At 50.7% G+C, this 51383-nt stretch carries 34 protein-coding genes and 1 CRISPR repeat array (1 of these 35 only partly in view); of the genes, 28 read left to right on the plus strand and 6 right to left on the minus strand.

Features of this window, described 5'->3' with window-relative positions:
* Both H6F76_RS25285 and H6F76_RS25290 read left to right on the plus strand, forming a co-directional pair.
* Window positions 1-556, plus strand: the 3' portion of a protein-coding gene (locus H6F76_RS25285) for a recombinase family protein (RefSeq protein ID WP_190512451.1). It extends 14 nt beyond the left edge of the window; 556 of the gene's 570 nt are visible here — the last part of the coding sequence; the start codon falls outside the window, past its left edge; it ends in the stop codon at window positions 554-556.
* Window positions 557-721: 165 nt separating this feature from the next.
* Window positions 722-1846: a DUF3616 domain-containing protein gene (locus H6F76_RS25290; protein ID WP_190512509.1), complete on the plus strand. Its 1125-nt coding sequence runs from the start codon at window positions 722-724 to the stop codon at window positions 1844-1846.
* A gap of 442 nt (window positions 1847-2288) precedes the next feature.
* Here H6F76_RS25290 and H6F76_RS25295 read toward each other — a convergent pair whose 3' ends face one another.
* Together H6F76_RS25295 and H6F76_RS25300 are read right to left on the minus strand one after the other, a co-directional pair.
* Window positions 2289-2750 (minus strand): hypothetical protein, encoded by a 462-nt coding sequence (locus H6F76_RS25295; protein ID WP_190512453.1) that lies wholly within the window; start codon window positions 2748-2750, stop codon window positions 2289-2291.
* A 189-nt stretch (window positions 2751-2939) separates the two neighbouring features.
* Window positions 2940-3593, minus strand: coding sequence for a hypothetical protein (locus H6F76_RS25300; RefSeq protein ID WP_190512455.1), 654 nt, complete (start codon window positions 3591-3593; stop codon window positions 2940-2942).
* A 710-nt stretch (window positions 3594-4303) separates the two neighbouring features.
* Here H6F76_RS25300 and H6F76_RS25305 point away from each other — a divergent pair.
* A complete protein-coding gene (locus H6F76_RS25305; RefSeq protein ID WP_190512457.1) occupies window positions 4304-4690 on the plus strand; it encodes a hypothetical protein in 387 nt (128 codons plus the stop codon).
* Window positions 4691-4709: 19 nt separating this feature from the next.
* Complete coding sequence (locus tag H6F76_RS25310; RefSeq protein WP_190512459.1) at window positions 4710-7946, plus strand: WD40 repeat domain-containing protein; 3237 nt, start codon at window positions 4710-4712, stop codon at window positions 7944-7946.
* A 269-nt stretch (window positions 7947-8215) separates the two neighbouring features.
* Here H6F76_RS25310 and H6F76_RS25315 read toward each other — a convergent pair whose 3' ends face one another.
* Window positions 8216-8443: a hypothetical protein gene (locus H6F76_RS25315; protein ID WP_190512460.1), complete on the minus strand. Its 228-nt coding sequence runs from the start codon at window positions 8441-8443 to the stop codon at window positions 8216-8218.
* Between H6F76_RS25315 and H6F76_RS25320 the strand changes: the two genes are divergently transcribed.
* From H6F76_RS25320 to H6F76_RS25345, 6 genes are all read left to right on the plus strand, one after another.
* Window positions 8442-8804 (plus strand): hypothetical protein, encoded by a 363-nt coding sequence (locus H6F76_RS25320; RefSeq protein WP_190512392.1) that lies wholly within the window; start codon window positions 8442-8444, stop codon window positions 8802-8804. The genes H6F76_RS25315 and H6F76_RS25320 overlap by 2 nt on opposite strands.
* Before the next feature lie 335 nt (window positions 8805-9139).
* Complete coding sequence (locus tag H6F76_RS25325) at window positions 9140-9367, plus strand: hypothetical protein (RefSeq protein ID WP_190512394.1); 228 nt, start codon at window positions 9140-9142, stop codon at window positions 9365-9367.
* Window positions 9368-9671: 304 nt separating this feature from the next.
* Window positions 9672-10106: a hypothetical protein gene (locus H6F76_RS25330; RefSeq protein WP_190512462.1), complete on the plus strand. Its 435-nt coding sequence runs from the start codon at window positions 9672-9674 to the stop codon at window positions 10104-10106.
* Between the two features lie 141 nt (window positions 10107-10247).
* A complete protein-coding gene (locus H6F76_RS25335; protein ID WP_190512464.1) occupies window positions 10248-11987 on the plus strand; it encodes an NACHT domain-containing protein in 1740 nt (579 codons plus the stop codon).
* Window positions 11988-12290: 303 nt separating this feature from the next.
* Window positions 12291-12665 (plus strand): hypothetical protein, encoded by a 375-nt coding sequence (locus tag H6F76_RS25340; RefSeq protein ID WP_190512466.1) that lies wholly within the window; start codon window positions 12291-12293, stop codon window positions 12663-12665.
* A gap of 84 nt (window positions 12666-12749) precedes the next feature.
* The gene (locus H6F76_RS25345) at window positions 12750-15323 is read left to right on the plus strand and encodes a tetratricopeptide repeat protein (RefSeq protein ID WP_190512469.1); all 2574 of its coding nucleotides are present in this window, start codon (window positions 12750-12752) and stop codon (window positions 15321-15323) included.
* 508 nt (window positions 15324-15831) lie between these two features.
* On the opposite strand, the gene H6F76_RS25350 is transcribed toward H6F76_RS25345, so the two are convergent.
* Entirely contained in the window at window positions 15832-16992 is a 1161-nt protein-coding gene (locus H6F76_RS25350; RefSeq protein ID WP_190512471.1) for a DNA/RNA helicase domain-containing protein, read from the minus strand.
* An 88-nt stretch (window positions 16993-17080) separates the two neighbouring features.
* A complete protein-coding gene (locus H6F76_RS25355) occupies window positions 17081-17797 on the minus strand; it encodes a hypothetical protein (RefSeq protein ID WP_190512473.1) in 717 nt (238 codons plus the stop codon).
* A gap of 288 nt (window positions 17798-18085) precedes the next feature.
* Between H6F76_RS25355 and H6F76_RS25360 the strand changes: the two genes are divergently transcribed.
* The 10 genes from H6F76_RS25360 to H6F76_RS25410 all read left to right on the plus strand — a co-directional run bounded on the left by H6F76_RS25360 (window position 18086) and on the right by H6F76_RS25410 (window position 34785).
* Window positions 18086-20551, plus strand: a complete 2466-nt coding sequence (locus H6F76_RS25360) for an exonuclease (protein WP_190512475.1) — start codon at window positions 18086-18088, stop codon at window positions 20549-20551.
* Window positions 20552-20787: 236 nt separating this feature from the next.
* A complete protein-coding gene (locus tag H6F76_RS25365) occupies window positions 20788-21204 on the plus strand; it encodes a hypothetical protein (RefSeq protein ID WP_206754415.1) in 417 nt (138 codons plus the stop codon).
* Window positions 21205-21414: 210 nt separating this feature from the next.
* A complete protein-coding gene (locus tag H6F76_RS25370; protein ID WP_190512479.1) occupies window positions 21415-23460 on the plus strand; it encodes a Mu transposase C-terminal domain-containing protein in 2046 nt (681 codons plus the stop codon).
* Window positions 23461-23466: 6 nt separating this feature from the next.
* Entirely contained in the window at window positions 23467-24402 is a 936-nt protein-coding gene (locus tag H6F76_RS25375; protein WP_190512480.1) for an AAA family ATPase, read from the plus strand.
* Between the two features lie 1144 nt (window positions 24403-25546).
* Window positions 25547-25963 (plus strand): hypothetical protein, encoded by a 417-nt coding sequence (locus H6F76_RS25385; protein ID WP_190512482.1) that lies wholly within the window; start codon window positions 25547-25549, stop codon window positions 25961-25963.
* Window positions 25964-26116: 153 nt separating this feature from the next.
* The gene (locus H6F76_RS25390; protein ID WP_190512483.1) at window positions 26117-26320 is read left to right on the plus strand and encodes a hypothetical protein; all 204 of its coding nucleotides are present in this window, start codon (window positions 26117-26119) and stop codon (window positions 26318-26320) included.
* A gap of 174 nt (window positions 26321-26494) precedes the next feature.
* A complete protein-coding gene (locus H6F76_RS25395; protein ID WP_190512484.1) occupies window positions 26495-29113 on the plus strand; it encodes a dynamin family protein in 2619 nt (872 codons plus the stop codon).
* Window positions 29114-29161: 48 nt separating this feature from the next.
* Complete coding sequence (locus H6F76_RS25400) at window positions 29162-30430, plus strand: hypothetical protein (RefSeq protein WP_190512485.1); 1269 nt, start codon at window positions 29162-29164, stop codon at window positions 30428-30430.
* A gap of 363 nt (window positions 30431-30793) precedes the next feature.
* On the plus strand, window positions 30794-32635 hold the full coding sequence (locus H6F76_RS25405) for a DUF262 domain-containing protein (RefSeq protein ID WP_190512486.1): 1842 nt from the start codon (window positions 30794-30796) through the stop codon (window positions 32633-32635).
* A gap of 335 nt (window positions 32636-32970) precedes the next feature.
* Window positions 32971-34785, plus strand: coding sequence for an RNB domain-containing ribonuclease (locus H6F76_RS25410; protein WP_190512487.1), 1815 nt, complete (start codon window positions 32971-32973; stop codon window positions 34783-34785).
* 128 nt (window positions 34786-34913) lie between these two features.
* Here H6F76_RS25410 and H6F76_RS25415 read toward each other — a convergent pair whose 3' ends face one another.
* Window positions 34914-35768 (minus strand): WYL domain-containing protein, encoded by an 855-nt coding sequence (locus H6F76_RS25415; RefSeq protein WP_190512511.1) that lies wholly within the window; start codon window positions 35766-35768, stop codon window positions 34914-34916.
* A 129-nt stretch (window positions 35769-35897) separates the two neighbouring features.
* On the opposite strand from H6F76_RS25415, the gene H6F76_RS25420 reads away from it, so the two are divergent.
* The 8 genes from H6F76_RS25420 to cas2 all read left to right on the plus strand — a co-directional run bounded on the left by H6F76_RS25420 (window position 35898) and on the right by cas2 (window position 45560).
* Window positions 35898-38612: a CRISPR-associated protein Csc3 gene (locus tag H6F76_RS25420; RefSeq protein ID WP_190512490.1), complete on the plus strand. Its 2715-nt coding sequence runs from the start codon at window positions 35898-35900 to the stop codon at window positions 38610-38612.
* Window positions 38613-38665: 53 nt separating this feature from the next.
* Entirely contained in the window at window positions 38666-39697 is a 1032-nt protein-coding gene (gene cas7d, locus H6F76_RS25425; protein ID WP_190512492.1) for a type I-D CRISPR-associated protein Cas7/Csc2, read from the plus strand.
* A 3-nt stretch (window positions 39698-39700) separates the two neighbouring features.
* Window positions 39701-40504, plus strand: a complete 804-nt coding sequence (gene cas5d / locus H6F76_RS25430; RefSeq protein WP_190512494.1) for a type I-D CRISPR-associated protein Cas5/Csc1 — start codon at window positions 39701-39703, stop codon at window positions 40502-40504.
* Window positions 40494-42779 carry a type I-D CRISPR-associated helicase Cas3' gene (gene cas3 / locus H6F76_RS25435; protein WP_190512496.1) on the plus strand — a complete coding sequence of 762 codons (2286 nt, stop codon included), beginning with the start codon at window positions 40494-40496 and terminating at the stop codon, window positions 42777-42779. Before cas5d ends, cas3 begins: the two co-directional genes overlap by 11 nt.
* Before the next feature lie 13 nt (window positions 42780-42792).
* Complete coding sequence (gene cas6 / locus H6F76_RS25440; protein ID WP_190512498.1) at window positions 42793-43608, plus strand: CRISPR-associated endoribonuclease Cas6; 816 nt, start codon at window positions 42793-42795, stop codon at window positions 43606-43608.
* Window positions 43608-44195: a CRISPR-associated protein Cas4 gene (cas4, locus tag H6F76_RS25445; protein ID WP_190512513.1), complete on the plus strand. Its 588-nt coding sequence runs from the start codon at window positions 43608-43610 to the stop codon at window positions 44193-44195. Before cas6 ends, cas4 begins: the two co-directional genes overlap by 1 nt.
* An 83-nt stretch (window positions 44196-44278) precedes the next feature.
* Window positions 44279-45283 (plus strand): type I-D CRISPR-associated endonuclease Cas1d, encoded by a 1005-nt coding sequence (gene cas1d, locus H6F76_RS25450; protein ID WP_190512500.1) that lies wholly within the window; start codon window positions 44279-44281, stop codon window positions 45281-45283.
* Window positions 45284-45287: 4 nt separating this feature from the next.
* Complete coding sequence (gene cas2 / locus H6F76_RS25455; protein WP_190512502.1) at window positions 45288-45560, plus strand: CRISPR-associated endonuclease Cas2; 273 nt, start codon at window positions 45288-45290, stop codon at window positions 45558-45560.
* Between the two features lie 281 nt (window positions 45561-45841).
* Window positions 45842-51322: a CRISPR direct-repeat array (repeat unit 37 nt; unit sequence GCTGCAAACAGCCTGAAACCCTTACAGGGATTGAAAC).
* Window positions 51323-51383: the final 61 nt, after the last annotated feature.

The raw sequence follows: 51383 nt of genomic DNA on the forward strand, positions 1-51383 counted from the left end.
CGAACGGGTCTCGACCGACGACCAAAACATGGCGTTGCAACATGATGCGCTACAAGCCGTAGGATGCGAAAAAATTTTCGCTGACAAGATGAGTGGTGCGAAAGCTGATCGCCCTGGGTTAAAAGAAGCCCTTGAGTTTGCCAGGCAGGGAGACACGCTCGTGGTCTGGCGACTTGATCGCTTAGGGCGCTCGCTCAAAGACTTGATGGCTCTAATCGAGGGGTTGGAGCAGCGCCACATTGGCTTTCGCTCGTTGCAGGAAAGTATTGATACCACGAGTAGCGGCGGTAAGTTAATCTTTCACATGTTTGGAGCATTGGCAGAGTTTGAGCGCAACTTGATACAGGAGCGCACACAGGCTGGCTTGCAAGCGGCGAGAGCCCGGGGACGGAAAGGTGGACGGCAGCCCAAGCTCACATCGCAGCAAATTGACGTTGGACGAGCGTTGGCAACCGATCCAAAGCGCTCTGTGACTTCAATTTGTGCACATTTAGGTATTAGCCGCCCGACGTACTACCGCTACATTGCTCCAACAGTTGTGTTGCAAAAATGGTAGGGTGAGGAGACTTATTTCCTCTGACCTCAATCTAAATAACAGCGCCATCCCTGTTTCAGTGGAGACATGGCTTGCCAGAGCTGCTCGTGCTGCCTGTGCGGTGGTACTGTCGCTAGCCTTTAAGCGACCGGGCTCTAAAACTGCTCAAGCAGAGAGAGTGTAATGATGAATTCTACTAGTGCTGTCCTTCTCGAGTTTGACTCCCAACTGAACCAGCTCAGCAAGGGCAAAAAACTCCACGATGGGTTATCAGTCGTGGTGCAAATTGGTCCGACGCTTTGGGTGGCAAACGATGAAACAATCAGCGTAGAGCGCCTTTCTCGTCAAGAAGCTGCTGATGGCAATTGCAAGTATGGCGATCACAAACAGTTCGCGCTGCAGGACTATCTTCAGCTTCCCGTCCCGCCTTCTGGCTCCAAGGATGGGAAAAAGATTGAAGAGGCAGACATAGAAGGGCTTGCTTACGACAGTGGCTATCTTTGGTTGGTCGGTTCCCACAGCCTGAAACGTAGCAAACCAGATCCAGAAGACTCGAGCGCTAAAAGCATCAAGCACTTAGCAAAGGTGAGTCGCGACGGTAACCGCTTTCTGCTAGCGCGTATCCCTGTAGCCGAAGAAACCTACACCTTAGAGAAGGCGGTGAAGCAGAACGGCAAGCAGCTAACGGCTGCTCAGTTACACGGCAAGCAAACCGGCAACGCTTTAACCACTGCCTTGGCAAAAGACAAACACTTGCAGTCCTTCTTAGCGATTCCCGGTAAGGATAATGGCTTTGACATTGAAGGACTGGCTGTTTTAGGAAACCGCATCTTCCTTGGACTGCGGGGTCCTGTACTACGGGGTTGGGCGGTCATGCTTGAACTAGAGGTTGAGGAAAAGAGTCCCTCAAGCTTAAAGCTGAGGAAGATTGGGACCGGTAAGCGACCCTACCGAAAGCATTTCCTTAACTTAAACGGACTCGGCATCCGTGACTTGTGCGTCCAAGAGGCGGACCTACTGATTCTGGCCGGTCCAACGATGGACCTTGATGGCCCTGTGATGCTCTTCAGGTGGTCAGGGGGTACCCAACCAAGCGGGGAAAGTCTGGTTGATGGTGATGCGTTGGACACCATCATGAACATTCCACGCGGACAAGGTCAGGAGCAACGGCAAGACCATGCAGAGGGTATGACCCTCTTCGGCCCAAACGGCAGCGATACTTGCTCCCTCCTTGTCGTCTACGACTCTGCGTCTGCAAGTCGTCAAGTCGGGACTAGCGGCGTTAAGGCCGATGTCTTTGCGTTGCTTTGATCTTTCGATCAGAATAGGCTGCAAAGCTAGACAAGCCAGTCTTCTAGCCGCCCTCCCAACCATTAACTTTTTTGTAATAGTTAATGAGTAGGAGAGGGAACAAGAGGCGAGCGTCGGGTTGTGCACTGGCACTATGCAAAAGCGGCCGTTTTTTAACACCCCTTCCAGATCAGAAACAACCGCTGATATCCTGATCGCCGAGGTTGAGGTATTCAAGGAGCCGGAATGAGACTTCCGCCAAGATGCCATCGGTACCCCTGCGATCAACAGGGTGGAGAATAGCGGGTCAGCACGATCCGTGCTGACCGAACCGCAGCTGCGACTCGACAGTGAACTCACCTCACAAACAACCTCTTGACGGTCGGTGTGCCTTGGCATTGTTCAGGCTAACAGCGATTCGCTCTTCCCACAGTAGGTTGGATTGAGCTTTATTGCTTTAGCTTTAAGAGTTAATGGCAAAAATAATACAAACAGCAATGCTCAGAGTGGCATAACTTATTGAATTTATCAGTACGACACATAAGAGTAAACGTTGAAGATGAAATTTTTGTTGGTAACCCCTTAAGACAATAAATTCAATCCCAATACTTAAAAAATAGGCAATAGAAAAGCCTGCGATCAGGACGGGAAAGAAGTATGCATTTCCATCTACTACTCCTGAAGGGTAAAGAGCCTCTATAAAGATGAGGGGGGCTGTGAGTAAAGATCCGGCAATTGAGGACCAAACATTTGCCCAAATAACGAGTAGAAAAGCTCTTAAGCAAGAGACTTTCTGAAAGACTTTGAAGACAGTGATTTCTGCTAACAATACTGGAATTTCCACAGGTGTTAACGGAACAATTTCTCCCGTCCATAAAGGTGGAAATATAATATTGGCAAGAGTATATGAGCTTTCAATCCACATAGCGCTTATTTTTTGGGCGAACTAAGCCAAGATTACAGCATAGAAATTGTGTTCTATAGCAGGAATGAGTATGTAACTTTACTGTTAGGATTTAAGCCATCTGACGATTCCGTTCACCCGCCACTAGTAACTTCTTGGGCTCAGCCAAACTAACTTTAAGCAGTCAGTGTGCAACGGACTTGTTAGACCTTAATCTTGCAGAAACGACACGATCGCTTGTCTTCCCTCCTCAAGCGCTTTGCTGAATCGAATAGATCCCCAAAAGTAATGCCCTGCCATTGTTTTCTTTCCCCACACTGCTTCACCAATACAAACATCTTCTTGCGCAGATCTGAGCTTCAAAACGACGCAGTCACTTCCGATGTAGTTACGACCTAATCTTTTGACATTATGAATTGCTCTAATCTTTGAAATCGGAAATTCAATAGTTTTGGATGTTAGTAGACCCTGTTGAGTGACGCGAACCGAATCTCTCGTCTTATCGAACTCACATCGATAAATGCGTTGATTGACCAGACGTTGATAGGCAATTACGAACATGACGATTGAAAACATAAACCAGAAACCATTGCTGACTGGTTCATTTAAGTGCAACCAGGCTACTGACCGAATTTGTACCGAGGTTTGAGTCGGATCGTTCAGAAATCTTTGAATTTTAGTAGTAGCAGAGTCGGCGACAGTTGACGGACGGTTGACTAACCAAATTTCACCGCTCTGTGTTTCTACAACCGTTATATGGGTAGAGCTGCCCCCGTTCGATTTTCCACGGCGAAAACCACCGCTAGACTCATCTCTAATACCTTTGATGCTAATGGGTTGTTCAATCCGCCAATTGCCCAGCATATGTCGGATAACTTTGCATTGCCTTAAAGCTCCGTCACGTCGGCAGCTTATCTCTGGCGTAATTGTGGCAGTTAACATCGACACTACACCAAGGAGTAAGAAACAACCGATCGCGAGCCGTTCGCCCGTTTGACGCTGTTGCGTAACGAGGTGAGTCGTAGTTTGCTTCAAAATCCTCATAGCCAATGTTAGTCTTTCACCCACGAACTTCCACGCAGCAGGAGTCTAACGATGAATAGACGGAAGGTTTCTGCCTAAGATCTCAAATCAGATGAATAGGCGGCAAGTTTCTGCCGATCTCTCCTAGCTTACTGGACTAGAACTGACCTCAAGCACCGTTCAGTTCTAGTCTGCAACACCGATGCTCTCGTGCCTGTAGGCTCCGATGCACAAGCTAGGATGCCGCTGCTGTCGTTGGTTAGCTGCGGGTGGCAGCAACGGGGCAGAGAGGGGGGAAAGGTAAAAGGCGATGAAGTAAGGGTTTGAGGGCTTGTGTCAGTTTGCAGCTGGCTTGGAGTAGGAAGAGTGATCGCATGGTTAGCCAAGCTTATGAATGGGCTTCTAGAAGCTGCCTCTTTTCTAGCCCTACGATACAGGTGAACGCCAAACCGTCTTAAATTGAGCCATTCGCGAGACCGCTGCGGCAATGGGGCACTAACAAGCAAAATTTTCTCTGGTATAACTAAAATCAACGCTCAGGAGTAGAAATCATGGATCCAATGACACTCATTTTGACGGCGCTGGTTGCAGGGACAGCTAAAGCAGCGGGCGATGCGGCTCCAGATGCCTACAAAGGGTTGAAAGCACTGATTCAGAAGAAGTTTGCCAGTCAACCCAAACCAGAAGCGGACAAGGCAGCGATGGTACTGGAAGAACATGAGAAAGACCCAGAAACCTATGAGGCGGCGCTGAAGAAAAAGTTGACGGAGGCCGAGGTGGACAAAGATGCTGCAGTGGTTGAGAAGGCTCAAGAATTGCTGCAGGTTTTAGACCCCCAAGGGACAGCAAGTGGTACCTACAATACAACCGTTGCAGGCGATGTCTACGGTGTGGCGGGTCGAAACGAAGGCACTGTGAATCAAACGTTCAACAAGTAACTGGGTAAAGAGAGTGGGTATGTCAGATGAGGGTGCGGCAAACAGCGTTCACGCCAAGGATGTCTATGGTGTGGCTGGAGACAACCGAGGAACGATTATTCAAAATTTCGTTTCTCAGGAAGCTGAAGTTAAGATTCAAAGTCGCCCACTCATCAAAGGTTCTCCTTACCTGGGGTTGGAAAAATTTGCACCGGACGATAAAGATAAGTTTTTTGGGCGAGAGCAATGGATTACTGCTTTAAGCCATGCTCTCTTAGCCGAAAACCACAATGTCTTGCTCCTACTCGGTGCCTCTGGCAGTGGTAAATCATCGCTGATTGGAGCCGGACTCATTCCTAAGCTGAAAGATGATTGGGGTGCCTTTAAGAATCTGACGTTTGTCCCCGATGAGAACCCCTTTCAGTCTCTGCATAGCTGCTTGAGTAGTTTGTATGGGCAAGCCAAGGCGAAGATTGCGCAACCAGACGCTCAAATGCATAAGGCAGGGACGCTGGTGCGAGTAGTGGAAGCGCTGAAGCAGGAGCAGCAGTGGCTGATTTTTATTGATCAGTTTGAAGAGCTCTTTACTAGAACCCCGGAAACTGAACGTCATCGGTTTGTGAGGGAGCTGGTGCAACTGATTCAAGCCTCTCAGCAGGACAACTCGCTCAAAATTGTGCTGACGATGCGGGCTGACTTTCTAGATCGGTTGAGTCCTTATCCAGCGCTGGGCTTGCTTCATGATCGCCGTAGTCGGATGCTGACGGATATGAGCGATGGCGAGTTAACGCTAGCGATCAAGGAGCCTGCAGCGCGGAATGGCGTTGTGTTTGAGCCAGGCTTGATCGAGGCGATCATCGCTGATTACAGGGCAGGAGCAGGTTCGCTGCCCCTGTTGCAATACACGCTGGATTTGCTGTGGCAAAACGACGATGTGAGTGATCGCGTCCTCAATCGGCAAACCTATGAAAACCTTGGCGGGGTCACAGGCGCACTGCAAACGCAAGCAAACAAAATCTATGGAGAACTGGATGAAAAACAGCAAGAGGCCGTTAAAAAAATCTTTTTTGAATTAATCGACTTAGCCAATGATCAGCCCGTGAGCCGACGCACCCCTAAAGCGCTCTTTTGCGATGGAGGAACGCAACAAACTGTTCTGGAAACACTGATTGAGAAACGCTTGCTGGTCAGCCGTGGGGAAGGGCAGCAAGCCACCATTGAGGTCGCTCATGAGGCTTTGCTGAGAACCTGGGAAGTGTTGCAACAATTGATTCAAGACCGGAAAGACATCATTATCTTGAGAGGTCAATTGATTGCTGACGCGAAGCTGTGGCGGGCACGACGGGCAGAGAGTGAGCAAACAGCCAGGGGCGATCTCTGGAGCGGGTGGAAGCTCGATCGAGTGCTGGATTTGCAAACAAAACAAGTGCTGGATCGCCTCGACCCAGACATTCAAGCCTTTGTCGAAGCTAGCCATACCTGGCGCGATCATCAGGCGCAAAAAGATCGTCAAATCGCCCGCCGCATTACTGTAGGCAGCAGCATCTTTGCTGGCTTGATGGCAACGGCAGCCATCTTCTCTGCCATTCAGGCAAGACAGGCAGAGATTGAGCAAATTCAAACGTTCGTGGCACTTTCAACGGCGAAACTTGCCAACGATCAAACTTTAGAAGCAGGTATTGAAAGTATCCGGGCTGGAAAAGCGCTGCAACGATCATTCTGGCAGCAGTCCTTCTGGTCAGCATTTTTGCCCGATTCTCGACTGCGGCTGCCCGTCTTAAGACAATTACAACAGATGGCCAATACTGGGCAAGAGCGGCAGCGCCTCGAAGGCCATCAAGGGCTTGTCTCTAGAGTGTTGTTCAGCCCTGATGGCCAGCAACTCGCTACCAGTGGATACGACGGCACCGCACGCCTGTGGGACACCAACGGCAAGCCACTCGCCACCCTCCAAGGTCATCAAGGGCCTGTCCTTAACGTGGTGTTCAGCCCCGATGGTAAGCAACTCGCTACCAGTGGAGTTGACGGCACCGCACGCCTGTGGGACACCAACGGCAAGCCACTCGCTACCCTCCAAGGTCATCAAGGGTTTGTCTCTAGCGTGGTGTTCAGCCCCGATGGTCAGCAACTCGCTACCAGTGGATACGACGGCACCGCACGCCTGTGGGACACCAACGGCCAGCCACTCGCTACTCTCAAAGGCCATCAAGGGCGTGTCTCTAGCGTGGTGTTCAGCCCCGATGGTCAGCAACTCGCTACCAGTGGCGACGACGGCACCGCACGCCTGTGGGACACCAACGGCAAGCCCATCGCTGCCCTCAAAGCTCATCAAGGGTTTGTCTCTAGCGTCGTGTTCAGCCCCGATGGTCAGCAACTTGCTACCAGTGGCGAAGACGGCACCACACGCCTGTGGGACACCAACGGCCAGCCCATCGCTACCCTCCAAGGCCATCAAGGGACTGTCTGGAGCGTGGTGTTCAGCCCCGATGGTCAGCAACTCGCTACCAGTGGAGCTGACGGCACCGCACGCCTGTGGGACACCAACGGCCAGCCCATCGCTACCCTCCAAGGCCATCAAGGGCTTGTCGATAGCGTGGTGTTCAGCCCCGATGGCCAGCAACTCGCTACCCATGGCGAAGACGGCACCACACGCCTGTGGAACACCAACGGCCAGCCTATCGCTGCCCTCAAAGGCCAGCAAGGGCGTGTCTCTAGCGTGGTGTTCAGCCCCGATGGTCAGCAACTCGCTACCCATGGCGAAGACGGCACACCACGCCTGTGGGACACCAACGGCCAGCCTATCGCTGCCCTCAAAGGCCATCAAGGGCGTGTCTCTAGCGTGTTGTTCAGCCCCGATGGCCAGCAACTCGCTACCAGTGGCGAAGACGGCACCGCACGCCTGTGGGACACCAACGGCAAGCCCATTGCTACCCTCAAAGGCCATCAAGGGCGTGTCTCTAGCGTGTTGTTCAGCCCCGATGGCCAGCAACTCGCTACCAGTGGCGAAGACGGCACCGCACGCCTGTGGGACACCAACGGCAAGCCCATTGCTACCCTCCAAGGCCATCAAGGGCTTGTCGATAGCGTGGTGTTCAGCCCCGATGGTCAGCAACTCGCTACCCATGGCGAAGACGGCACACCACGCCTGTGGCAAGTAGGGGCAATCGATGAGCTGCTCTCAAAAGAATGTGATTGGGTGCGAGATTATCTGAAAAATAGCCCCAATGTTGCCGAGGGCGATCGGCATCTTTGCGATGGTATTGGTAGCCAAAAGTAACAATTGTCAGGGGCCAATTGTTAGGGGTCAGTTGATGGGAGCAATGAGGGCGATCTGTGTGGGGAAGTAAGTGTGATCATCCAGATGTCAAAGCCGCATACTGCTGTCACCTGAAGGGTGTGTAGATCAAAGCAAGACTAGAGGGAGTGATCGCGTTGGTTAGTTGCAACCCGGAGCAACGGTGCCACGAAGGCATCGGGGATGCAGCCGCTGAAAACAGGCAAAAGCGCCTCTGTACTACCCTCTTTCCACCAAAAAGTAGTCCAGGTTTAGTCCAGAGCCACTAGTACACCCTCAAAAGCGGTTGCGGTACGACCACTCGCAGTCCGCTCCCGGTGCCTCATTGTCTCTTGGTCGAGACAGCCTAACAGCCACAGGCGATCGCCGCGCTGCTGCGGCTTCAGCACCCTTCTCGACGCCCTGCCCTGGCACCACTTGCCCGCTGGCAAGTTATATAATTGCCTCTGGTAGCCGCTGCGCTTCAAGGGGACCGACATGGAAGCACCAAACCGACCCAACAACGCTGATCCGCTGCTGTTTCGCTACGTCGCTACGGCTGAAGAGAGCAACCAACCCTCGATTACCGTGGTGCTCAGTGTTCAGGGCGCACTCATCGGCGGGCAGATCATCAGCGCGGCGCTTTATGCTGAGGCGCTGAAACCTGGCGCTAACGTCAAAGACGCTGCCACGGTGTTTGCGCTGCTGCAGCAAGACATCCTCGCCGAAAGAGGACGGTACATTCACCTGCAAAACCCTTGGGTTGTTTCGGTTGCGGGTCAGATTCCCTTTAATCCTGGGACCGTTTGGCGGTGCCGATTAGACGCGGTCGACGGCTTCTTCTTCGGACCAGTCCGGTAGAGACCGGTTGAGCCTGCCAGGGCTCACACTGGCACCAGTGCTTAGGCAGACGAGCGCTTGGGGGGTGCGTTGTGATCCGTCAAGCCAGACGAAGTGAGTGCCGCGGCCTTGCGTCCAGCGGGAAGCTGAAGCTCAGCGTTGAGTCGTTTGAGCTTCAAACCCCAAGCGACTCCAGTGATCACTGCACTTCCGCCTACGGTTTGCCGTGAGATCAGTAGCGTAAGCTGCTCGATGCCTACTGCCCTTTAACGAATGGGTGTCATCTGCTACTTCTCAAACGTCCTCTTACCTTGCATGTGAGACAGAATCTAAAGCGGGAGGAAAAGGAGTTGGACATGAATTTATCGCCGGTCTACGAGCAATGGAAAGCTGAAACTTTAGAAGCAGGTGAGCGACGCGCCACTGAAGGGCTACTAGTGGCACGGTTTGGTCCACTCGATGAAGTGCTGACCCAGATTGTGCCAAACCTAGTAGCCTTGCCTCCCGTTGATCGGGCACGACTCATCCTCAACCTGTCCCGCACTGAACTCATCGAACAGTTCGAGCACAAACTGTCACATTGAGTGCTTCAGACCAGAGTTGGACTAAAGCTGGACTGATTTAACCGTTTCTCAACCTTGAGCGATCACTGAAAGCCTGATGCTTCCGTGGGGCAACTGGCACACTCCCAACGGTAGCATCGCACTTTGAGGCGGGGTGTTTGCGATCAGGAGCAACATACCCAAAGACTCCTTGCGCGGTACACGCCATGCCTTCCCAGTCTGGAGACTGGTCGGGCGAGACAAAACCAGCTTCCTATTTGGCATTGCTTAGAGAAGCTTCGTAGAATAATGGGGCTTAGAACTGCCCTTTCCCAACCAAACTGCTATGGAACCGCTCTCAACTGCCGCTATTGCTGTAGCTACGCTCATCCTCAAGAAAGCCTTGGAAAAGACTGGCGAAAAGCTAGGCGAGGCGGTTAGTCATCAGGCAGCAGAGCTATTGCAGCTGATTCAACGGAAAAACTTACCCCAGAGCAAAGCCATTGCCCAAGCAGACCAGCCGATCGACGCGGGACGAGCTGTACTGGAACTGGACACCGCTACGAAAAGTGACCCAGAACTTGCACAAAGCGTGGCAAACTTAGCGGGAGCGGTGCAAGCCGAGCCCGCCTTAGCAGCGGCCATGCCTGCTTATGCGGCGGCTTTACAAACAGCCCCACCATCAACCACTCAGAACTTTGGCAAACTGGCTGAAAGCCTGCCAGCCCTAAAGAACGTGTTTCAGGGCAATACCTTCAATGCCCCAGTGACGTTCAACTGACTGGAGTCGCCCGTACAGGCACGGGTCAAGTCACCCCCCCTCACACGACAGGAATATCAGAATCGTCAAGCCCTGCTGACCAAGGTAAAAAACTTTTGGGTGAAGGGGGTGCTCGAACAGTCGCTCCATGAGCAGGTGCTTATGACATTGGGACTCGAAGAGAGACCCGCAGCCGTTGCACGTCCCTGGAATTTGTTGCTGGAGACAGGTGGACAAGCGCCAAGAACACTACCGGCTGGCACAACCGTTGTCTCTCTCTTTGACCAAATTGGCACTGGTCGCACTTTACTGATTCTGGGGGAACCCGGTTCAGGCAAAACCATTGCCCTACTCCAACTAGCGCGTGACCTCATCGCTCGTGCTGAACAGGAGGTTGAGCATCTCATCCCTGTTGTGCTCAACCTCTCTACCTGGGCACCCAATCGGCGTAAGGGACAGGCAGCAGCGTTGCTGCCCCTGAATGCTTGGCTCGTGGAGGAGTTAAGCAGTAAATACCAGGTGCCCAAGCAAGTGGGTGAAACCTGGATCAAACGGCAACAACTCCTGCTGCTGCTTGACGGCTTGGACGAAGTACGAGCAGAACTTCGTAATGCTTGCGTTGACGCCCTCAATGCTTTTCAACAAGAGAACTCGGCAGAAATGGTAGTCTGTTGCCGCCGCCAGGAGTATGAGTTGCTTCATAGTCGCTTGCGTTGCCAGACGGCTCTTTACCTTCAAGCTTTGACACTCCAGCAAAGCCAGTCCTACCTCAACCAGTTGACCGCTGACTTAACCGGGTTGAAGCGCTTATTGACGACTGACGCAGCACTGCAAGCACTCGCGCAGTCTCCCCTATGGCTCAATATCATGGTGCTGGCCTATCAAGGTGTGGCGCTGACCGACCGACCTGAGACGCAGGCGATCGAAGCGAAGCAGCAACAACTCTTCAATACTTACATCAGGCGTATGCTTACACATAGGGGGCAGGCTATGCCGTACTCGCCCTTCCGCACACTGGGCTGGTTAATCTGGTTAGCGCAACAAATGGTACGGGAGTCTCAGACCGTCTTTCTCCTTGAGACCATGCAGCCGCTTTGGTTACAACAGGGTAGGGCGAAGCATTTCTATCGCGTGGGCACCCTGTTGTTTGTTGGGCTGTTTGTTGGGCTGTTTGTTGGGCTGTTTCTTGGGCTGATTTTTGGGCTGTTTGCTGGGCTAGTTGGTGGGCTGTCTTTTGGATTGATTGCTGGGTTGGTTGCTGTGTCATCTGGGGAAAAAATTGAACCTGTTGAGAAACTGACATGGTCATGGAAAAAGGCTAGAGAGGAGCTGCCTAGGGGGCTGCTTTTTGGGCTAGGTGGTTTGCTAGTTGGTTGGCTAGTTGGTTTGCTGGCTGGTTTGCTAGTTGGCTTGCTGGTTGGGGGGCTGTCGGTCACTAAAATCGAGGTAACAACAAAACCAAATCAAGGTATGTGGAACTCAGCAAAAAACGCTGTACTTGCTGGGCTAGTTGTTGGGCTGTTTGTTGGGCTGTTTCTTGGGCTGATTTTTGGGCTGTTTGCTGGGCCGATTTTTGGGCCGATTTTTGGGCTGTCTAATGTGTTTGTTGGGCTGTTTCTTGGGCTGTTTGTTGGGCTGTTTCTTGGGCTGTTTGTTGGGCTGATTTTTGGGCTGTTTGTTGGGCTGAACTATGGCGGTAGAGTTTGTATCCAGCATTTCACCTTGCGCCTCATTCTTTGTCGGCACGGGTACATGCCCTGGAACTATGCTCGTTTTCTCGACAAAGCAGTCGAACACCTTTTCCTGCAAAAAGTTGGCGGTGGCTATATTTTCATCCATCGGCTGTTGCTGGAACACTTTGCCGCTATGACCGACGAGCAGGTCAGAGAACTTCTCAACTGACTGAGCTAATGTGCAAGACACGGCTCTGAGCGTCTTCGTCAACCGCAGACCAAGCGCTTTCCTTGATCGGCCACTGGTTGGCACAATTGCGCCGTAAGCAGCGCTCCTGCTTCTGAGCCTCGCTGCGATCGATGCTCTCAAACTCAACTTGGTTAAAGCTTTCCAGCTCATCTTGCACTTTTTGTCGTATGCCAGCTTCACGCCTGCTCAAAGCGGGTCGTGTTCTTTCTCAAATCTGCTGTTTTGCGGAACCACTGACATTCTTGGAGTAGAAAGAAGCAGTCTCTACTTGGAGTACTGCTAATGGAACCGCTCTCATTCACTGCCGCCGCGATCGCAACCCTCGTTTTTAGTGAAACGTTCAAGGAAGTTGGCAAAACGTTAGGGAAAGGCACCCTGGAGACGGGTGGAAAACTCGCTACTTTGCTGTGGAAAAAGCGACCAGGGGCGGCCAAAGCGCTGCAAGCTGGGGAAGCAGCGCCGGAATATAAGGACGCGATCGTCGAAGTAGAAACCTTAGCTGTAAACGATGCCGAAATTCAGGAGGCAATCGCGGCAGTGGTGCAAGCCTTGCAAGCTCAGCCGCAGGGACAGCAGATCGTCAATTCCTTCGTGCAGAAAGCAGCGAATGTGTATAACGCTCCGGTGACAATCGAGAAGCAAGACATTAACTTTTGACTGCCGTCGTCGGCTTCCGGCTCCGACCAAGTAACGCCGTTCTATGACATTCCCTATCGGTCGTCTGCAAACTTTGTCGGACGGGTGGATGAATTGGCGCGACTGCATGAGCTTTTGCAAGCGTCTGAAGGAGCCGTGATTTCAGCCGTGGCCGGCATGGGTGGCCTAGGTAAGACGCAGCTGGCGGTGCAGTATGCAAAGCGAAACCAGGCGAGCTATCCGGGGGGTATCGCTTGGTTCAATGGCCGCACTGGAGATCTGGCGACTCAGCTCGTCTTGAAAGCAGAATTTGCTCTACATTTACCAGGCTTACAGGCAGCGAAAGAGCGCATCACGGAAGCGGAAGCGCTAGCGCAGTGGTGTTGGCAGCATTGGCAGCCTGATGGCCTGACGCTGATCGTGCTCGATGATGTGATGCACTGGGCGGAGTGCCGCTCGTTCCTCCCGAAAGCCGATCGCTTTCGAGTGTTGGTGACGACGCGCTTGCAAGCTCTCTTACCCAATTTTCCCACTATCACGCTAGAGGTGCTGCATCCCAACGAGGCGCGATCGCTGCTGGCCTCTTTAGAGAAATTTGGACGCGTTGCCCAAGACCCTGGGCTTGCCGATCAGCTATGTGCGGGGTTGGGCTATTTGCCGCTGGGAATCGAGTTGGTCGGCTGCTATCTGGCGAGTGATCGCTATAAAACGCTCTCTCAAGTGTGGGCTGCATTGCAGGCCAATGGGATGCAAGATTCGGCGCTGGAACGATCGCCTGACTATGAAATGACAGCCGAGCGAGGCGTCAAGGCGGCGTTTGCTTTGACCTGGGAAACGCTGTCAGCAGAGGCGCGACGAGTGGCACGCTTGCTGAGTTATTTTGCGCTCGATTGGATTGCGTGGGACTGGGCGGAATGGATAATGCAGTGCGTAGAGGGAGAGACGTATCAGTTGGGGGCACTGAAGGCACAGTTAGAGAACGCCTCACTGGTGCAGATTGAATGGGAGCGGTTGGGCTGGTGTCGTCTGCATCCCCTCGTGCAGCAGTTTTTGCGGGATGAAGAAAGAATCGACGTTGAGACGACAGGAGATGATGCTTTACGAGCGGCGTTTGTGGCAGAGATGATCGAGATCGCGAGTCAGCTGCCAGATAACCCAACGACAAAGGAGCTTGAAGGGTTCGGAGTGGTGCGATCCCATGTCCAAGAAGTCGCCAAGCGCTTTCTTTGGCCTCAAGCCGATGCTGACTTCGATTGGATCTACAACGGACTTGCCCGCTTTTATCAAGGACAAGCCCTATTTAAGGAGGCAGAAGCTCAGTATGCAGAGTGTTTGGCGCTAACGCAACAACTGTTTCAGGGCGACCACCCCACTGTGGCACGCAGTTTCAACAACTTGGCAGGACTCTACGACTCACAAGGACGGCTGAGTGAAGCCGAACCCTTGTATGTGCAAGCCTTAGCGATGACGAAACGGCTGTTTGAGAGCGACCACCCTGATTTAGCACGCAGTCTTAACAACTTGGCCTACCTCTACAACGCACAAGGACGGCCGAGTGAAGCCGAACCCTTGTATGTGCAAGCCTTAGCGATGACGAAACGGCTGTTTCAGGACGACCACCCCACTGTGGCAACTAGTTTCAACAACCTGGCATTGCTCTACAAGGCACAGGGACGGCTAAGTGAGGCCGAACCCTTGTCTGTGCAAGCCTTGGCGATGATGCAACGGCTGTTTCAGGGCGACCACCCTGATGTGGCAACCAATCTCAACAACTTGGCAGGAGTCTACAAAGCACAGGGACGGCTAAGTGAGACCGAACCCTTGTCTATGCAAGCCTTGGCAATGAGGCAACGACTGTTTCAGGGCGACCACCCCGATGTGGCAATCGGTCTCAACAACTTGGCATCTCTCTACTATTCACAAGGACGGCTGAGTGAAGCCGAACCCTTGTATGTGCAAGCCTTGGCGATGACGAAACGGCTGTTTCAAGGCGACCACCCCGATGTGGCAACCAATCTCAACAACTTGGCCTATCTCTATAAGGCACAAGGACGGCTGAGTGAAGCCGAACCCTTGTATGTGCAAGCCTTGGCGATGACGAAACGGCTGTTTCAAGGCGACCACCCTGATTTAGCACGCAGTCTCAACAACTTGGCAGGAGTCTACAACGCACAAGGACAGCTGAGTGAAGCCGAACCCTTGTATGTGCAAGCCTTGGCGATGACGAAACGGCTGTTTCAGGGCGACCACCCCACTGTGGCAACCAATCTCCACAACTTGGCAGCGCTCTACAACGCACAAGGACGGCTGAGTGAAGCCGAACCCTTGTATGTGCAAGCCTTGGCGATGACGAAACGGCTGTTTCAAGGCGACCACCCCACTGTGGCAACCAATCTCCACAACTTGGCAGCGCTCTACGGCGCACGAGGACGGCTGAGTGAAGCTGAACCCTTGTATGCACAGGCTTTGGCGATGTTTGAGAGAACATCAGGCAGCCATCATCCCAACACTCAAATGGTGCGAAAAAATCTAGAGACTACCCGTCAGCAGATGGGGCTGCCCATCCGCAGCCTTCACGAGACCAAGCTACCCACCCACGCCAATTCATCGCTCTTTCAAATCGTGCAAGCAATTCGCCGCTTCATTCGCTCCCTTCTGCGCCGCTTAGGATGGCTTTAGGGCTGCGCTGATCATACGATCAAAAAAGTGCAAGACGAGCTGAAAAGCCTGATTCAAATTGAGTTTGAGAGAAGCGATCAAAGCGAGGCTTAGAATCAAGACTTTTGCAGGGTGAGCAACTAAACACAAAGAAAGTGAGCCTTAGCAGAAATGATTGCATTGACTTCATTTTGATGAAACGGCTCACTTTTACACGCATCATTGCTATGAACTTGACAAGCGTATGAGGGTATCCATTTAGACTCAGTATTTGCTAGTTGATAGAGCGGCTGCTTTTACCCCTTCCACTTCAGAATAGGCGTTCAGAGCAGTTTTAGAACAATCTAATCGCTTGGAAAGTCTGGTATAAAAGTGTTACAACGTTTCAAGCTTTACCAAAACTATTGTTCTATTATTTTAGAACAACTAATAGAATGTCTTAGTTAAATAAAGTGGCTAGAAGCCTTTATTAGCAAGCATTAAAAAGTCATATTTTTCGCAATCTTATCAATTACATAGCTCAAGGAGTTCACTTTGTCGTAGGAAGTAGGCTCTGCACCATCTCTCTGGTCTGATCATCTAAGAAGGCAATGTACAAGCGTTTAGTCGCCCTAGTCATGAGAATGCGGTAGACATTGAGTAAGAACGGCACGATCGCCACATCATCGAGCTGAGAAAGTTGAGGATCAACATTGTCATAGTGAGGGTAGCCACCACGCTGGCCGGGTCTTGTCTGCGTGCGTAGTGGGTTGCCGACCCAACGCGCTTCACGCCAGAGAAGGTCACGTGACCAAAGTAAGCAGACGGTTGGCAGATCAAAACCTTGGGCCGTGTAGACAGAGCCAAAACTTTGTGCGCCCGAAGGGGCTGTAGCCCAAAACTCGCCTCTGGCAAGGCCCTTGGCCAGACGCCCAGGTTTTCCTTTCTTCGGCGCTTCCCAGGGATAGGCAATGACGTCTGGAATGATCACCTCGTCGACCAGAGAACCATCTGCGTGGGGTTTTTGGGCCCAGTCCCAACACCATCCTGTCAGCAGCCGCGACTGATTGGGGAACTGTGCCTCCCAGTCTTCGTGGATTTTTACCAAGTCAGCCGGGCTAGCAACCACCTCACACTCGAAGGCTCCTACATCGCCAAGTGGCTGCAGAGTCGGCTGGGGTGAAGCAAAGAGCTCATCAACCCAGTGCAGAAATTCGAGTGAGCCTGCGAGTCGGTGCTGCGCTTCTAATTGGTAATGGCATACCGTAGCGTGCTCTTGAGCAGCAGCTGTCTGAATGTCAGCAATCTGGTTGGCCTCTTTCGGTTGAATAATCTGCCTCTCGTCGATGAAAAAGATACTGACTTTGGCAGCTCTAATAATTTCGCGCACGATGGGCAGTGACGCATCTAGCGCCGCACGTGTCTTGTACTGTCGTTGACCAGAGGCCCAATCAATGGCAGCGATGCCATCCATTCTGTGAGCTTCATCGATCAAAACGACGTCACAGGCATTTTGAGGTCGATATCTAAAGCGATCAGTGTAGGAAATAAGAGGCTGAAGATGATTGCCCAACTCCTTTTGCACAGACGTCTTCATTGCAGCTGACTTGACGACATAGGTTGGACGTCGATTCTCTTCAAGGATTGCAGCCAAAGACTGCAGCGCAATGGCCGTCTTCCCCGATCCAGGTCCGCCTGAAACAACGATCACGGCTTTTGCTTAGTCTCTGACCGCACTGATGAGTGCGCGACGGATGCCATCGTAGACGAGGTACTGCTCGGGAATCAGTGGGAACTTGTCACGACCGTTGATGACGGCCACTGCAAATTCGATAAATTGCCTGCTGGGTCGGATTGCACTGGAGACAAAACGGTCGTAAACCACTTGTCCATCGCCTCGTTTGAGCTCTCGGCTCAGTGTGCGCGCATAGCTCGATTTCAGGTGCGCCAATGGTCGGCGCTCTCTCCTGTAGCGACGAGTATTGGCCGCCTCGCAGGCTACTGATCGCAGGCTCAGGCAGACTAAACAGGACAGCGTAGGCACTACAGCTGAGAGCAGCGCGGTGATGACTGTGGCAAGACTCAACCCAATAACGCAAACGCTCCACAAAGAGAGCGGCTTGCAAGGATGGGTGAAGAATCTCGGTAATCCTAGAGCCATAGACATTGGCACGAACAAAGTCGGGTGAGTCTTCGACAACCTCAAAACTGCTCCACTGCTTTAACTCTAGAACGATGAGGCGTTGTGTGCCAGCAGCATCAACGCCAAAGAGGACAACATCCGCGCGGCAGCGCGCGATTGGTTCAAGCAATTCTAAGACAATCATGGCCTCTGGATGGACATGCTTGACCAAACGCGCTATGTGCGGTGCGTTGGCACTCCAAGAGTATTGTTCCGACTTGCCAAACCCAAACCCGGCCGTGCGCGCGCCCTCTTCCATCAAACGCTGCAAGCTGCCAGTCCTGACATCATTCAGAAAGGTGCTTACGGTCGCTGCATAAGCGCACTTGGTCATGGTCTTGCCTCAAGCAGTGAGTGTTTGACTGGGTTGGTTCTGTTTAAACAGTGCCCAGTCAGCAGAGAAACTCTCAAGGTTTTCATCAAGAGGGCGATCCTGCCGCAATCAGACCAGAAACAATGCCTTGATCTTCGTAGAGGATGTTAGACCGAAACCCTACTTTGAACAGCACTTTACTTTGAAATCTGGCGTTCCCATAGCCAGCCAGTGCCCGTTGCCTGTTGGCCCAACTGGGTGCAGGGGCATCCTAACTGGAAGCCCAGTGGCCTAGAGGAGCATCATCACTTGGATTTTATTGTCATTGACACAGAGGGCAGCCCCGCACTGCGTGAGCTGGCCGTGCTCGACAGCCAAGGGCAACTCCTCTACGAAGCCTTTGTAGCAGAGCATCCAGCCCATGCTAATAGCTACCGTCCCCTGAAACCGCTGCGAGCGATTGTGCAAGACATCACTCGTCTAGCACGGAACAAGTCGGTCGTCTGCCATTACGCCCAGCATGATCTAGACGTGCTGCAGGGCAGTTTTCGCCAAGCTAATATGCCTTGGATCAGATTCAAGACTCTCTGTACCTGGGAACTGGCCAAGCAACACTTGCCGCCCTTTGAGAGTTACTCGTTAGCACACCTCAGCCAGTGTCTGCAGCTACAAGTCAACGGCAGGCGCTTCAACGCCGAGCAAGCGCATACCGCCCACTACGATGCGGCCTTTACCCATCAGCTTTACTTAACCATCCTGGAGCACCAACAAAGGAGAGCCTTGCCCACGCCATCACCACACACACCCAATCCCTACAGCAGCAGCCGGGTGGATAACCCCTTTCAAGACCACCTGGACCTGCAGGCGGTGTATCAAGCTGAATTTGCCCTCCTGAAAGCAGCCTTAGGTGATGTCAAGGCTGACCCCAATCAGCAAAGCAAAGGCGCGGTCATACTGGGAGCTGCTGGCTCCGGTAAAACCCACCTGATCATGCGTCTGGCTAAAGAGCTGCTCCGCACTAATCGCCTGTTGTTTATCCGCCAACCCAACAATGCAACGGCGGTACTGCACCACACCTACTCACGCATCTTAGAGTCATTAGCGGAGCCCGTGGCCGGTAGTGATCGCACTCAATTGGAACTGCTCCTAGCCAACAGCTTCGTCAACATTCTCAGTTCACTGGAGCAAGTGACGGGGACACAGAAAGGGCGGGAAATTCTGGCCGCGTTTCAGGAGAATAGCTTGCAGCTTTACAGCCGCTCTGGCACGGAAGAGACGCAACGGCATCGGGCCCGGTGGGAGTATATTGAACGCCATATTACGGAGTGGTGGGGTCGACATTACACCGCCGCTGGCGATGCCGTCACCATCCTCAGGGGCATCATCAAGTTTTGCAGCTACAGCGACCCCCACAAAAAAGACCTGGTACGGCGCTGGCTCGCCGCTTCAGAACTGGAGACGGCGGAAGCAGAGAGTATTGGGTTAGAGAACTGGCAAGAGGACATGAGCCGGGAAGAGTTTGCTCTGGCTGCCATCACCGTCTTTGGTCGCTTATCCACCCTCGATGAACCACTCATCATCGTGTTCGATCAGCTCGAGAGCTTGGGACTGCCACACAACACCCTGATCCTGGAGAGCTTTGGTGCAGCCGTGAAAGAGTTGTTGACCCATGTGCCCCACAGCCTCATCATCCTGAACCTGTTTCCAGAGCGGTGGGAGCAGTTCCAAAGCTGCTTTGATGGCTCGGTCGTCGATCGCGTGTCCGATTACATTGTCCCGCTGGAGCGTCCCAGTGCCGCCCAGCTCGAAGCACTGCTCAGCTTGAGAGCCCAAGCGGTAGGACTGGAGTGGCAGACCCTCTTCACGCCCTCGGCACGCGCCAGCATCCTGAGTCAGCCCTCCATCCGCGCGGTGCTGAAGCAGGCTGGTGCTTACTTCCACGCGCGCGTCCACAACACCCCGCTACCCCGACCGACGGACGCAGCCACACCGCTGGCCGAGCGCTCGGTGACGGCACGCCTGCACCAACTGGAGCAAGTCATGGCTCAGATGGTGAGTCTCCTGCAGCCCTACTGGAGCAGCCTATCGCCAAGCGACCTACCGTCTAGCCGTGCAGAGGTGGCACCCCTCGGTCTGAGCCCGCCGGACGCCGAGTCCTTACCACCTGACCTAGACACTACCAGCGCCCCAGTGTCAGTCGCAGCTGTAGTCGCGGACTATTTGAGCCAAAAGCGGCTGGCACTCGCGGCAGACTACACGCGACCCACGATCATTCAGGATGCCAATGAAATTGGTAAACTAGCGGCGATCGCTGCGGCGTTTCAGTTACATCAAGCCTTAGAGTTCGAGCCCTTGCGTGTCGGCAGAAGCAAGCTACCCGAGCACTTACGGATTCGAACCGCGCAACAGGAGTTTGTCATTGGCTTCCTGAACGCCAGTGGTACGACTTTCACAGCGAGAATCAAAAATTTTAACCAGCTTGTGGCGCTGCATCCAGAGATAAAGTTTACCTTGCTCCGGGATGGGCGCGAACCCAAGCTTACGGGTGCTGTCGGTTTGGCAGAGATTGAAAAGCTGCAGCATAGTCCAAACGGTCAGTTTCAGGTGATGACACCAGACGACCGCATCAGTTTTGAACTCATCTACAACTGTATTATCGATATTCAAGAACAGGACTTAGAGGTGGCGCTCGCGCTGGCGCTGCCGCTCCTGCTAGACTCCTTGAGTGACTACTGGCTCATGGCGGCCTTGCGTGGTCAGCCCTTGCACGCGTGAATACACACCGGCGGTCTACACTCTTGAGCACTACCCGCTCGGCAGCAACCTGTCAAACTACAACCGCTATAGCCTTGTTTGACCCTGGTCTGGTAGTGGCGCTCCCGCTTGCTGACTTAAGCCACCCAGCCTCAAGTAAGGTACCGGCGGCAGGGTAAGCCCAGCACTTGACTGGCTGATGTGCCCGCCGGTGTGTTAGCCGCTAGAATTTGTGTACTACTGACACACACGCGACCATGCGCTTTCAGGACTTACAACAGCAACACCAACAGCTGACCGCTGCGATTGTGCAGCTGCAGTCTGTTAGCGAGTCGAGTGCATCCTTGTCACCCGCCGCGTCTGACTACACCCCAGCGGCGATCGCCCATGGTCAACAGCTCCAAGCCTTAGAGCAAGAGCGGCAGCAGGTTGCTGCGGCTTTAGTGCACATCACCACTTTGGCCCGGCAGCATGGGCTCCTCCTACCGCCACAGAAGTCCCATGACTGTGCGGTGCAGCACTCCAGCGACTCGAATGAGTGGTACACCCTCCCTTACTGGGTAGACCAAGCCCGCGAGTTAATGGGCGGGATTGACCTTGACCCTGCCTCGAGTGTCGAAGCCCAGTCCTGGATTCAAGCTCAAACCTATTACACGCCAGCTGTTGTACATTAAAGAATTAAACGACACTTTAAAGAATTAGCTTCCCTTTCTCCCAGAGAGACTCAGAAGGCGTATAATCCCTACTCTACAGCAGTTTCACGCCTCTCAACGCCTTTTATTTTCTTTAAGCAATTCTTAAATCAAAATACTTCCTTTTCCTTTCAGAGCTTGCTAAAGTGCTTTAAAGCAAATTGCTTCCCTTTTAGCAAGCGAAGGAGTGTCATGACGGCTCAACCAGAGGAAGATGAGAAAATGCCTGAGTCGTCAGGTTTAGAGGCTCAGAAGGAAACACAAGAGCACTCTCCCCTGCTATTGAACGACATATCACCAGAACTGCAACGGAAGATTGATCTGATTGATGCGGTGACTCAGGCTTCTGATAAGAAAGCGCGCCGGGAGGCGATCGATAGGGCAGCCAAGGAGCTAGGAAGAACACCCCGCAGAATTCGGACGCTGGTGCAGCGTGTCGAGAGCGGTGAAGGACCAGCCGTGCTGGCAGTGGGTCGCAAAGACAAGGGGCAGTTTCGCATCCCAGAGCATTGGTTCAAGTTTGTTATTGCTACCTACGAATGGGGGCAGAAACAAGGTTCCCGGATGAATAAGAATCAGGTTCACAAGAAGCTGAAAACATTAGCAACCCAAGGGGAGAGGCTACGCGATAAGAACTATAGAAAGCAATTCATGGGTCATCGCAAAGTACGTGAGGACTTAGTTGCAGGCAACTGCCCGTCCCATGTCACTGTCTCTAAAGTCATTGACTTTTACCTTAAGGGGAAGAACAAGAACGTTCGTCACCCGGGCTCTCCGGCTGAAGGACAAATCATCCAGACGACTGAAGGCATTCTGGAGCTTGGATACAGTAATCAAATCTGGCAGTGTGACCATACCAAGCTGGATATTCTACTGGTCGATGAGAAGGGTGACACGATATTAGAACTTGACGATGCGGGCGAAGAGGTTTGGGGACGCCCTTACCTGACGCTGATCGCAGACAGCTACTCAGGGTGTATCGTGGGGTTTTACCTTGGGTTAGAACCCGCAGGCTCCCATGAAGTGGGTCTTGCCCTACGCCATGCAATGCTGCCCAAACAGTACGGACCAGAGTACGAACTGGAGACTAAGGAGATTGCTTTTGGTAAACCAGAGTACTGGCTGACCGATCGCGCTAAGGAGTTCAAATCAAAGCATCTTCAACTGATCTCGATGCAGGCAAGTTTTAAGCGACGATTACGAGCTTTTCCTCAAGCGGGTGGCTTGATCGAAACAATCTTTGACACCTTGAACAAAGAATTGCTATCACTACTGCCAGGTTACACAGGATCTAATGTTAAGGAACGCCCTAAAGATGCAGAAAAGCACGCTTGCATCACGCTCAAAGAACTTGAGAAGCGTTTAGTAAGATACTTCTTCGATAATTACAACTGGAGCAAATACCCTAGAGTCGAACACCAAAAGCGCCATGAACGTTGGCGTTCTATGCTGCTAGCAGAACCAGAGGTTTTAGACGAGCGGAGTCTGGATGTCTGCTTGATGAAGGTTGCTCACCGTAAGGTTGAAAAGTACGGCAGCGTTGAGTTTGCGCGGCTGATCTATCAGGGTGACTGTTTGATTCCCTATCAAGGAGAGGAAATTTCTCTTCGGTATGACGAACGGAACATCACTGCGCTTTTGGCTTACACTCGCCCCGTTGACGGACAGCCGGGTCAGTATATTGGTGCTGCTTATGCTCGTGATTTACAGCAAGACCAGATTTCGCTGGAGGAACTGCGCTGGTACAAGCGGGAGCTCTGTAAGCGAGGTGTTGAGGTTAATCACGATTCGATCGTTGCTGAACGGTTGGGACTGTATGAATTCATTGATGAGAAGCGTCAGTCCAAGCGGCAGCGTCGCAAGCAGGCGAACCAGGAGCATCAGCAGCAGACGAACACTTCCAAAGTGGTTGAACTTTTCCCTCAGAATCAGTCGGTTGAGACGCATCCAGACCCTCAACCCGGTTCTGAAGCTTTTGCCAGCCAGTCCCAAGCTGGCAATACAACGAACTCTACTTCGCTATCGCAGTCGCTTCCTGAGCCGTCGTCCTTGGTTAACGTTCCAGATAGTACGGTTGAAAACCAGGCAGGTGCTGAAGCTATCTCCGAGTCAATTGTTGATCAGGTCTCAAGGTCTGACGAAGCCTCCGATGAATCTTCTTTATCTAATGCTGTAGACTTTTCCTATGAACCAGTCGTTGCTTACGATTGGGATCAACTTCTTGCGGATAACTGGTAACTGGAAATGGCTCAACCTCACCCCATCCCACAACCAAATGAGCGATCGCAACCAGTCCCTAGCCAATACCCAGCCAACCTCGCGCCTCCCCAGCCTATTGAGGCAGTGCCCCAGCGATCGCCCGAGTTACAGGTTGAAGTTGACCGCATTCGTGACAGTGAAACTTACACAGCCGTTGCTCGTGACCAACTCCTGTTCGACTGGCTGTCTTCGCAGCGAGAATCACGTGCCAGTGGCTTTGTCTTTGGAGTGAATTTTGGAGATTTGAGGAAATCTTGCCAATTTTATCAGATGCAATACGTGCGGAAACGGGGAAACCTATTCCTGACTCCCATGCCAGTGCTCTACACTGACGTTGAACAGTACGGTTCCCCGACTGACCTTTTTATTAGCATCACTCAGGCAGCAGGGAACCCCTTCGCAGGCATGGGATCGTTACGGGATTTGAGAAAACAAGCGATCGGTACGCTGAACAAATTTCAAACGAGAACTCTGATTATTGGTTATGCAGAAGCTTTGTCTGTTGAGGCGCTCAAAGAACTTGTAAAAATGAGGCGAGATCTAAAAATTTCGATTATTCTTGCTGGTTCTATGTCCTTATTTGAGTTCTTTGACCAACTTGATAAGCAGCGTGGTCAAAAATACAAGGAGATTAGGAACGCCTTTCTTGATTGCTGCCAATATCAGCGGTTCGAGCAGAACCAAATAGAGACAATGCTCGAAAGATGGGAACTTCAAGTCTTAGGCTCCTGGTCTAAGCAGCTTAATTTGAAGGCGATTCCTGGCGTTCCTAACTTCCTCTATACCCGTTGTGGAGGGCAGGCTGAACCTTTGTATGAGATGCTACGCCAAATAGCAATTCAAGCGTTAGACGAACCGCTACAAATCAGCACAGCCACCCTCACAAAGCTATTCATATCGAAGCGAGTAGCAGGCACATAAGCAGCCAGCTTGCTGTGGAGGGCTATGTTTTTCTACAACCTGTAGATTTGAAGGGCAAAGTATGTCTAACGAGACAGACGAAGGATTTGAGTTACCACGCTGGTGTCCAGACCCCTTGGAAGGCGAGAGTATCGCCAGCTATCTCGTGCGGTTTCGATCGCAAGAAGTTAGTGCTATGTCTACCATCGGTAGTCTAAGCAGAGAGCTACGACTGGGTACGGCTTTAGGGCGCTGGGAAAAGTTTCGCTTCAATCCCTTTCCCAGCGTTCAAGAAATTGAGCTATTTTGTAACCGTCTTGGTCTGGAGGTGGAAAAACTAATTCCAACCTTTCCATCTAAAGAACAAAAAATGAAGCTGGAACCAATTCGGTTGTGCGCTTCTTGCTATGCAGATGCCCCTTATCACAGATTAGAATGGCAGTTTAAAGCAATAGCAGGCTGTCATAGACACCAAGTACGTTTGCTTCACAAATGTCCATCTTGTGAGAGACTATTCTCGATTCCAGAATTAATTACTGAAGAGAAATGCAAGTGTGGGATGTATTTTCGGAGAATGTCCAGACACCAGAAGCGTTTCTAAAGAAAGGTTTTCTTTTTAAGAATATATTACTTTACCTTGTACTAAAAGCTGAATGTTATTACACCTAATTGAGTAGCAGTTCAAAGCTAAATTCACTTCAAGGTGCGATCGTCATAAGCTCAAACTGTTAATGAAATGCTCAGGATGTGAGCAGCCATTTCCAATTCCTTCATTTTGGCTAGAAGGAAAATTCCAAAACAAAAAATGCGGTATGCAAGAATGGCGAAGCACCAGAAGTCCGTACTCTATTAAGGCATACAACGTTCAATTATTTATTCGCTTATCGTTCACACACATTCAGATAGCTTTCCTTTTTTAAGGAAGGAGGGCAATCGCTCCGCCTATCCCTTCAGTACTTCCAGTAGTTTGGGCTTCGTGACATGTACAGTGACTTTTTATGTGTTGTGGAGACACATTAGTGTCGTTAAAGCAGCAAGCCAAACCAAGCTAGCTTTAGGTGAAAAAGCCAGCTTGGCAATCCTGATGACTTAAGGCGGTCACTGAGCAAACTCTCTCTGTTGCAGGAATTGCAGAGAGTTTGCTCAGTGACACAAATTTGTCTCGATGTCATTTATTTTGGTACTGGGCGCGGAAGCCCAGCAGTTTTTTACCGCTCAGGCACAGCAAGGGTCAGTTAGTCTCGTCAGCACAGATGTCGTGGCACCAGAGGAAGCCGAACAACCTTTGAGTGAGGAAGCAGTGATGCCAGGTGGGTTTGGACGAGCGCAACCGCAACGCCAAGGTAGTAAGACTGCTTTGCAGGAAATCCGGTCACTAAGTGTTGTGTCTCAACAGCCAGTGCAGGAACCTGATGTTGATCGGACAATGCAGGCAGAAGTGGCAGCGTTCTTTGCCCAGTACCAGCAAGAGTATCCAGAAGAATTGGCTCTCGCGTGGTCGGCTGGTGTTTATAACCCGTTGGCAACGGTCGATTTACTAGCAGTGGGTGCTCGCTTTCTGGAGCCAGAAGAGGAAGACTAGCTGGCTTTAGCACGTATGGTGAGCTGGCTCTTAGTCGAGGATGAACTGGATGCCATTTTATTTCACAGCGCCACCACCAGACTTTGCGTTGGAACAAGCTGACTGGTATGTGCGACCAGATTTGACGACGTTTCTACGTTTTTGGAGTCACCCGTGTTGTTGCGTGCGGTGGTGCAGCAGTATCCCATGACTGAAGCGAGCCTTCGAGCGGCGATCGACCAGAAAGTTACGGCGTTAGGTTGGCAACCAGGGCAACTGGAGCAGTTCATCCAGGAGTGCTTTGAGCAGCCAGAAAAGGCTTTGAAGACAAGCGACTGGTCACTCTTGCTGTTTGAGTTGCAGTTTCAGGCAGACTGAGACGGCACTCACATAGGCAGGCAATCCTCTTTTGAAATCAAAAGGTCTGCCGCCCGTATAGCTCTTTAGGGCTGAGTCGGGATTATTTAGCACCTAATCCAAGTTGGTTGAAGTTTATGGCTTGATGGGCACACTGAGGCAGATGCTAATCAAACTTTACCTAGATAAAATCTCATGATTGTGAGTGCCTCTTCTTCTAGTTCCTCATCTACAGCAGTTGATATTTTATCTAAACTGCTGAACCAGCCGCTTCAAGAGCAGGCAGTGAAGCCGTTAGCAGTTTATCTGGGTGCACTAGCTGCTGTACTAGTTGGTGTTGCCCATGCTGATAGTCAGGTTACCGAAGAAGAGAAGCAACGACTGGGGAAGATTTTAACCCAGTTTATGCCGTCGGGCAGTGCGTTGCACAACGTGGCGCGATCGCTGGTGCAAGGTGTGCATGCTAGCAAAATTTATGCGAAGCCAGCAGAATTAGCAACGCTAACGACTTTATTGACTGAATCCGAAAAGCTGTTGCTGATTATGTTGGGCTACGAGATGGCAACTGCCGACAGCGACCTAAACCCTAAAGAACAGAAATATCTCCGCATTATTGCTCAGCATTTACAGCTGAAGGAGGAATGGATCGTGGCGCTGGAGGCAGCTTTGGTACACCAGCAAATGAGCGCTGCTCTAAGTGAAGTACGCTATTTGCTTGATCCAGCTAGATTTCAAGCGCTTGATCCAGTGTTTGCGAAAGCTGCCAACCAGATGCTGCTACGACTGCCCGAAAGTGCTAAGTCTCATCAGACAGGCGTGCAAGTCGGTTACGAAACCTTAGCAAGTTTTCAAGCCCAAAGGCAACAGTTAGATCGTTTTTGCGGTGAGCTTTGGCAAACGATGTCAGAGTGCAACGATCGCGCTCCATTACCTCAGCATTTAACAACTGGTCTGCAAAAGATCTCTCAAAGGCTACAATCCCAAAAGTTTCGTGTCGCTGTAGTGGGCGAATTTAGTCAAGGAAAATCGACGTTGCTGAACGCTCTGTTAGGAGAAGAAATTCAGCCGACGCGAGTGATTCCGTGCAGTGGCAGCATTACCGTACTGCGGTACGGTGAGCAAAAGCGAGTGCTTTGTCGCTATCGCAATGGGCAAGAAGAAAGCATTCCTTTGGGTGATTACCAGGCTAGAGCGTCCATTCCTGACGATGTCGCTCTGGGCAATCGAGAAGCGGCACTCACTTCTGATGTTTTAGAAATTGTGTATGAGCATCCTGGCTTGGCGCTCTGTCGGCATGGGGTTGAGTTGATTGATTCACCTGGCTTAAACGAGCATCCTGAGCGTACCCGCATCACCAACCAGCTGTTAGAAAACGTGGATGCGGTCATCTTTTTAGTAAATGCTTCACGTCCCATGACTCAGGGGGAACGGGAGCTACTACACAGCTTAAGGTTGAAACTAAATGGAGAGCAGGTCGATCAACCTGCTAATAATCTTTTTGTGTTGGTGAATTTTATGGATTTGCTGCGGCGTGAGCATGATCGCCAGCAGGTGCGGCAGTTAATTGAAAATTGCGTTTTCGGCGACAGCCCAATCCTTGAAAACTCAAAGCAACTCCACTTTATTTCCGCTCAGGCGGCTCTAGAGGCAATCACCGATGGCGATGACCAAAACGATTATTTGCAGACTTTTCGAAGTTTTACGCAGGTCTTGGAAACATTTCTTACACGAGAGCGAGGTGCACTCGTTAATCAACGCTGCCAAGCTGATCTGCATCGTGTGATACAGGCACTAACGTTGCAACTGAACCAAGCAGAAGAAACTATGGTTGGCAAAGTTGCCTTCTCAAAGACTGCTCAGCAGGACATTCTAAGCAAAATTGGTGAAGCTAGCGGCTACCTAGCTAATTTGCAAACCCTCATAGAAGAGACCAGTGATCAGAAGCGGGCTGCGGTGCAGCGCCTTAAAATCAACCAGTACTTGGAGAACTGTATTGGTCAGAAAGCTGCCTCCTGGTGCTCTGAGCAGCGTGAGAAAAGCAAGGTGATTACAGAATTTGGTGATAAGTTCCAATCGGCTTTGTCAGATGCCATTGGCGAATGGACGCAAAACACTGTCATTCAAGAAACGCTCACAGCCACGCTCAAAACAATTGACTCCAACATCCACAGTAAAATTTACCAGTTCCAAAAGAGTGCAGAAGCGATCGATCAGGGAACAGGTTCGCAACTTGCTGCCCAATTGAATTTAAGCCTCAATCAAGTGGCTCCCCAGTTTAAGTTCAACGCAGCAGTTGGCTCAGACAATTGGGATGCTGCCTGGGATATTGGCATTGGGAGTATTAGTGGGTTAGGTGGAGGTGGCTTACTGGCTGGCGGTGCGGCGCTTGCCGTCAGTAGTGTTGCCTTCTTTCCGCTAGTGCTAACAGGTGGCGCAATTATCGGTATCGCTGCTGCCGGGGCAGCTTTGGGCACAGCCATTGGGGGTGTCATCGGCTTTTTCACACCGCCTGACCAAGAAGCGATCAGGCAAGCAGTGGTTAAAGAAGGGTTCCAGCAGTTTTATGCCCAGGATGGCACCGGGCAACTAATGCGTTCGCTCGATGTCTTAGTCAAAAGTTTGTTCGATCAAAGACTGGTAACCATCCAAACTGTCACTCGCCAATATATGGCTCTACTCAATGCGTTGTTAATTGATTCACAAACCGCACACACCTTGACCTTGGCTGAAACTGCCGCAGAACAGCAGTGGTATCAAGAACAGCACAGTAAGTTAGTCACTTTTCAGTCTCGGCTCGATGCTTTGTTGGCTTAAACCTTACAGTTGTTCAGTTTTTGCCTAACACTTAACCACTACACGAGTATGCTTTTTCAATTTTCCACAGAGATTCAACGAAGGCTTGCTACAGGTGAGCTTGTTCAGGTGCTTTCTAAAAACGGTGTGCCTTTAAGTCTGGTACGAGACGCGGTAACAGGTCAATTCAAAGGACAAGCGATCGGCGTTACAGGACTAAACCCATTCACAGCCATGCCTGGTTTGATCATCGATGGTTGGAATGCTTATCAAGGCGGTAAAATCCTCGATCAAGGTCGTCAGACCCTTCAGGCAGTGAATGCCCTCGCGCAAGCTGTCAATCTTCTGCAAGCAACCACTGCGGTGATTGGTGTTGGCGTTGCAGCAACGGCTGCGCTTGCCGCCGTGAATCTCTATCAGACACTAAAACTCCGTCAAGAAGTTGCATCCCTGCGCTTAGAGGTCAAAGATGGCTTTATTGAACTGAAGCAGGCATTACGTGCTCAAGGGCTAGAGCTTATTGCTCACATTGACCGTGTCGCTGAAGACGTTGAATTTCGCCATCATCGCACGATTCTTGCACAAGCTTATGGGCTATTCAATCAAGCGCTCGTGCGTCTGCAAGCAGCGATCACAGTGCAAGATTTAGCGCTTCGTCATGCTGACATCACCTCAGTTCGTGACATGCTGTTTCAAGCTTTAGCAGATTACGATAACCCTCAATTACTAAAAAATATTAATGCAGCCGCTTATATTCGTCGCCGCGAGTGCGTGTGGGCAATTCAACAGGCAATTGCCTTCACCTATCAACTACAAGGTCAACCAAGCAGTGTCAGCCATCAATTGCAGACGCTCTGTACTACTATTCGCAATGATTCCCTTGCCGCTGTTGACCAGATCAGCTCTCAAGCTGAACTTGATTTTCTCTTTCCTGAAATTGTCCGCATCCATGATCACGACTTGCAAGTCCTCAACCTCTGGCAAACACAAAGTGACTGGGTCGCAACGCTACAGCCAGATGAAAAAAGTCTTTTGCAGCACTCGGAACTCAACCCAATTGATCTAAAAATGCCTAGCACAGACTCTTGGTTAGACGTGCCTTCAGAGCAGACTCTCTACGAAGAACTTCAGCTAAAGTCAAACAATGTGACTCTGTGCAATCAGCTTCGGTTGATGATGTCTCCAAATATGCGCTTAGAGTATGCCTCTACGATTAGTCAACAAGCACAAAGCAGTGGGCTAAAAGCTTTAACTATGGATAATTTGGAGGCGGCTTCAGCTTATACGATCGCCAATCTTCATCACTACTTCCAAATTGAGGAAGGGGCATTGAAATAGCCCCTCTTCATCCCGGTGTTCCCGTAGCGATCAAACCATAAAAGGACTTGGCTGAGCTGCCTTCAGCTACCTGAATCATTGAGTCTTCGGCTAGAGTATTAACTTTCTGTAGCAAGAAATCATTGCCAAGCAAGATTACTGTTGCATCATCTAGCCGTCTTAAAGCCATTAGGCACTCATAGTGGAAGCTGCATCCCCAGTTTTGGCTGTAGTTCAAAAGCTATGGGAATGCCTAGTTGCCTTGTTACCAGCCCCTGACAATTTAGGTGCAGTCAATTAAGCTTTCGCAAGCAATCATGGGCACTCTGGAAACGGCAAGCGTCCTCTTGCCAAAATTCCAGACCCAAAACTCACAGCAGCAGTATGTCTAATTTCGACTCGACCAAAAAACGCCTCGCTGATCTGCTACGTGACATTGTTTCCGGCAAAATCCAACTGCCCGACTTTCAACGAGGATGGGTCTGGAAGGATGAAGGTATTCGCGCTTTACTAGTCAGCATTGCTCGTGCGTTTCCGATCGGGGCTGTCATGCTGCTAGAGTCTGGGGGTGATACACACTTCAAAGTCCGTCCTGTTGAAGGGCTCGATCGCAATAGTATTAGCCCCAACGAGGCGGAACAGTTGATTCTTGATGGGCAGCAACGGCTCACCTCTCTAACGCAAGTGTTGATGCTCAACCAACCTGTAGAAACGCGCAGCGCCACAGGCAAACCACTTAAGCGTTACTACTATATTGATATTGAGCGAGCGCTAGAAGGACCAGAGTACTACGACGAGGCAATTATCAGTGTAGATGCCGGCTTAACGGTGAAGGAGAACTTTGGTCGGGATATCAAGCTTGACCTCAGTACCCGCGAAAAGGAATATGAAAACTTCTACTTCCCCTGCAACCGCATCCTTGACGTCAATGAGTGGGAAAAAGGTTTAGTCGATTACAACCGGGATCAGTTCTTTCGCTACATGGAATTTCGGGGCAAAGTGATTGAGGCATTCCAAAATTACAATGTCCCCATCATTGAACTTAGCAAAGACAATAAGAAGGAAGCCGTTTGTCTTGTCTTTGAGAAGGTCAACACAGGGGGTGTGCCGCTTTCTGTCTTTGAGCTAGTGACCGCAACCTACGCTGCTGATAACGTTAACCTGCGAGACGAGTGGTACGGTAACGAGCAAGAAGGGACCGAAGGAATTTATCGAAAACTGGCGAGACAGCGCTTACTCCGGGCCGTGGAGCAAACAGACTTTCTGCAAGGGCTAACCCTGCTGCACACCTACGAAAAACGGCAAAAAGATCTTCTGGAAGGTAGAACGGGTAAACAAGTTACAGGTGTGAGTGCGAAGCGTGAGGCAGTCTTATCGCTGCCCTTACATGCCTACCAAAACTGGAAAAACAAATTGGTCGATGGGTTCTGGGAAGCCGCTAAGTTCCTTCGTCGAGAATCCTTCTTCTCAACCAATGATCTACCCTACCGTACCCAATTAGTCCCTTTGGCGACGGTGCTAGCGCTTCTGGGTGATCGCTGGCTACAGCCAGGTATTTACCATAAGCTGGCTTGCTGGTACTGGTGCGGTGTCTTAGGCGAACTTTATGGCGGTGCGGTTGAAACCCGCATGGCGCTAGATCTTCAGGACCTGCTCCAATGGATTGATGGGGGTGATCAAGAACCAACCACCATTCGCGATGCTAACTTTCAACCGGGTCGCTTAGAGACATTGAGAGCACGCACCAGTGCTGCTTATAAGGGTATTAATGTCTTGGTGCAGCGCCAAGGAGCCAAAGACTTCTTTTGGAATTCGACGATTCGTGATTTGGAGGAGACTGATTGGGAAGAACGCAAACTCGATATTCACCACATTTTCCCAAAGAAGTGGTGTGAAGAGAGACGCATTCCTGCTGGTCGCTACAATTCCATCCTCAACAAAACGCCTATCTCCTATAAGGCAAACAGGATGATCGGTGGTAACGCTCCTAGTGCTTACCTGAAGCAACTTCAGCAACATGAACACGTGCAGCTAGACGACGTTGGTATGGATGTCATCCTGGAAACTCATTGCATTGCGCCAACATTCTTGCGTGCTAATGACTTTGAAAGCTTCATGGCAGCACGCAAACGTACTCTGCTCACTAAAATCGAAGCCGTCATGGGTAAAACGATCGTGCTTTCTGATGAAGCCGTGCCTGAAGATGAAGCCGATGAGGACGAGTAAGCAGCAGCCCTTTGAGTCTCTTTGGGGGAGTACGGCAACGTGCCTAAGAGGGGTTGTGGCAAAGCTGGATGAGACCCTTCTAGCAATAGGAGGCTAAAACCCTTAATATACTGTTCTAATTTCTTGTACCAATGGGTCCTTAAGCTAATTGTTACGTCTCATTGAGACTGAAAAATGCTTTTTGGAACGCCTGCTCAGTCGTTGCTCTGACCTTAGCGTACCTTTCTGTTGCCATGCTACTCAACCCCGTATATTCCACAATGAGACAGGCGAGCCTCACTTAGCTTCTTATGTGACCTTCACCCCTCATTGTTTGCAACGCTTGATCCTTCACTATGGAAATTGCTACAGGCTTCACGATCGACGGTGCTAGCTCCACAGACTTGGACGACGCGATTTGGGTGGAGACAGAGGGTCATAACATGCGGCTTCAGGTGCATGTTGCGGATGTGGCGAGTCAAGTACAGCAGGACAGCTTTCTGGACAGGCAGACACTCAAGCGCGGTGAGACCGCGTACCTGCCAACGACGCGCAAGCCACTGTTTCCCCATAGTCTTGAGGCGTCAATGAGCCTGTTGCCTTTCGTGGAGCGACCGGTAATCACGGTGGACATACTCGTTGACCCACAGGGCGAACTGTTGGACGTGCAGCTTAGTGAAAGCGTGTTGGTGAGTCAGGAGCAGTTCAGCTATGAAGCCGTTGAGGGCATACTAAGAGGCGCACCACACCACTTGCAGACTCAATTGAAACTGTTGGAACGTGTGACGGGCTTACTAGCCTTACAACGCCAGCAGCAAGGGGCTGTGTTTGGTCGCACCGTCGGGACAAACTACATTGACGAAGACGGTCACGTGGTCGCGCAAAGCCTGCGATCCCAGCAAATCATTGCCGAGCTTATGATCTTGACGAACCGGGTCGTTTCAGAGTTTATGCGTGACCACAGACAGGCGTGGCTCTACCGCACGCATGACTACCGTGACTTGAGTGAGCTACCGGCAGCGCGACAACAGTTTGTGCAAACGTTGAAGGCAATTGCAGACGAGGAAACGCTAAGACAAGTGCTGGCGGGACACTACGATCGTGCGCGTTACAGTCCTGAAGCGAAGCCACACGTAGGGCTGGGTTTAGCGGTCTACGCCCATACCACGTCACCGATTCGACGTTACGCTGACCTGGTGAACCAGCGGTTGCTGAAGGCAGCGCTGCATGATCAACCAGACCCCTATCCAACCGCTACACTGGTAAACATAGCGACGCAACTGACCACGCTGCAACACGCCCGCCGTGACCAGAAGAACGCACAGCACCGGGCACAACGACACAGTGCAGTGGCGCAGCAAGTGCAGCAGACTGATCTGGCGGCGCTGTCCCCTGAGTTGTTCAGTCAAGCTTTGAAACAGGGTGTCCTCAAGAACCAGTGGGCATTACTAGAGCCAACGCTACGGCAACGGCTGGCAGAGAGCACACTGACGCCGATGGACTTCTACCATGTGCTGCTGGTTATACCAAACACGGCTGCTACGGTGCACCTGAAACTACAAGTGTTGGCGGCGATCGTCGCCAACCCCATGAGCCTGCAAGTCCTGAACCTGATTCGCACGCACTGGCAGCCAACTCCCACCGTTGAGTTCAAAGAACAGAGCACACCGGCTGGCTGGGCAGCGCTCTGTGTCGTGAACCAGGAAGGCAAAGAGCAATGTCCGCCTGCTTGGTCAATCGCTCCGCGTAAAGCATTGGCACAGCAAGACTCTGCGTACCGCTGGCTAGAAGCGTGGGTCTGGAAGAAACTGGTCAGCAGTGCCGCAGCACAATTACCAGCTACAACAGCGCCACTGCCAGTTGAGCCTTTGCATCCCGCACCAGAGACTTTGCTAGCAGCGAACCAAGCATTGGACTACGTGAGTTCGCTCAACCAATACGCTCAACGTCTGGGTGTGCCGTTGCCTGAGTACAAAATTGCCCCAGTCGTCCCGACCAACGGCTTATTTCAGTGCGTCTGTGAGTGCCTTGACCTTGTCGGTACGGGCGAGGGCAGCAGTAAAAAGCAAGCCAAGAGCAAAGCGGCTCAGAGTCTGTGGTCACAGATTGAGAGTGGTGCTGCCAGTCCACACGCCATTAGGGCGTATAACAGTCATGCACCCTACGCTTAAGGTTATTTTTCACCTGACCGAATAAGAGCAAAAAGGTTTAGTTGTAGCAATGGAGTGAACTCAGCGGAGCAGTCACCCATCCGGCTGAGTTTAACCCCAATGTCCTACTTGATTGCATCTCAGCCCTTTTAAAGCTCATACCGTACATGGAGCGCTCGCAACTTGGTGATGAAGCGAGCGCGGAGGCTCTCTGATCCGACAATGACGCAATCCTCCCCATAGGGCAGAATTTCGCGGAAAAACCAGAAGGTATTGGAGATGCGTCGCACTACTCGACGGGTATGGGGTGGCTCAGTCATCCATTCGTTCAACGTATCTTCGGGTCGTGACTGATAGGCAAAGGCTAAACCGCCAAGGATGTGCAACTCTGCTTCCAGGGTGTCTAAACTAGAGCGCCACTGCCCACGCGCAGCGGCTAAGGCAACATCAGGGATGCGATCAAGCCGCAGACTCCTGTTGTGTTGCAGTTCCGGTAAATCCTGGTTGCCTTCAGTTTCGTCACACCAGCACTCTAGGTACTGCCGCTTTTCCTGAAAGGTAATTTTGGCATGACGAATGGTGAACGTCCAGGGACGATCAGCGGCATCACAATAGGTTAACTGAAAAGGCTGCTGCTGGCGAATGTACTGCTCAATCTCTAGCCGCCAGGGAAGGATAGGTGTTGCCAGTAGTCGCTCGATTTCACTGCGTAAAGGCAGCGTTAATTCACTACGTTCAAGCAACAATTGAGCGATCATCTGGGCTTCATTGCTTTGTCCGGTATCCGTAAGCGATCGCACAGCTTGCTGGAGTGCCCGAATGCGCTCATCTGACCAATCGTTGTTGCGCCCAAGCAGCAACTCTCGACGGGCGATCGCTTCGACTAGGCGGGAAATGTTAGGGCGGTCACCCCAAGTCATTCCCTGTTCGAGTGCAATCTGCTCTAACTGCGCTTTATCGCTATCCGAAATCGACAGCGTTACCGACTGACCACGACGACCCATTGCTTCCTCTATCTGTACGTACACTTTGTACTCGACGTTTTCTATTTTCGCTGCCAATATAGAACTAACGCAACCTGTCACGTACATCTCAACTCAAAGTCAATCTGTAATCGGTCAAAGTATTCCCTAATGTCATTACTCAATCGGACTCCCAAGACGCTCGAAGAGCGCTACTTCCAAGAAGTTCGCCCTAAGCTTTATGAGCTGCATGGCAAACACCGACAACGTGGGGTACGCGCGAGTCGGACACTGGCTGAACACTTAGATTCGGCGTGTCAATTCAGCTTGACGGTCAGCCGTTTAGCGGGCGTGCCAGAGCCGCAGAGAGCTGTTTTACTGGCAGCAACAGCCGTTCATGATCTGAATAAGCTTTATGGGAAAAATAGTCCCAGCGTTAAAACGCTGGCGAGAAATCAGACTTTTCTCAAAGAACAGCTAGAGCAGGCAGGCGTTGCCACTTTCGTTCAAACGGATGCAGACTTGGAGTTGGCACGGAAATTAATTGAGCGGCATTCTGGGCACAACGTTAGTGATGGTGCGAGATTTTTGCCAGAAGAGCCGCAAATTGAGCGGTGGGCATCCATTCTACGGGCAGCCGATTTATTTGATTTAGAGCTAACAGAAGAAAAGCTGGCTCAGAAGATGCGGACGGAGTTGATTCACGCACTTGGTCATCCTTGTGAATTATATCGGGTCAGGATTACGGAAGACCGAGGGTATATTACTGCCCTGCTTTTGAGTGCCTGTGAGGACGTATTACATCAACATCAGTACAATGTGCTGTCAGTGTTTCCAGATGGCATTTTAATAGAGGGAGCAGCGCATCCATTATTGGACCTAACCGTAGAAATTGCTGCTGTTTGGCAAACCAAAATTGATCAGGTCTTTGGTAGCAATATTGAGCAGTTGGTCAGAGCGACTAAGGATGGGGTTAAAGTCTCTAATCAAGCAGTACAGCACGATCGCAATGAAGTGCTGACTGTGGTGCTGGCACTTTTGGAGAAAAAGAAAGCTGGTTTCAAATTAGAGAAAGTTCAAGGGGATGTCGAAAAATGGGGCAACCAAAAAGTTGAGCCTACGGCATTACAAACGGCGTTAGAAGCGGGACTTGCCGCCGTTACCAGTGCAGAGGATTTTAGCATTTCGGAAGGGATGAAAGCCGCTTATCTCAGCTACCGAGAAGTGGAGCCAGAACTAACCCCCAAACAAGCTTGGGATCGAATCGCGGCTCATGCAGGTTTATCGGAGCCGCAGCGCTTGGCGTTGGAACCATTTGATGCCTTGTATGGGCGATCGCTCTTTGCTGCTAAAGCCTCACCGGCTGGCATACAGGGAGTCATTGCGGCGTTGCAGGAATCGTTAGAGCTACGTAATGGCGAGACTCAAGTGGGTCATGCTGATGTGTCAGAAGAAGTCATCACAGCAGTGCAGCGATCACTCAGTTGCCCCTTTGTCAAAAATGCCGCTGCCAGCAATGAATTGACTGCCTATGTTGACGCAAATCCACGCCAGCGCTGTTCTCTAGGGGCAACCATCAGCGAAACGAGCACACTCAGTTCTGACAAAATGCCGATCGGGACGAAGGTGCAGATGTTCTCCAATCGCCTACCCGGTGGAATGACGAGTGATCCAGTAAGACAAGCTGAACCAATGGCAGCCCTTGCCTATCAACTAATGACGGTTGGCGCTCATTTTCCAGCTGCGAAAAAGGAGCCACCTTATTATTTACACTTTGCGTTACCCCAAGGTTCTTGTCCAGATTTACTGAGAATCTGGCGAGATTGGTTGGAAGATACAGCAGCAACCAATGGTGACGGTGGACCTGTCACCATTGATGAACTGAAGCTTTATCGAGATAAGGCGATCGTCTTCAGGGCAAATAAAGTTGTTGGCTTTGCTTTGCCGAAGCGACGCGATTTTGTTCATGCCACGGTGACCATTCCCATTACTTGGGGAGACACTACAGCATCATTGTCTCTCTTGAAATCACTACGCTTAGCCTTAGAGCTTTCACTGGCACCAGAATTTGGGTTTCCCTTTGTACTCAGCGCTGGACTGCAAGTAGATACCACAACCAACTTCTTTGGTCGCGTTGAAGGCATTCCTTCAGCACTGCAACCACTGTTGAGAATCGAAAACTCTCAACTTGGGATTGGAATGTATGACCGCTTTGAAGCAGAAGAGATCCTGAAGCGGTTACGGTGCCTATCAGATTTGGCGATCGTGATCGTCAATTTAGCGAAATTAGATGACTGCCTTTATGACTTAGCTCGTGCCTGTGCTGAGCCATTTAGCCTTTATTTCGTGCTGTTGCGCTGGATTTTGCGGGAACAAGATGACCCTAATCTTGGCTTTAACTGGAACCGAATTCGGGAGTCCCTACACACATTACTGAGGAGCCTTATGCCAAACGATCATTCTGCTTTAACCAGATACCTTAAAGAAGCGGCTCAAATCGCCGCCGAAGCCAAACTCTGGGGGAGTTCTGCGGAAAAACGAACCTCGCTTGCAGAACCGTTTGTGGAATTCACTACAGCCGCTCGTTCTCAGAAAGCCTACATGGATTTGGACTTTATGTTTGCGGCGCTGGTACAGAAATATCACACGCGTCTTGATCGCATTCGAGAACATGGTGTGGGTTTAACCAAGCTGGAACACATCAAAAACTACTACATCGTAATCCGCAAGCTCTATGAAGAAGTCTATCAGGCTCGTCCAGATAAGCTGTTGAGCGATCAGAAAAACCTGGAAGCTGCCTATCTCTTTTTTTTGGAAGAAGCGCGTCGAGACGTGAGAGCAAAGGCAGAAGCAATCAAGCAAAAGACTGAAGAAACAGCAGCGTAACCATTGCCTGCTCTGTTATTCACTATTCATTAATCCATCACTGAGGAACTGTCATGACAATTGAGAAACTGAATCCATTCTTTGCCGCGACCTACGAAAACTTTCCCAAAGGTCGAACGATCGGTCTAGTGGTTTTGCGAACGTCCTTATCTGAGTTAATTCTGCGTACTGAAGGCACTGGTGAACCCATGTGCCGCGAGTTTGTATCTGCCGGATTGACACCGGAGGCTCGTAAGTCAATTGTTCAGCGTCTTGTAATGACCAAGCGAAAACAAGTTGCACCAGAACGACGCAAAGGACGGGAATATCTTCGTGCTCAAGACTTACTCCGCCCAAACAAAGATGGTGTACCTTGCGCGCTTAATACCAATGCGCCCTGTGAAATGTGTGTGGACTGTTTTCTGTATGGCTTTGCAGCAGGCGGCGGCGGCGCTCAGAAAAGCCGGATTTGGACCGAAGATGCCTTCAGCATTTTAACTGCAACAGATACGTTGGGCGATCGCACCATCAACGCTATCTTTGAAACCGGAACCATGCGCGATGAAAAAGGCAACCCTTCTACAGCGCTCAATACCAGCGAATATATCAAACCAGGCGTTAATTTTCTCGATGTGGTCACGCTTAAAGATGTGACAGCAGATGAGTTTCGCTACATCATCGGCAATATTTTGCTGACCAGTCGCTATGGTGCGGTCTCTAGTCGTGTAGGACGCATGGAGAATCAAGTTCTGGGCATCTTTGGTGGCATTGCTGAATTACCAAGCTCATTGGAGTTGGTACAAGCCGTTCACGATCAGTTCACGATAAATAATAAGCCCTTGGAACATCCACTAGACAATGGTGAGCTAATTGATGTGACTCAAACCGTGATTGCTGATTGGATTAACCGCAGAGGGGTTTCAGTGCAACTGTCTAACGAAGAACTAGAAACGGTCATTGCTGATGTCGATCATCACTGGACAGACGCAGAGCGCGAAACGTTTTTGAAGCGACTGGATGAATCCTACGAACCGTTCCGTCAAGTGGGCGAAAAGAAAGCCAAAGGTAAAGGCAAGAAGCAAGAAACTGTTGAAGCAGGGAGCTAGTCCATGTCTGAGCAATTGAGTCTGTTAGACGATGCAAAACCTGCTACAAAACCACTCTTCAAAACGGCAAAATTGATTGAATTGTGGTGTGCGGAACCTGTGTTTTTTGCCTCTAGGGAACTGTCCGACACCTATTACACGGAAGGTGCGATCGGAAACTATGCTCTGGCGTATGCTTTGGGCTGGGCGCGATCGCCTTACCGGCTTACCGGACGCGATACCGGACGACCACGCTATATCGAAGATCTCACACCACTGAATCAAGAGTGCTACATTCTTCCAGCCTGGTCAGCCACAGGTAGCCCAACCTTTCGCTTTGAGCGGTTCAATGCGCTATCAGATTCCTACTGGTATGCGATGACGAATAACCGAGTTGCCACAGCCCGTCAAGATATGCTCAGGGTGCGACAAGGTGACAAGCCCAGCACGTTTCGCCCCAGCAATTATCCCCAAACAGGACGGCTACGCATGATTGAGCGGGGCAACCGTTTTCATACATTGGTGTTCGGCGAGCGTGAATTGCCAGAATACATCCGTTTGGGTAAATTCATGAGCAAAGTTCGCGTTGCACTCTTAGATGAAAAGCCTCTGGTACATCTGCCAGTTGATGACTACACTAGCCAAGCTTATTTCAGCACAGCCGATTTACCCACCGGGATCAATCTCTTATCTTTTGACTTAATTTCAATGCCACCCACGTCTCTGTTGAAAAATCTTCGCTTCCATGCTGAGGCGTGGCAAATCGGCGACTATATCGTTCCAGCCAACTTGCAATTTTGTGGTGAAGTTAATAGCAATGGCATATAACCCGATTGCAATGCAATTAGAACCAAGAAGCATTGCCGCCTGTAAGGAGCCTCCGTCAGCATTACACTTTCTCAAGAATGCTCTGCAACACCAGGTTGACGTATTTGAAGCTGCAAAAGATCACGATATCATCCTGGACTTGGCTCCAACCGGAACGGGCAAAACAAAAGCGGGCTTAACCGTGTTGCTTCACCAGCCAACCAAGAACGCTGTTTATATTGCACCTACCAATGCCCTGATCGAGCAGCAAACGAAGGCGGCAGAGGAATTTGTCAAAGATGCAGGTTTACCTCACATCGTTAAGGCGGTGTCTGCTAAAGAAGTGAGAACGTGGTCAAACGATCGCGTCGGCGCACGTCCCGGTGAGAAACTCTATAACCTCTTGAGAAACCCTGCAACAATCTTTCCAGGCGTAGGTGAAAACCGTCCTCTGCTGCTGGTAACAAATCCCGATATCTTCTACTACGCGACCTTCTTTAGCTACCATCGGCTCGATAAAATCAATGTCGCAACCAGTTTTTACACCCAATTCTCAACCATTATCTTTGACGAGTTTCATTTATATGATGCAAAGCAACTCGTCGGACTCCTGTTTTACTTAGCCTATCTGAGTATCTTCGGTTTCTTTGAAGCAGGTAGACGAGTGGTGCTCTTAACTGCCACACCGGAACCTGACTGCGAGAAAGCCTTGGCAGTGTTGGAAAGTCGCGGAGTCCGCATCAAACAAATCAATGGTGAATTGGGATCGCGTCAAGTTCCATCACAAAGCACCGTTCACTTAGAAATTCGTCCCCAGTTAGAACGGGATGCGCTGCTGGCAGAACTTGTTAAGGACGTGACTAAACGATTAGAAACGTATCCTGATCAAAATGGAGCAGTCATTCTGGATTCCAAAGTGCAGATTAATGATTTAGCCAAGTTACTTCAAGCACAAGGATTAGCTGAGCGAATTGGTAGGCTTCACGGCTCTACCCCTCAGCTAGAGCGACTTCAGTCAGCCCAGCGGCAGGTCATTCTAGCCACGAGTACAGTTGATGTCGGTTTTAACTTTGAACGACACCCCGCACCCTCGCGTCAAAACCTGGATTGGTTGATTTTTTCAACCCGTGATCGTGCAGCGTTTTGGCAACGAATTGGACGGGTTGGGCGAGTACTCGGTAAACAAAAAACTGAAATTCCGTCTTATGCGATCGCCTATCTTTCAGAAAGAGCTTGGGATGAAGGTCTAGCCACCTTGTCTGCAACCGATGGGCGAGATGCTTTGAAGGACAAACTGCAAGAACTCAAAGCGCTTGAACGTCCCTTTCTCAGAGCTTACTGGCAGTCCGAAGCCTTTCTAGAAGCTGCCCGTCCCATGCTCATGCTAGAGGAGCTATTGGAAACATTACCCCAAGCGGACCTGGTCCCAAAGCTCTTTGAGACGTTAAAGGCGACATTGGGCGGCAATCGCGATTGGAAGTATTATCAGCAGCGGATGAGAGCGTTACAAGCTGCACAGTCGATCACCACCGCACCAGATCAAGATACTGCTGAAGACCCGCTCAAATTTGTTAAAGGTCAATCAAAATGGGCGATCACAGCAGCATTCCTCAAAAGTGAATCACCCGAAGATTGGGAACTGCTAAAGACAAAGCAAATTCCCCTAAGTCGCTTTGAACAGTTATTTCGAGAAGATGCTGAAGTCGCAACTCAACTTAAACACTTTGCTTCTGTCTTCAGCGCCAGCTATGCACCGTTGTTTCAGTTTCGCTCTAACTTGTTTGAGAGCCTATGCATCCGTGACCCTAAAGGGTTCTTACTTGATCTATCCGAAGAAACTCAGCTGGATCCAATCCATTTGCTAAGGAACTATGAGTTTGTTTGCGATGGTGACGAAATTGTCATTGTTGAACGTGCACGAGAGACCTATGAATTAAGTTTTCACCTACGCTATTACGGTAGCTCTGAAGCTTTTACCAGAACCCAGTTAAATAAACTGACTGCTTTTCAGTCTTGTCAAATCCGAAGACAGCTTAAAGGTTCTACTGTTCCAACTCCTTTACTCAAAGAGCTAGAAAAGTCATGGTTGCCAGGAGTTGTTGTATCAGAAATGGCAAATCAGGGTGCAGTTTTTCGACTTCGCAAACAAGGTATTGAGTCATATTTAATTTCGGTCACTTGTGATGATGCCAAGAAGAATTACAAAATTTTTCCTGGGTTGGCTGGCATTATGACTGCTGCCATGAACGGGGTCAAAATTCGCTTGGTGGATGAAGAAGAATTTTGGATTGCTTGATACAGAGGTCGTTATGCCACATAGTCTTATTCTCAACCTACTGCCCGCTTCTCCGATTCCATCAGGGTATCTGACTGGCAAACATCTTCATGCGTTGTTCCTAACGCTAGTGAGTTCAGTGGATAAAGCGTTGGGCGATCGCCTACACGAACAAAAGACAGAGAAAGCCTTTACCCTTAGCCCGCTGCAAGTGAGCAATCGTACTCAGCACGATCGCACGTTGCAATGGGGACACAAACAACCGATTCCGGCTGGCACTCCCTGCTGGTGGCGCATTTCCCTACTGGATGAGACACTGTTTAGCCATTTAACTCCCCTGTGGCTGAACCTTAATCCAGCCCATCCCTGGCATCTTGGTCCTGCCGATTTGCAAATTACCAATATTCTGGGCACCGCTCAATCGACCCAGCCTTGGGCAAACTTTAGTCCTTACAAGCAGCTATATGAGCAAGCATCGGACAGCACCCGCCAGCTTGCCTTCAGCCTTTGCACCCCAGCCACCTTTCGGCAAGGAAAATATGATTCTGCCTTGCCAACGCGGGAATGCGTCTTTCAGAGCTTGCTCCACCGCTGGAATCGTCACAGCGGCATCTCTTTTCCCGACACCCTCCTTGCTTTCCTCTTTCCCAGCTTCTTCGACCTTCGCACTGAACTTGTCAACGATCCAAACAGCAAGTGGGCAGGCTGTGTCGGCACCATTACCTATCGCATTTTGGGTGACGCAGACCCACTCACGATCAAACAGCTCAATACACTGGCAGATTTCGCTCTCTATGCAGGCATTGGACGGAAAACGCCGATGGGTATGGGCATGGTCAGGAGGGTATGATGGATGACTATATTCCCATTGCGGCACTCAACCAATACGCCTACTGTCCCCATCGCTGCTGGCGCATGTTCTGCCTCTGCGGCTTCACCGATAATCAGTACACCATTGAAGGCACCAGCCTGCACGAGCGCGTGCATACGGTGGGTGAGAACCAGCGCGAGGATACCTGGCAGGTGCGGGCAGTCTGGCTGAAATCAGAACAGTATCGGCTCATTGGGAAAGCGGATTTGATTGAGGAAAGGGATGGTCGCTGGGTCCCTGTGGAATATAAACGGGGCAACCGAGGCGAGTTTGACAATGATGCGCTACAGGTCTGTGCTCAAGCGCTCTGCCTGGAAGAGATGACGGGTAAGCCGATCCCCCTCGGCTACGTCTACTATGCCCAAACTCATCAGCGCCAGCCTGTAGCGATCGACGTGGTGCTCAGGCAAGCCACGCTTGCCACGATCGCTGCTGTTGCCCAAATCTTGAACACCGGAGCCATGCCACCAGCCAGCTACACTCCACGCTGCCAAGGATGCAGCCTCTATCAACAGTGTTTGCCTAAAGCCGCAGAGAAGGTCAGTCGCTATCGAGAGGCAATTTAGGCTACAGATGACAAGCAACAGCATCACTCTCCACGCCCCATCCCCCCATTATTCAACTTAAAACAGCAACACGCAAAACTTTCATGGGTACTCTCTACATCACTCAAGACGATGCCTTCATTGGCAAAACGGATGAACGCCTGACCGTGCGGGCAAACAAACAAACTTTACAAGACATTCCGCTCATCAAGCTTGATGGGGTTGTCATCTTGGGACGCGCCACGGTTTCACCTGCGGCTGTGATGGAACTACTGGAGCGCAAGATTCCGCTGAGCTTTCTCACCCACATGGGACGTTATTTGGGACGACTCGAACCCGAACTGAACAAGAATATTTTTGTGCGAGCCGCGCAGTGGAAGGCGATCGCCCCCTCCGAACAAGCATCCCATCTAGTGCGTGGTTTTGTGCGAGGGAAACTGAAGAACTACCGTAACGCCTTGCTGCGAGGACAACGGGAATATGCTGACCTCGATTTTCAGCCAGCCTTGACCCAATTAGAGCAGGCAATTGCCCCGCTTGATGCCACCAGTGCGATCGATTCTCTGCGCGGACTCGAAGGCACTGGCAGTGCTGCCTATTTTGGCAGTTTCAATCGCCTGCTGCGCGTAGATGAGTTTCAGTTTGAAGCCCGTCGCCGTCGTCCACCCACCGATCCAGTGAATGCGCTGCTGAGTTTAGGTTACTCGCTGTTGCGCCACGATATTCAAAGCGCAGTGAATCTGGTCGGCTTCGATCCCTACCTCGGCTATTTACACACGCAACGCTACGGTCGTCCTTCTCTGGCACTGGATTTGATGGAAGAATTTCGTCCGCTAGTAGTGGATGCGGTGGTGTTAAGTGGGTTAAATCGGCGCACACTCACCCCCTCTGACTTCACCACCGAACCCTTGAGCGATGCCGTTTCGCTGACCTTAGAAGGACTCCGCACCTTCCTGCGGCTCTATGAACTCAAGAAGCAGACTAAATTTAAGCACCCAGTACTGCAAACCCAATGCACCTATCAGGAGTCGTTTGAGCTGCAGGCAAGACTGCTGGCGAAGTACTTGCTGGGAGAGACAGACAAGTATCCACCGCTAGTGCTGAAGTAGCCTGATGCATGTAGTGATCAGTTACGACATCGCGGACGACAAACGCCGCACTAAGCTCCACAAAATTCTTAAGTCCTATGGACAGTGGATGCAGTACAGCATGTTTGAATGTAATTTGACGGAGACGCAGTATGCCAAGTTGCGTTTGCGTCTCAGCAAGCTCATTAAGCCCGAGCAAGACAGCCTTCGGTTTTACTTTCTCTGCGCGTGTTGTCAAGCTAAAGTCGAGCGGATCGGTGGTGAAACTGTCCGCGATGAAACGATCTTTTTCGCCTGACTTTAGCTCTTTCTGTACTGATGTCCCTTTGCAAGCGCGGGTGGGGGGCTGTTTTTATGCAGGCTTGCAGCATTGAGTGGCATCACCTTGACAGTCAAGGTTTCAGCGGTTACGACCAATGCTCTCTCCGCGCAATCGTCCAAAAGCCGACTAGACTTGCTCTGTGGGCATAAAGCGAAGATAACGTTTTACCAAACCAGTACTTTGAAATGCTACGATCCTGTTGATCCGCGCAGTCGAACCTTGAAAACTCCATATAGACGATATTTCCAGTGCCCGCCGCTGCAAACAGCCTGAAACCCTTACAGGGATTGAAACAGATTGCCGCAGGGATGGCAATAATCGGCAATCCAAGCTGCAAACAGCCTGAAACCCTTACAGGGATTGAAACATCTGTGCCGCTAGCGCGAATAAACCCATTTCACGCAAGGCTGCAAACAGCCTGAAACCCTTACAGGGATTGAAACAGGCATTGAAGAACGTATGAACGAGATCATTGAAGGCTGCAAACAGCCTGAAACCCTTACAGGGATTGAAACCACTTGGTGGACGTTCCACGGTTTAGCGTAGCTAGGCTGCAAACAGCCTGAAACCCTTACAGGGATTGAAACCTAGTCCTGAGTTCTTTTACGTTACCTACGATCAAGCTGCAAACAGCCTGAAACCCTTACAGGGATTGAAACGACATTGCAAGCATAGCACCATAGCCAGAAGTACCGCTGCAAACAGCCTGAAACCCTTACAGGGATTGAAACGCTTTGGTGAGGACGTTGTCTTCACCAGCGGTGGCTATGGCTGCAAACAGCCTGAAACCCTTACAGGGATTGAAACTTTCGAGATTGGCACAAATCCATTAACAACTTTTGGCTGCAAACAGCCTGAAACCCTTACAGGGATTGAAACGAACAGCAATCTTTGTGTTAATAACTTCTGTGGCTGTTCGCTGCAAACAGCCTGAAACCCTTACAGGGATTGAAACACAAGCTGTACCAGATAGCAAACTGGGTATCATTTGCTGCAAACAGCCTGAAACCCTTACAGGGATTGAAACGTTAGCCAGAGGCGTTAACGGTGAAACCAGCGCAGGCTGCAAACAGCCTGAAACCCTTACAGGGATTGAAACATCTGAGGTTTATTAAAGTTGTACTTTTAAGTTCAAGCTGCAAACAGCCTGAAACCCTTACAGGGATTGAAACAGTTCTTGTGAATAATCATCTCCACTACTAACACGCTGCAAACAGCCTGAAACCCTTACAGGGATTGAAACCCCTGGTATCCCTTTTCTGCCTCCGATACCGATGCGCTGCAAACAGCCTGAAACCCTTACAGGGATTGAAACACTGGTGTGGATTGCTTTGCTTGTCTGTGTGGTTGGCTGCAAACAGCCTGAAACCCTTACAGGGATTGAAACAACGTTTTTATCTATTTGCCATTTATTAGCAGTGTTGCTGCAAACAGCCTGAAACCCTTACAGGGATTGAAACACATAACCTTTTTCGCCTAACCTCCAATACCTAGCGCTGCAAACAGCCTGAAACCCTTACAGGGATTGAAACGGAAGCAGTACAGCCCTTTCCTATCGTCAGTATTGCTGCAAACAGCCTGAAACCCTTACAGGGATTGAAACATGAACACATCATCTGAGAAAATCAACTGGCAGCCGCTGCAAACAGCCTGAAACCCTTACAGGGATTGAAACAAGACCCGATCCTGATTCACTTCGAGAACTTCGAGCTGCAAACAGCCTGAAACCCTTACAGGGATTGAAACCCGCTCCGTGCCCTCAATCGGCCCGGCTTTGGTCGCTGCAAACAGCCTGAAACCCTTACAGGGATTGAAACAGCAGTAGTGCTAAAGCTGGCGATCTAGCCGATGGAAGCTGCAAACAGCCTGAAACCCTTACAGGGATTGAAACACCTATACCTACTCCTGCATAGCGCAGGGTGGGGGCTGCAAACAGCCTGAAACCCTTACAGGGATTGAAACCAGTGGAGATGGCCAGCGACCGCACTGGCTTAGAGAGCTGCAAACAGCCTGAAACCCTTACAGGGATTGAAACCTAGAAGCATCAAATGAACCAAAAGCAACTGATAGGCTGCAAACAGCCTGAAACCCTTACAGGGATTGAAACACCTGGTAATGAGAAGCACGCCTGCTTGGTGTGGGCTGCAAACAGCCTGAAACCCTTACAGGGATTGAAACTTCACCCTGAGACTTGCAACATTTACCCCCTTGCGCTGCAAACAGCCTGAAACCCTTACAGGGATTGAAACTAGGTTGCCGTGGGTTCCCGTGGTGGAGTTTGCGCTGCAAACAGCCTGAAACCCTTACAGGGATTGAAACTCATACACCATAGACGACCATATCGCAGCAATGAGCTGCAAACAGCCTGAAACCCTTACAGGGATTGAAACTGGGAACGTAATCAACTGCTTGCTGCACCATCTACGCTGCAAACAGCCTGAAACCCTTACAGGGATTGAAACAGACCTCTTAGAAAAGCTGCAAGACCTGTTGGAAGGCTGCAAACAGCCTGAAACCCTTACAGGGATTGAAACACGTCCCCCGATGCGTTTTCTTCACTGTACTGAGCGCTGCAAACAGCCTGAAACCCTTACAGGGATTGAAACAATCTGTTGTGTGTTGATGCCTGCGATCGACGTAGGCTGCAAACAGCCTGAAACCCTTACAGGGATTGAAACAAGTCTCTAGCCGCTAAGGGTGCCGATGACCCCAAGCTGCAAACAGCCTGAAACCCTTACAGGGATTGAAACAGATGTAAGCTGCTTGAGTTTATCGGGACTGCACGCTGCAAACAGCCTGAAACCCTTACAGGGATTGAAACTCTAAGCAGGAAGCGCTTGAAATAGCGAAGTTAAAAGCGCTGCAAACAGCCTGAAACCCTTACAGGGATTGAAACATGCAATCCCCTGGTATGGCAGCAGCGGTTCACCTGCTGCAAACAGCCTGAAACCCTTACAGGGATTGAAACGCGTAGCACTGGTAGACCGTAGGGGGTTGCTGGGGGGCTGCAAACAGCCTGAAACCCTTACAGGGATTGAAACAAAAAGTGAGAAAATTAACGCTACAAAATGTCAGGCTGCAAACAGCCTGAAACCCTTACAGGGATTGAAACCTAAAGGAATAGTATAACTAGCCCTTTCTAAGCTAGACGCTGCAAACAGCCTGAAACCCTTACAGGGATTGAAACTTCGATTTTGTTATGCCTCAGGTGCTAGCCTTTGCGCTGCAAACAGCCTGAAACCCTTACAGGGATTGAAACAAAAACTGCGATGTCTCACAAGTCAAAAAACACGTTATCGCTGCAAACAGCCTGAAACCCTTACAGGGATTGAAACCAGTTCGCCACTAGCCCTTAGAGAGTCTACATAATTGCTGCAAACAGCCTGAAACCCTTACAGGGATTGAAACTTAGACAGTGCAGGCATAGTAGACGTAGTGAACGGCTGCAAACAGCCTGAAACCCTTACAGGGATTGAAACCACAACGTTCTACGGGATCGCCCAAAACCGATTATCTACCGGGCTGCAAACAGCCTGAAACCCTTACAGGGATTGAAACCAGCCATCATTACCGATTGTGACGATTATTTCTACAGCTGCAAACAGCCTGAAACCCTTACAGGGATTGAAACTTGCTTGAGGCGATCTATAGCGTCCTGTATGTGTGCTGCAAACAGCCTGAAACCCTTACAGGGATTGAAACAAGATGCTAGATGCGAACGACGAGCCGGCCAGCCAGGCTGCAAACAGCCTGAAACCCTTACAGGGATTGAAACAGAGGTTGGATCACCCCTTAGAACGTCTAGAGGGTGCTGCAAACAGCCTGAAACCCTTACAGGGATTGAAACAGAGACGGCAGGCTTGTTTCGATTTGACAACAACGAGGCTGCAAACAGCCTGAAACCCTTACAGGGATTGAAACAGACACAGTTTGAAGCGCTCTTGGATCACAAATTAAGCTGCAAACAGCCTGAAACCCTTACAGGGATTGAAACAAGCAGTACCTTCTGAATGGCGCAGGCATAAGCATGCTGCAAACAGCCTGAAACCCTTACAGGGATTGAAACATACTCGGGCTTTGCGAACGTAGTCCGGAAATCCCAGCTGCAAACAGCCTGAAACCCTTACAGGGATTGAAACTTTTAATACTCAAATGGATGAGGCAATAGAATCCAGCTGCAAACAGCCTGAAACCCTTACAGGGATTGAAACTAAGTGGGGACACTTGATCCCTACTCTGATTTTTGCTGCAAACAGCCTGAAACCCTTACAGGGATTGAAACGAAAGATTCGCGTTAACAGTGCGGCTGGCGAGTCTGCTGCAAACAGCCTGAAACCCTTACAGGGATTGAAACCGCCCAATTTTTGGGAATTGCGACTCGCACGATCCAAGCTGCAAACAGCCTGAAACCCTTACAGGGATTGAAACCACAAGTGAAGAAGGAGATCGACCACTCAAGCTTAAGGCTGCAAACAGCCTGAAACCCTTACAGGGATTGAAACGAAGACATCGACCCGCTAACACCAGGTAATCAAGTGAGCTGCAAACAGCCTGAAACCCTTACAGGGATTGAAACAGCACCGATCGCAAACCCTAGCGGAGTTGTGGCAGCGTGCTGCAAACAGCCTGAAACCCTTACAGGGATTGAAACTCTACGCCCAAACCCTCTAGACAGCTTGAAAACAGGCTGCAAACAGCCTGAAACCCTTACAGGGATTGAAACATACTGCGTTTGATCTTGTAGAAGAATATAAAGAGTGCTGCAAACAGCCTGAAACCCTTACAGGGATTGAAACAGAGTAGCGATCGTTGTAGCCCACATCAGGCAACCCGCTGCAAACAGCCTGAAACCCTTACAGGGATTGAAACACAGTACAGAGACAGGAGCGACGAAATAAGGACAGGCTGCAAACAGCCTGAAACCCTTACAGGGATTGAAACACCTACCAGCACACCTTGAACGGCCTGGTAGTTGCTGCAAACAGCCTGAAACCCTTACAGGGATTGAAACAAACGAGTGATGGCTGGGGCGTAGTTTCAAGGGTTGGTGCTGCAAACAGCCTGAAACCCTTACAGGGATTGAAACAAGGAGTGGCTTACTTTTCTAATGCGGCTGCCTGGGGCTGCAAACAGCCTGAAACCCTTACAGGGATTGAAACAAGAGAGTGATGGCTGGAGCGTAGTTTCAAGGGTTGGGCTGCAAACAGCCTGAAACCCTTACAGGGATTGAAACGGGGCAATAAGTGACCCAGGCGGCGCAGTTAACGCGCTGCAAACAGCCTGAAACCCTTACAGGGATTGAAACAGAAGCGATCGCACTTGGTAAAGCGCTAGCCGTCACGCGCTGCAAACAGCCTGAAACCCTTACAGGGATTGAAACCCGTTTGTAGTTTTCCACCTGTCGCCGTGCAAAACGCTGCAAACAGCCTGAAACCCTTACAGGGATTGAAACAAGCTCGATCGCCACGGTTGCCTTCCGGTGGTAAAGCTGCAAACAGCCTGAAACCCTTACAGGGATTGAAACCTAGAAGGGGAGCCGACTTGGTACAAGCTTGGCGAGCTGCAAACAGCCTGAAACCCTTACAGGGATTGAAACGTAACTGCTACTGGCTGGGATGCTTTCTTTAAGTGCTGCAAACAGCCTGAAACCCTTACAGGGATTGAAACATTTCACCCGCTCAGATTGGGCATCTAACCAAAGGCTGCAAACAGCCTGAAACCCTTACAGGGATTGAAACTAGAGCAGATTCAAGCAAGGCTAGGTCGTTGCAGGCTGCAAACAGCCTGAAACCCTTACAG

The sequence above is a fragment of the Leptolyngbya sp. FACHB-321 genome, from assembly GCF_014695975.1.
In the GTDB taxonomy this organism is placed as follows: Bacteria; Cyanobacteriota; Cyanobacteriia; order Leptolyngbyales; family Leptolyngbyaceae; genus Stenomitos.

What these genes read in the sequence shown, in the direction of transcription:
- H6F76_RS25290 (WP_190512509.1), top strand. Translation starts at nt 722, where the DNA reads ATGAATTCTACTAGTGCTGTCCTTCTCGAGTTTGACTCCCAACTGAAC.
- H6F76_RS25295 (WP_190512453.1), bottom strand. Translation starts at nt 2,750, where the DNA reads ATGTGGATTGAAAGCTCATATACTCTTGCCAATATTATATTTCCACCT.
- H6F76_RS25300 (WP_190512455.1), bottom strand. Translation starts at nt 3,593, where the DNA reads ATGCTGGGCAATTGGCGGATTGAACAACCCATTAGCATCAAAGGTATT.
- H6F76_RS25305 (WP_190512457.1), top strand. Translation starts at nt 4,304, where the DNA reads ATGGATCCAATGACACTCATTTTGACGGCGCTGGTTGCAGGGACAGCT.
- H6F76_RS25310 (WP_190512459.1), top strand. Translation starts at nt 4,710, where the DNA reads ATGTCAGATGAGGGTGCGGCAAACAGCGTTCACGCCAAGGATGTCTAT.
- H6F76_RS25320 (WP_190512392.1), top strand. Translation starts at nt 8,442, where the DNA reads ATGGAAGCACCAAACCGACCCAACAACGCTGATCCGCTGCTGTTTCGC.
- H6F76_RS25315 (WP_190512460.1), bottom strand. Translation starts at nt 8,443, where the DNA reads ATGTCGGTCCCCTTGAAGCGCAGCGGCTACCAGAGGCAATTATATAAC.
- H6F76_RS25325 (WP_190512394.1), top strand. Translation starts at nt 9,140, where the DNA reads ATGAATTTATCGCCGGTCTACGAGCAATGGAAAGCTGAAACTTTAGAA.
- H6F76_RS25330 (WP_190512462.1), top strand. Translation starts at nt 9,672, where the DNA reads ATGGAACCGCTCTCAACTGCCGCTATTGCTGTAGCTACGCTCATCCTC.
- H6F76_RS25335 (WP_190512464.1), top strand. Translation starts at nt 10,248, where the DNA reads ATGACATTGGGACTCGAAGAGAGACCCGCAGCCGTTGCACGTCCCTGG.
- H6F76_RS25340 (WP_190512466.1), top strand. Translation starts at nt 12,291, where the DNA reads ATGGAACCGCTCTCATTCACTGCCGCCGCGATCGCAACCCTCGTTTTT.
- H6F76_RS25355 (WP_190512473.1), bottom strand. Translation starts at nt 17,797, where the DNA reads ATGACCAAGTGCGCTTATGCAGCGACCGTAAGCACCTTTCTGAATGAT.
- H6F76_RS25365 (WP_206754415.1), top strand. Translation starts at nt 20,788, where the DNA reads ATGCGCTTTCAGGACTTACAACAGCAACACCAACAGCTGACCGCTGCG.
- H6F76_RS25370 (WP_190512479.1), top strand. Translation starts at nt 21,415, where the DNA reads ATGACGGCTCAACCAGAGGAAGATGAGAAAATGCCTGAGTCGTCAGGT.
- H6F76_RS25375 (WP_190512480.1), top strand. Translation starts at nt 23,467, where the DNA reads ATGGCTCAACCTCACCCCATCCCACAACCAAATGAGCGATCGCAACCA.
- H6F76_RS25385 (WP_190512482.1), top strand. Translation starts at nt 25,547, where the DNA reads ATGTCATTTATTTTGGTACTGGGCGCGGAAGCCCAGCAGTTTTTTACC.
- H6F76_RS25395 (WP_190512484.1), top strand. Translation starts at nt 26,495, where the DNA reads ATGATTGTGAGTGCCTCTTCTTCTAGTTCCTCATCTACAGCAGTTGAT.
- H6F76_RS25400 (WP_190512485.1), top strand. Translation starts at nt 29,162, where the DNA reads ATGCTTTTTCAATTTTCCACAGAGATTCAACGAAGGCTTGCTACAGGT.
- H6F76_RS25405 (WP_190512486.1), top strand. Translation starts at nt 30,794, where the DNA reads ATGTCTAATTTCGACTCGACCAAAAAACGCCTCGCTGATCTGCTACGT.
- H6F76_RS25410 (WP_190512487.1), top strand. Translation starts at nt 32,971, where the DNA reads ATGGAAATTGCTACAGGCTTCACGATCGACGGTGCTAGCTCCACAGAC.
- H6F76_RS25415 (WP_190512511.1), bottom strand. Translation starts at nt 35,768, where the DNA reads ATGGGTCGTCGTGGTCAGTCGGTAACGCTGTCGATTTCGGATAGCGAT.
- H6F76_RS25420 (WP_190512490.1), top strand. Translation starts at nt 35,898, where the DNA reads ATGTCATTACTCAATCGGACTCCCAAGACGCTCGAAGAGCGCTACTTC.
- cas7d (WP_190512492.1), top strand. Translation starts at nt 38,666, where the DNA reads ATGACAATTGAGAAACTGAATCCATTCTTTGCCGCGACCTACGAAAAC.
- cas5d (WP_190512494.1), top strand. Translation starts at nt 39,701, where the DNA reads ATGTCTGAGCAATTGAGTCTGTTAGACGATGCAAAACCTGCTACAAAA.
- cas3 (WP_190512496.1), top strand. Translation starts at nt 40,494, where the DNA reads ATGGCATATAACCCGATTGCAATGCAATTAGAACCAAGAAGCATTGCC.
- cas6 (WP_190512498.1), top strand. Translation starts at nt 42,793, where the DNA reads ATGCCACATAGTCTTATTCTCAACCTACTGCCCGCTTCTCCGATTCCA.
- cas4 (WP_190512513.1), top strand. Translation starts at nt 43,608, where the DNA reads ATGGATGACTATATTCCCATTGCGGCACTCAACCAATACGCCTACTGT.
- cas1d (WP_190512500.1), top strand. Translation starts at nt 44,279, where the DNA reads ATGGGTACTCTCTACATCACTCAAGACGATGCCTTCATTGGCAAAACG.
- cas2 (WP_190512502.1), top strand. Translation starts at nt 45,288, where the DNA reads ATGCATGTAGTGATCAGTTACGACATCGCGGACGACAAACGCCGCACT.